The following is a 57,671-nucleotide window of genomic DNA, read 5'->3' as shown; positions in this document are numbered from 1 at the left end:
TACAAGTAAAAGATCTCCACAAAAGTTATGGAAGCAACGAGGTACTTAAAGGAATTAACCTTAATGTTAAACCAAATGAAGTTGTGTGCATGATTGGGCCATCAGGATCCGGGAAAAGTACCTTTTTACGCTGTATTAATAAACTAGAGGAACCAAATAGCGGTCACATTTATGTGGATGGTTATGATATTGCGGATCCGCAAGTAAACATTAATAAAGTGCGGGAAAATATTGGAATGGTCTTTCAGCATTTTAACTTATTTCCTAATATGAACGTGTTAGAGAATATCATTCTTGCGCCTGTTCAACTAGGTAAGATGACTAAAGATGAGGCAGAAAAGGCAGCAATGCACTATCTGGACCTCGTTGGCCTCGCTGATAAAGCCAATGCTGATCCTACTAAATTATCAGGTGGACAACAGCAACGGGTTGCTATTGCACGGGCATTAGCGATGAAACCAGATGTGATGCTATTTGATGAGCCTACGAGTGCGTTAGACCCGGAAATGGTTGGTGATGTGTTAGGGGTTATGAAACGGCTGGCACAGGAAGGGATGACCATGATTGTGGTTACGCATGAGATGGGATTCGCTAAGCAGGTTGCTGATCGAGTAGTCTTTTTCCACGATGGCGATATTCGTGAACAAGGAACGCCAGAGGAGATTTTTGATAATCCTCAGCATCCTGATACAAAGAATTTCTTGGATAAAGTACTAAATGTTTAGTTATCATTTGACCATTAGTAATTTAAATTTGACAAAGCTAATATTATCATTATAATAATGAGTAACTTTTAATAATTGGTTAACAGAGAATCCAGTATTTGCTGAAAGCTGGATCCAATTAAATGGCATGAACGTTTAAAATGGAGTGGTTTCCTTATCGACTGAGAGGTAGCTTGTTGTAACGAGCTATAAAGATGGGTGGAACCGCGTTTAAAAACGTCCCTGGTAGTTTAATTGCCAGGGGCGTTTTTATTTGTTTAAGAAAACGTTTTTGTTAATAAATAATTTTAAGGAGGCATATTATGGACGAAAAACAACAGCAGAAGTTGGAACGATCACTTAAAAGTCGTCACGTAACGATGATTGCGATTGGTGGTGCGATTGGGACCGGTCTTTTCCTTGGATCAGGAACCGCGATTCACCAAGCAGGACCGTCCATCATTCTTTCGTACCTAATCGTCGGGATCTTTTGCTTCTTTATGATGCGAGCATTAGGAGAGCTGATTTTAGCCGATACGACGAAACATTCATTTATTGACTCAGTTAAAGATTACTTGGGCGACCGAATGGAATTTGTGGCTGGTTGGATGTACTGGGCATGTTGGTTAACGTTGGCGATGGCTGATTTGACCGCTACAGGAATCTATTTAAAATACTGGTTCCCTAATTTACCACAATGGGTAGGACCATTAGTTATTGTTATCTTATTAATGCTTGTTAATATGGTTAACGTTGGACTATTTGGAGAACTGGAAAGCTGGTTCTCAATGATTAAGGTAATTGCGATCCTAGCATTAATTGCCGTAGGGGTTATTTTACTTGTAATGCACGGTCACGTTGAAGGACGTCCGGTTACCCTTTCAAACCTGGTTAATCAGGGTGGCTTTTTCCCGACAGGTCCAATGGGCTTTTTAATGTCATTTCAAATGGTTGTATTTGCCTTTGTGGGGATTGAGATGGTTGGTCTGACTGCTGGAGAAACAAAGAATCCAGAGAAGGATATTCCTAAAGCGATTAACACCTTGCCTGTACGAATCGGTTTATTTTACATTGGTTCAATGATCGCTTTGATGTCAATCTACCCATGGTTCCAAGTTAAGACGACTTCAAGTCCGTTTGTGCAAGTATTTGCAGCGATTGGTGTTCCAGGGGCAGCGGCGATTCTTAACTTTGTCGTATTGACAGCCGCAATGTCTGCAACAAACAGTGCAATTTTTAGTACTAGTCGTTCCCTTTATTCACTTTCTCGAAGCGGTAACGCGCCAAAACGCTTTGGAGAGTTAAGCGCAAAGGCAGTGCCTAATCATGCTTTAACTTTCTCTTCGCTAATCCTTTTCATTACTGTTATCTTGAATTACATTATGCCAGCAGGAATCTTTGATGTGATTGCTGGAATTTCTACAATTACTTTTATCTTTACATGGATTATTATCCTCGTTGCTCATATTAAGTATCGGCAACAGAATCCAAAGGGTGTAAAAGGATTCGGAATGCCCGGCTATCCGATTACTAGCTGGATAACAATTATTTTCTTCCTAGCAGTATTGGTAATTCTTTTGTTCATTGATTCAACTAGAATTCCGCTAATTCTTTCAATTATTATCTTTGCTTTGCTTGCATATGGCTATGGATTTTTGAAAAAGAAGAAGGAAAATTAGAATATGTAAAAAAGCTGAAATTTATTTTCGGCTTTTTTCTTTTGCATTTAATAATTATTAGTTTAAGAGATAAGCATAAAGTAATAAAAAGCTTCCTTTTGTTTAATAACTGAAGGCGGTCAAAATGCCGTCGTTACGCGGTTTGATTGCTATTTGGGACGCAAAATACTATACTGAAAGTGTGGAAAGATAGAAGGCCGAATTTAACAAACATCTTCTCATAATAAAACTACTTTGAAGTACGTTAATTAGACTTTTTGCATGAAAATTACCAACACCCCACTCCACATGAAACGCTTTAGTTTCCGTAAAAAGTATGTTAGCTAAAAGTAATTAGTGGCCATATCTACAACAAACCTATAATGATAAGCTTAAGTTCCTCGTATTAAGCAGATAGATAAGTTACCATAATAAACTAGAAAAAATAATAACCGGCCTTTCTTCCCACTTCCATATGGATGAGAAGCTCGGAATGTTATTCCGATAAACATTCCGAGCTTCCGCCAGTTTAAACGCATAATAATGATATATTCCCCGGGAAATGTCTTCTTAGTGAAAGCGGAATTTATTTCAAATTATGGCCGAACAATTGCTCAAAATTAAATAACTAAGTATAATAGAAAAACCTTGGCAGGGGCGACGGAGAGACACACGGTGACCGCGATTCACCGATAATGTTTCTCCGTTTCTTTTTGCCTACATATGATAACGCTTTCATATGTCGATGAAAAACTTTGTGAAATTTCAAAAGCGTAAAAAGGCAATCAAACTAATGAATTGTAATATTATCCTGGTAAAAAATAATGAAAATTCACAAATTGTCAATTAAACAGCGCTTTACAGGAATGGAATTTAAAGATATTCTTAAGTAGTTAACTCGCCACAAATGCAATTATTTTATCTTAGTTTGGAACGGCCGTTAACGAATATTCTATTTAAGGAGGGTACACAGCCATGTCTATGTATCTTATTATCAACATTATTGGGCTGGTTGTCTTTCTTGGTATTGGATGGCTCTTTTCCAAGGACCGTAAAGCAATCAACTGGAAGACTGTAGGAATCATGGTAGTTCTTAACTTAATTCTAGCATGGTTCTTAGTAAGTTCATCTGCTGGTCGTGCTGGGGTTAAGGCGGCTGCTGATGGATTTGCATGGATTGTCAATGTTTCTGCAAAGGGGACTGTGTTTGCATTAGGTGACTGGTACACACCAAAGAACCTAAACTTTATTTGTTCCGCATTGATGCCAATCCTTATGATTGTTCCATTGTTCGATATCTTAAACTACATTGGTGTATTACCATGGATTATTAAGTGGATCGGACGGGGACTTTCATTCATTACCGGTGAACCTAAGTTTGAATCATTCTTTGCCGTAGAAATGATGTTCTTAGGTAACACTGAAGTTTTGGCTGTTTCTGGTATGCAATTACGTGCCATGAATAAGGAACGTAATTTGACTATTGCTATGATGTCAATGTCTTGTGTTACTGCTTCAATTCTTGGTGCATATATTGAAATGATGCCAGGACAATATATTCTGACTGCTGTTCCAATTAACATTATTAACTCATTGATTGCCGTAAGTATGCTGAACCCTGTTAAGGTTCCAGCTGAAGACGATACCATCGAAAAAGTTGGTGCTGAAGTTGACTCTGATAAGCGTGAACCATTCTTCAGTTTCTTAGGGGACTCAATTTTGGGTGCTGGTAAGTTGATCCTTATCATCATCGCTAACGTTGTTGCCTTCGTTGCATTAGCTGCTTTGATCGATGCTATCTTGGCATTATTCTGGAAAGACCTTTCTCTTGAAAGTATCTTAGGTGTTATCATGTTCCCATTCTCATGGTTACTTGGTTTACCTGTTCACGAAGCATGGATGCTTTCACAAGATATGGGTATGAAGTTAATCACTAACGAATTCGTTGTTATGGGTAAAGTTACTGGTGAAATCAACAGTTACGCACCTCACTTGCGTGCCGTATTAACTGTCTTTGTAACTTCATTTGCTAACTTTGGTACTTTAGGTATGATTATTGGTGCCTTCAAGGGCTTAGTTGACAAAGAAAACAACGATTACATTGCTTCAAACATTGGTTACTTAATGCTTTCTGGTATTTTAGTTTCACTATTATCAGCCGCATTTGTTGGCCTCTTCGTTTGGTAAAATTGAAAAGCAGCTGTCGAAGCTGCTTTTTTTGACACTAATTCAGAAAACGCTTGCATAACAGTTAAGTTAAAAGGAGACGAGAACTATGACTACTAAAATTATTATGGATACTGATCCAGGAATTGATGATGCTGCTGCTTTGACGATGGCAATTAATAACCCATCGCTTGATTTAAAATTAATCACTACCGTTGCCGGTAATGTTACTGTTGATAAGACAACTGCTAATGCTTTAAAGATTGTTCATTTCTTTGGCAAGGATATTCCGGTTGCTGCTGGAGCTGAACAACCATTAATCAAGCCGTTCGAGGATGCCGCACGAATCCATGGTGAATCTGGAATGCCTGGTTATGATTTTGGTACTGATTATGGTAAGCCAATCGATAAAAGTGCTGTTGAGGCTCTCCGTGATGCAATTATGGCTGAAGATGAAGTTGTATTAGTACCAACTGGTTCTTATACCAACATCGCATTGCTCTTTAGCGAATATCCAGAAGTAAAGAGCCACATTAAGCAAATTGTTGCCATGGGTGGATCATTCTCTGGCGGTAACATGACTAGTGCAGCTGAATTTAACGTCTTCACTGATCCTGACGCTGCAAAGATCATGTACAATGCTGGCGTACCAATTGTTACTGTTGGCTTAGATGTTACCTTAAAAGCACTTCTAACTGCTGACACTATTGAAAAGCTCGGTAAGCTCAATAAGACAGGAGAAATGCTCCATGGTTTAATCACGCACTACAACGATGGAAGCGATGCAGGACGTCCAATGCATGATGTTAATACCATTTTCTACCTCCTTCATCCAGAAGCCTTTACGACTAAGGATATGTGGGTGGACGTACAAACAGATGGCCCCGCAATTGGTGCAACCGTTGGCGATGTTCGGGCAGCTTATCATGATGGTAAAACTAATGCTAAGGTTTGCCTTGATATTGACGCTGATGCCTTTAACAAGTGGTTCCTAGAAGAAGTAAGCAAAATTAAATAAACTGCAATATTAGTCTAGAATGAAAAATCATTCTGGGCTTTTATACTTTAAAGTAGTTATCTTTTTGAAAGCGTTTTAAAATATGATAGTATTAAATAAATAAGGAGGAAATACCAATGAAGAATATTATGATCGCAGGTGCTGGAGTTTTAGGTAGTCAGATTGCTTATCAAACAGCATTATCCGGATTTAATGTAAGTGTCTATAATCACCATATTGATACTGCAGAGCGTCGTATTAAGGCGTTAAAAGCTGATTATGAACGTGACCTACACTTAACGGCCGATGAATTTCAAAAGGGTCTTGATAATATCAAGATAATTACTGATGATGTTGCAACTGCTGTTAAAGATGCTGATTTAATGATTGAAGCATTGCCTGAGTCATTAGACCTAAAAGAACATTTTTATGAAGAAGTATCAAAACTTGCGCCTGAAAAAACAATCTTTGCAAGTAATTCCTCAACGTTTATCCCAAGTCAATTAGCACCATTTACAGATCGCCCAGCAAAGTTTCTCAACATGCACTTTGCAAACCAGATTTGGAAATTTAATGTCGTTGAAATTATGGGGACGGCGCAAACTGATTCCCAAGTAATTGAAGAAGCAACTGACTTTTCCCGGGAAATAAAAATGGTTCCAATTGTTCTTCATAAGGAGCAGCATGGTTATATCCTCAATTCCCTACTAATCCCACTGTTAGCATCTGGACTTAACTTATGGGCAAAGGGAATTGCAGAGCCTGAAATGATTGATAAGGACTGGATGATATCAACGGGCGCACCCATGGGTCCATTTGGGATTTTAGATATGGTAGGTCTGCGAACAGCAGCGCAGATTGAAAGAAACACATATGCGCAGACTAAAGATGAAAGTCATAAGGCAATTGCTGATAAAATGGATGAGATGATTAAGGAGGGACACGAAGGTAAGGAATCAGGTCAAGGTTTCTATACTTATCCTAATCCTGCCTTTATGGATCCGAAGTTCCTAAAATATTAAAGTGATTTAATTGAATAGTTAAGAGATAAATGACCAAAGTTGGCGAGAAAGCTGATTTTGGTCGTTTATTTTAACTTACAGCTAGTCACTGTGTCCTTGTCTTAGTATCAGCAGGAGTTAGGTTAATTTATTGTCTTAGTTTTTATTCCCATAATGGCTTAACTCAGTTGCAACAATCAGAAATTTACGGTACAGTAATAGGGAACGTGAAACAATAAATGTTTCACGAAAGGAGACTTAATGAATGAATCCTGAACAATTTCAACAGGCATTAGCTAATAAGGGAATTACGTTATCGGCAAAACAAATGCAACAGTTTGCTGATTATTATCAATTATTAGTTAAGACAAACGAACACGTAAATTTAACTCGTATTACAGATAAAAATGAAGTATATCTAAAGCATTTTTATGACTCCATTACAGGGGCATTTGCAGAACCTCGGTTAACGACAGAAGAGCTAACGTTATGTGATATTGGTGCTGGAGCAGGTTTCCCTTCCTTGCCGTTAAAGATTGCTTTTCCACAATTAAAAGTAACGATTGTTGATTCTCTTAATAAAAGAATTGCGTTTTTAGATGAGTTAGTAGCTAAGCTGGGACTCACGGACGTAACGTTGATCCATGATCGTGCCGAGACCTTTAGTGCAAAGAAGAGTTCGTCCCGTGAACAATTTGATATAGTTACCGCCCGGGCTGTGGCACGTCTGTCTGTATTAAGCGAGCTTTGCCTTCCTGCTGTTAAAGTTGGTGGTGAATTTATTGCATATAAGGCAAGTGTCGCTTCAGAAGAATTACAAAAGGGCGGAACGGCGATCAAGCAATTAGGGGGACAAGTACAAAAAATAGTACCTTTGACCTTGCCAGTGACAGATGAAGAACGTAATATAATTGTGATTGATAAGGTAAAATCAACGCCCAATAAATATCCGCGTCGTCCTGGTTTACCAAGCAAAAAACCAATTCAATAAGATAAGGAGTTAAGAGTATGGCTTTTTCATTATTTGGTATTGGAAAAAACAATTCTGACAGTACAAAAAATAAGGTTGTAGAAGTAAAACTTGATCAAATTATTCCCAACCGTTATCAGCCACGAAAAGTCTTTGACCAAGACGGTATTCGTGAATTAGCACAAACAATTGATGAACACGGTCTCTTGCAGCCAATCGTTCTTCGTGAATACGAACCAGCAAAATATGAAATCATTGCCGGTGAGCGGCGGTATCGCGCAATGAAGCTTTTGAAGTGGGAAAAAGCACCTGCAATAATTGAAAAGATGAGCGATCAAGAAACCGCATCACTAGCTTTGATTGAAAATTTGCAACGATCACAATTGAGTTCAGTTGAAGAAGCGCAGGCCTATCGTCAGCTTATGGACTTAAACCACCTTACGCAGTCACAATTGGCTAAGGGAATGGGAAAGAGTCAGTCATTCGTTGCTAACAAGTTACGGCTATTACGTCTGATTACCCCGGTACAAACTGCTATTTTAGATCACCGAATTTCTGAGCGGCATGGTCGTGCGCTGTTAGACTTAGATGAGAAGCAGCAACGAGATATGTTAATGCGGATCGTTAATGAACGGCTAACTGTTCGTCAAACAGAAGATGAGGTGGCACGCTTACTCGGTCGGCCTTTACCATCTGAAATTGCTGAATTAAAAGCAGCTGCCAAACGGAAAGAACTTGCTTCTCTTGAATCACACCCTGAAGAAGTACCAGCTGCTCCAGAAGAAACAATACCAGCAAAAAAGACAGCGCCAAAACGCAAGACGGTTAAGAAACCGAAGAATAATAAGGCAAAGCAAGTAAATGATGCGCGGCTTGCGTTAAATACAATCAAGAAGTCAATCAAGATGGCAACCACTAACGGCTTTGAAATTAGGACACAAGAAAAAGATAGTGGCGATGCTTACCAGTTAACAATTGAAATTCCGAAGAAACAGTAGGGAGGTCAAAGAATGGGTTCTGTAATTGCGCTTGCAAACCAAAAAGGCGGCGTTGGTAAAACAACCACCAGTGTTAATTTAGGAGCGTGTCTTGCTGATCTTGGACAGCGAGTCCTACTGATTGACCTTGATCCGCAGGGAAACGCAACGAGTGGGTTAGGCGTTGAAAAGCAAAATATTAAGCAAAGTGTTTACGATGTTTTAATTAATGATGTACCGCTCAAGAATGTAATTCAAAAAACCAGTCATGAGGGTGTTGATATTGCACCAACAACGATTGCTTTATCCGGGGCAGAAGTCGAATTAACTAACTTGATGGCTCGGGAGACACGGCTTAAAGATTCTTTTGGCAAGATTCGTGATGAATATGATTTCGTTTTGATTGATTGTCCGCCATCATTAGGTTTGCTTACGATCAATGCCTTTACTGCCTGCGATTCTATTCTTATCCCAGTTCAAAGTGAATATTACGCTTTGGAGGGGTTAAGCCAATTATTAAATACGATCAAACTTGTCCGCAAACACTTTAACCCCCAACTAAAAATCGAGGGCGTTCTTTTAACAATGTTTGATAAACGGACAAATTTGGGTCAGCAGGTAAATGCGGAAGTGAAGAAATTCTTTGGGGACCAAGTATATAACACGATTATCCCGCGGAACGTTCGGCTATCGGAAGCGCCAAGCCACGGATTAGCAATCATTGACTACGATAAAAATTCAACAGGCGCACATGTCTACCAACAATTAGCAAAGGAAGTGTTGGCCAACCATGGCAAAGAATAAAAAGAATGGATTAGGACGTGGAATAGAAGCTCTCTTTGCTGAAAATACGGTGACAGAACTTGCTGCTGATGAAACAGTGCAAGATGTTAAACTCTCGCTAATCCATCCTAACCCGTATCAACCACGACGAACATTTGATCAAAACGCGTTAGCTGAATTAGCATCATCGATTGAGAAGTCGGGAGTATTTCAGCCGGTTATTTTGCGGCAACCTGATCCAACAATAAATCGTTATGAATTAATTGCCGGTGAACGGCGCTTTCGGGCTTCTAAAATCGCTAAGAAGAAGACAATTCCAGCGATCGTTCGTAATATGAGCGATAATCAAATGATGGAAATTGCAGTGTTAGAAAACCTTCAACGTGAAGATCTAACACCATTAGAAGAAGCACAAGCCTACCAGATGTTAATGGATAAGCTATCTTTAACCCAGGCACAGGTTGCCGCGCGTTTGGGAAAGAGCCGGCCTTATATCGCTAACTACTTGCGGTTACTAGGATTACCAACAGTGATAAAGGAATTTTTAAATACTGGCAAGTTATCAATGGGTCAGGCACGAACAATCCTGGGATTGAAAGATAAAACTAAACTGGTACCGCTTGCCCAGCGAGCAGTAGCACAAAATCTTACTGTGCGGCAATTAGAAGAAATCGTTACTCAAATAAACGGAACCGCCCAAAAGAAGGAGCAGCGTCGTACGCAACGGAAGCCGGTTTATATCCGGGCTGCCGAATCACAGTTGCAGAGTAAGTTTGGGACAAAGGTTTCTGTCGCGCAAAGTCGAAAAAAAGGTGCGGGAAAGATTGAAATACCATATACATCTAATGACGACTTTACCCGTATCCTTGAATTGCTAAATATTACGTTAGATTGAGGAGGAATAACTCATGGCAGCTTATGATAAAGGTGATATTGTAATGATGAAAAAAGCGCACCCTTGCGGAACCAATCGCTGGTTAATTACCCGAGTAGGCGCTGATATTAAGATTGAATGTCAGGGCTGTGGTCATATTGTCATGATGACCCGCCAAAAGTTTGATAAGGGACTAAAGAAAGTTCTCGAAAAAGCTGATCAAGCTGATTAATATTTTTAGTGATTGATGATCACAAATAACAAATTGTAGATTAAAATAATAAATGATTAATTGAAAAGGAAAGTGAACAATTTATGTCATTAACAGCAGGAATCGTTGGCTTGCCAAACGTTGGTAAATCAACACTTTTTAACGCAATTACTAAGGCTGGGGCCGAAATGGCTAACTACCCATTCGCGACAATTGATCCGAATGTGGGGATGGTTGAAGTTCCAGATAGTCGTCTGGATCGGATTCAAGAATTAATTCCAGCTAAGAAGATTGTGCCAACAACCTTTGAATTTACCGATATTGCAGGAATTGTTAAGGGTGCTAGTAAAGGTGAAGGACTAGGAAACAAGTTCTTGGAAAACATTCGTCAAACTGATGCGATCGTTCACGTTGTTCGTGCATTTGATGATAACGATATTACTAGTGTTTCTGGTAAAGTTGACCCAATAGAAGATATCGATACAATTAACCTGGAATTAGTAATGGCTGACTTAGATGCTGTTAACAAACGGTTAGCTAAGGTACAGCGGGCTGCTAAGGGACGTGATAAGGACGCCTTAGCAGAATTAGAAGTCCTAAATAAGATTAAGCCTGTTCTTGAAGATGGTAAGAGTGTTCGGTCAATTGATTTCAGCGATGATGAGCAAAAAATTGTTAAGGGCCTTTTCTTGCTAACAAGCAAGCCGGTTTTGTATGTTGCTAACATTGCCGAAGAAGATATGGCAGATCCAGAGGGCAATAAGTACATGGATGCAATTAAAGAACACGTTAAAGACGATGGTGAAGTAATCGGAGTTGCTGCTGCTGCCGAAGAACAAATTGCTGAAATGGACGAAGCAGATAAGGCTGATTTCCTTGAAATGGAAGGAGTAACCGAACCAGGATTAAATCGTTTGATTCGGGCAGCTTACAAGCTTTTGGGACTAGAAACATTCTTTACGGCGGGTGGCCCTGAAACTCGTGCATGGACTTATAAGAAGGGAACAAAAGCCCCTCAAGCAGCTGGGATTATCCACTCAGACTTTGAACGTGGGTTTATTCGTGCCGAAGTAATGAGTTTTGAAGACTTAGATAATCTTGGCTCAGAATCAGCAGTAAAAGAAGCAGGTAAGCTCCGTCTTGAAGGTAAAGATTACGTAATGCAAGACGGCGATATTGTTGAATTCCGGTTCAACGTTTAAACCTCTAAAAAACGAGAGAGGAGTAGTTTTATAGTGAGTGAAGAACAACCACGCAATGCACAGGCTGGTCAGCGCCAAAAACAATTAGAAAAAGAACGCCGCCAAGCTGACTGGAATGCTTTTAGCAACTATGACCTAACACGAAAAAATGAGGACTTCATGTACCAGCTAAATAAACAGTTGGATCGGTTAGGGGTTCCTTCCGATAAGAAAGAACCAATGCTAAAGGAAACGATTGACAAACTATTGGCTGGTCAAAAAAAGGGTAAAACAGCCCGCGTATTATTCGGGACACCGACTGAGTATGCTAAAGAACTAAAGAATCCTAAGCCAACACCGGCAGAAGCAAGTAAACAGTCAATCAAGCTATTGGCAATTGATAACATGCTAATCTTTTTAAGTATTTTTACTTTTATGTTTGGATTGATGTTCTGGCTATCACCTGCTGCTATGCAAACAAAGAATGCTGGAAGCAGCGGTATTACGGCAATCCTGATTGTGGCGATTACTGGAGGATTAATTTTCGGCTATGTTGCCACACAAGTTCAGCCACAAATTGATAAGAACGGCAAACGAGTTAGCAAAAAGCCGTTATGGCAGCGAATCCTTTTAATTGTTGCCGGGCTGGCTGCTTGGCTGATTATTTACATGCTTGTAAGTATGCTGCCAAATGTAGTCAATCCGCGGCTTAATCCATGGGTTTACATCGGAATCGGGGTTATTACCTTTATTGGTGATATGTATTTCCGTTCAAAATTCCACGTTACTGGTTCGCTTTACGGCAATCGTGCACCACGGCGTTAATATAAATAGAGAAAGGCACTTGGAAATATTTTTTCTCGGTGTCTTTTTTTGTTCAATAAATTACTTATGAAAAAAATTTCTAAAATTATATGGACAAATGTTCAATAGACTGTTAAGATATAAACGTAAACTTATGAAAGCGTATTCAAATTTGAGAGGAGATCATATTATTATGAAGTTAACACAAGCACAATTAGCAAAGTACATGGACCACACAATGCTTAAGCCAGAGGCCACTCCAGAAATGATTGATAAGACGGTTGCAGAAGCACGCAAATATAATACTGCTTCTGTTTGTATCAATCCTTACTGGGTGAAGCGGGTTCATGAAGGATTAGCAGGTACTGATATCAATACTTGTACTGTAATCGGTTTTCCTCTCGGTGCTACTTCAACAGAAAGCAAGGTTTTTGAAACTAAGCAAGCTATTGAAGATGGCGCAGATGAAGTTGATATGGTTATTAACATCGGTGAATTAAAAGCCGGTAATGATGACGCTGTTGTTGCTGACATTAAGGCTGTTGCCGATGCTACTCATGAAAAGGGTAAGATCCTTAAAGTTATTATTGAAAACGCCCTTCTTACTGATGAAGAAAAGGCACGTGCAAGCAAGCTTACTGTAAAGGGTGACGCTGATTTCGTTAAGACCTCAACTGGTTTCTCAACTTCTGGAGCCAAGGTAGAAGACGTTAAGATTATGCGTGAAGCAGTTGGCCCCGACTTTAAGATTAAAGCTGCTGGTGGAATTCACAGCCTTCAAGAAGCTTACGACATGATTGAAGCAGGTGCTAACCGGCTCGGGGTTTCTGCTTCTGTTCAAATTCTTGAGGAAGCTGCTCAACAATAAAAATCTTAATTACTAATCTCAATTTACAGAAATAGGAGGAGTCAGAAAATGTCATATAAACGTGTTTTTGTTATTGTAATGGACTCAGTTGGTACGGGTGCCGCTCATGATGCCGCTAAGTTTGATGATGTTGGATCAGATACGCTTGGTCATGTTGGCGAGTATTATAAAGGCGCTTTAAAATTACCGAACCTTGGTAAATTAGGGATTAGTAATTTACGTGATACCCCAATTGAAGGTGTGCCGGTTGCTGATCCTGCTATTGGCGATTACGGTAAGATGGAAGAAATTTCAGCTGGTAAAGACAGTATGGATGGTCACTGGGAAATGATGGGCTTGCCAGTAACAAAACCATTATCAACATTCCCGAATGGTTTCCCACAAGAAATTGTTGATAAGCTTGAAAAGTTCTCTGGACGCAAGGTTATCGTTAACAAGCCATATTCTGGTACTGAGGTAATTCATGACTATGGTGAACGGCAAATGAAGACCGGTGAATTAATTCTTTATACGTCCGGTGATTCGGTAATGCAAATTGCTGCTCATGAAGACGTAATTCCGGTTGAAGAACTTTACAAGATTTGTGAATATGCACGAACACTTGTGAATGGTCCAGAATATACAGTTGGACGAATTATCGCTCGGCCATATGTAGGACCAGATAAAGACCACTTTACTCGGACTGCCAACCGTCACGACTTTAGTTTGAAGCCAATTGGTGAAACAGACATGGATCGGTTGCGTGAAGCAGGTTATGACGTTATCGGCGTTGGTAAGATTAATGATATCTTCTCCGGTCAAGGAATTGACAAGGGATACCACAATGAAAGCAACATGGATGGAATGGACCACGTTGATGAAGTGATGAAGCAAGACTTTACTGGTTTCTGCTTTACTAACTTGGTTGACTTTGACGCAATGTATGGTCACCGTCGTAATCCAAAGGGCTTTGGTCAAGCATTGATGGACTTCGATAAGCGGCTTGGAACGGTTCTTGACGAAATGAAGCCTGATGACTTACTGATGATCACTGCTGACCACGGTAATGATCCTGGTTTTAAGGGAACCGACCATACCCGTGAAAATGTACCATTGCTGGTTTACTCACCATCAATGAACAAGCCAAACCAATCGCTTGGTTTACGGAAGACATTCTCAGACCTTGGCGCTACTATTTTGGAAAACTTCAACGTCAAGTCTGTAAAGGGTACCAGTTTCTACAAAGAAATTAGTAACGATTAAGGATATTTTTTAACGAAAGGGGCGAAATGCGATGCGAATGGTTGACATCATTGACACTAAACGGAATGGCGGAACGTTAAGTGATGAACAGTTACAATTCTTCGTTGATGGTGTGGTCAAGGGGACAATCCCTGATTACCAAATTAGCGCACTCTTGATGGCAATTTACTTCCAAAAAATGACTAAAGAAGAGCAAACTAGTTTAACAATGAAGATGATGGAATCTGGCGAACGCTTAGACTTAAGCCGAATTCCCGGAATTAAAGTTGATAAACATTCTACCGGTGGTGTTGGTGATAAGGTTAGTCTGCCGCTCGCTGCAATGGTTGCTGCAACCGGCATTCCGGTCCCAATGATTTCTGGACGAGGATTAGGTCATACTGGCGGCACGCTTGATAAGCTTGAAGCAATTCCTGGTTTTCGTGTTGAGCTTTCTGAAGATGAATTTATTGATCAGGTTGCTCAAGAGAAGTTAGCGATTGTGGGTGCGACTGGTGAAGTAGCGCCAGCCGATAAAAAGATTTACGGCTTACGTGATGTTACTGATACCGTTGACTCAATTCCGCTAATTGCCAGTTCGATTATGAGTAAGAAAATTGCTTCCGGTACAGATGCCCTTGTGATTGATGTGAAAACGGGAACGGGTGCCTTTATGAAGACGCTTGATCAATCACGTTTACTGGCTAAGGCGTTGGTTGAAATTGGTAAACAAGCTGGCTTGAAGTGCATGGCTGTGATTTCGGATATGAACCAGCCTCTTGGTAATAAAATCGGTAATGCTCTTGAAATTGAAGAATCGATTGATGTACTAAAGGGGAAGGGTCCGAAAGATCTGACTGAACTAGTGCTTACGCTTGGCAGCTACATGGTAGTAATGGGTGAAAAAGCGCAAGATACTACTGAAGCACGAAAACTATTAGAACAAACGATTAGAGATGGGTCTGCACTTAAACGGTTTGCGGCAATGATAAAAGCACAGGGAGGAGATCCGGCTGTTGTCGACAATTATCAATTAATGCCTCAAGCTAAGTACAAGATTCCTTTCAATGCTGACCGTGATGGGGTGCTAACAAAACTTTCAGCTGATGAAGTGGGAACTGCTAGTATGTTATTAGGCGGCGGACGGCAAAAAGCTGACGATAAGCTTGATTATAGTGTCGGAATTGAATTGCACCATAAGCTGGGCGATCATGTTAAAGCTGGTGAACCGTTATTAACGATCTATAGCAACCGTCGAGAAATTCCAGATATCGAACAGTTATTACGAGAAAGTATTAATATTAGTGATAATGGGCAAGTGCCAACACTAATTCATGAGATTGTTGAATAAAGAGACAGGAGGAAGATTTCAATGAGTACACATATTAACGCAAAAATGGGTGACTACGCAGACACTGTATTACTTCCAGGAGATCCGCTACGTGCAAAATATATTGCAGAGAATTTCCTTGAAAATGTAAAACAAGTAAATTTCGTTCGTAATGCCTTTGGTTACACGGGTGAATACAAGGGTCACCGCATTTCAGTTCAAGGATCAGGAATGGGAATCCCTTCTATGTCGATTTATATTAATGAATTAGTTCGGGAATTTGGTGTTAAGACAATTATCCGTGTAGGTTCCTGTGGTGGAATTGCCCCTGACGTTCATGTTCGGGATGTCCTTCTTGCCCAAGGCTCATCAACTGATTCAGCGGTAACTGTCAATACATTTGGTCCAGGCTTCCACTATGCACCATTAGCTGACTTTAAACTCTTGGATACGGCTTACCATGTAGCGGGTAACCTTGGCATTGAAACCAAAGTTGGTGATATTTTCGCTGCTGACCGTTTCTACAATGATGAACTTGATATGGAAAAGCTTCGTGATTACGGTATTCTCGGAACAGAAATGGAATCTGCCGGACTTTACTTATTAGCCGCCAAGCTTCATTTCCGTGCACTTTCAGTTTTGACTGTCAGTGACCTAATCTTTGGTGATGAAAAAGCAACTGCTGAAGAACGTGAAAGAACATTTAATGACATGATTAATATTTCACTTGAAACAGCAATTGCGGGTAAGTAGAATATGTAATTAATGGCGAGAGGCTGGTGTTATGCCAACCTCTTTACTGTTTTAAATATAAAAATGCACATTAATTCGTTTTGTGAATAGGAAGGAGGAATAAAATGGACGACAAAAAGAAGGTTGAACTTGCCCTAAAAGTTGCAACGCTGTATTACCGTGATGGTTGGAATCAAAGTGATATTGCTACTGAATTAAATATTTCCCGGGCAACAGTATCACGACTATTGCAATTTGGCCGTGATCGGGGATTGGTGACAATAAAAATCCATAATCCAATTGCCCCCCTCCACCAGCTTGAAGTGGACTTGCTTGCTAAATATCCGGCGCTACGTAAAATTATTATTGTTCCTGGTACCGATGACCCGCTTGAAGAAGTTGGGGCGGCCGGGGCTAAATATATTGAACAAATCGTTAAAGATAAGGATATTATTGGCTTGGGCTGGGGAAAAACCGTTTATCAAGTCGGCTTGCATTTAAAACCTAAAGACGTTGCTGATATTACGGTCGTTCAGATGAAAGGGAGCATGGCAAATACTAATACGCGTAATTATGCTTTTGAAACTGTCAATACCTTTGCGAAAGCTTTTAATACAATTCCGCAGTATTTACCATTGCCGGTTATTTTTGACCATGCACAGACGCGTGAATTGGTAGCAAATGATACGCATATTAAGCATATTCTAAAATTAGGTGAGCAATCTAATATTGCTGTTTTTACTGTTGGAACGGTTCGTGATTCGGCATTGCTTTTTAAGTTAGGCTATTTTACCAAGCAAGAACAATTAACCCTGCAGCATGAGGCGGTTGGGGATGTATTTTCACGATTCATCGACAGTAAGGGACGGATAGTAAATGAAGACATCAATCAACGGACGATTGGCATTGAACTAACTGAATTACAAAAGAAGAAGCATAGTATTTTAGTAGCAGCAAATGTCGCAAAAGTGCCGACAGTACACGGTGTTTTAACTGCCGGATATGCGAATACATTGGTTATTGACCAGGAAAGTGCAAACAACCTTGTTAATTTTTTGAATTAATTTAATATTTTAATTGACCTTGGTTCGAAATCCTAGTAGAGTATACCTAATTAAAAATCAAAGGAGTTGCACTACAGATGTCAAATTGGGACACGAAATTTGCCAAGAAGGGTTTAACCTTCGATGATGTATTACTTATTCCAGCTGAAAGTCACGTATTACCAAATGAAGTTGATTTGAGTACCCGATTAGCTGATAACTTGAAGCTTCATATTCCATTGATCAGTGCCGGGATGGATACAGTTACTGAAGGACCGATGGCAATTGCGATGGCGTTGCAAGGTGGTTTGGGTGTTGTTCACAAAAACATGTCAATCCAATCTCAGGCAGGGGAAGTTGCAAATGTTAAGAGCGTTGTAGTTCCTGCTGGTGCCACTAAGGCAGCTGTTGACGACCAAAACCGCTTATTAGTCGCTGCTGCGGTTGGGGTTACAAGTGATACATTTGAACGCGCCGAAGCTCTCTTAAAAGCTGGTGCTGATGCAATTGTTATTGATACTGCCCATGGTCACTCAGCTGGTGTTCTTCGTAAGATTGCAGAAATCCGGGAACATTTCCCAGACGCTACACTTATCGCCGGTAATGTTGCTACTGGTGAAGCTACCCGTGCACTATTTGATGCCGGTGTTGATGTTGTTAAAGTTGGTATCGGCCCTGGTTCAATTTGTACTACCCGGGTGGTTGCCGGAGTTGGTGTTCCGCAAATTACTGCTATTTATGATGCTGCTAGTGTTGCTCGCGAATATAACAAGCCAATCATTGCTGATGGTGGTATCAAATACTCAGGTGATGTAGTAAAGGCGCTTGCTGCTGGTGGTAATGCGGTAATGCTAGGAAGTATGCTTTCAGGTACTACTGAAGCTCCTGGTCAGATCTTTGAAGATAATGGTAAGAAATACAAGGCTTACCGTGGAATGGGTTCTGTTGGTGCAATGGCTCAAGCACATGGTTCATCAGACCGTTACTTCCAAGGCGGGGTAAATGAAGCTAATAAGCTTGTTCCAGAAGGTATCGAAGCACGTGTTGAATACAAGGGCGATGTTTCTGATATTGTCTTCCAAATTGATGGCGGATTGCGTTCAGGAATGGGATATGTTGGTGCTGGTGATATTCCAACATTAATTGAAAAAGCGCAGTTTGTTCAAATTACTAATGCTGGTCTTCGTGAATCACACCCGCATGACGTTCAAATTACTCGTAGTGCACCTAACTACAAATAATAAAGGCTAGTTTAATAAGAACTGCTATGATGTATCAATGAAGATATTGTCATAGCAGTTTTTATTTCCTGGGAAATGTTGGAGAGTAAACTTTTTGTTAAGGCTAACTAAGAATTATCGCTTTTTACTGTAGTTCGTTATAATATTTAATAGGATATTATGCTGTGAAAAGGAGTGCCACTTATGAAAATTTTAGTTGTCGATGATGATAAAGAAATTGTTCAATTACTTGAAATCTATATCCGCAATGAAGGATATGAGCCAATTTCTGCTTATGATGGTAAAGAAGCATTGACAAAGTTAAATACTAATCCAGACATCGGCTTGATTATTCTTGATTTAATGATGCCTGAAATTGATGGAATGGATGTAATTAAGCGGGTACGTAAAGATTCTGATATTCCTATTTTGGTGCTTTCCGCGAAAACGGCAGACATGGACAAAATTCAGGGCTTGATTACCGGAGCAGATGATTATGTTACTAAGCCATTTAACCCATTAGAAGTAATGGCACGAGTTAAGTCGCTATTACGCCGCAGTCGAGGTGAAGTTACTAATGATGAGCCTGATATTTTAAATGTTGGCCCGCTGCTGATTAATAAGGATTCGCATGAAGTTAAAACTATTAAGGGTGACGTAATCCAATTAACTGCCCTTGAATTTGGAATTCTATACTTATTAGCTAGTCACCCTAACCGGGTATTTTCAGCTGATGATATTTTTGAACGAGTATGGCAGCAAGAAAGCGTTGTGTCTGCTAAGACGGTGATGGTTCACGTAAGTCACCTGCGAGATAAAATTGAAGAAGCTACTAATGGTGAAAAGGTGATTCAAACTGTTTGGGGCGTTGGTTATAAAGTTGAGGATCATTAATTTTCACTTTAATGATGTGGAGGAAGAATTGTGAAGTTAACGGGGCGTGAAAAAAGTTCGCTGATATTAGAAGGGGTAGTAACGGTAATCCTACTACTATTGCTGAATATGGCGATCATTGTGATTATCCAGGATATGATTCAGTCAAACCCTGGAGTGACGAACGGGATTTTTATGATTAAACAGTCGCTAAGAATCGGTCCTCTCCAAGCTCAGATTTGGAGTTATCAACGGATTTTAATCGCTCTTTTACTGGTTATTGATATCTGGGTTGTCTGGTGGCGTTTGCGGCGACGGTACCATTTGTATCAAATGAACCATATTATCGCGGAACTACATTATATTGCCCAGGGACATTTAGACCACCGGATTCCATTTCGCCTAAAAGGTAATCAGCAGCATGTGATTACTAGTGTGAATGCCCTTGTTGACAGTGCGGTTCGTTCAATGGACGATGAACGGAAGATTGAAAAATCTAAGGATGAATTAATTACGAATGTAAGTCATGATTTACGGACACCGTTAACTAGTATTATTGGTTATCTTGGCCTGATTGAAGATAAGCAGTACCGGAACGAAGAAGATATCCTTAAATACACGCATACGGCCTATGAGAAAGCCAAGCAAATGAAGACATTGGTAGATGACTTATTTGAATATACAAAGGTTCAACAACATGGTGCACCAGTAAACATCATGAAGATTGACCTTAATCAACTAATTGAACAGTTAACAGCCAGCTTTGAGCTTGAAGCCCAGCATCGGGGAATCGAGATTACTTCATCGGTTATTCCTAATCCACTGATGATTGAGGCTGATCCTGAAAAGCTGGGACGGGTGTTTAATAACCTTGTTTCCAATGCGTTCAAATATGGAAATGGGGCCAGCTATATCCGAATAGACGCGCGTCAAGAAAAGGATATGGTAGTTGTTAAAGTTGCAAATGATGGAACGCCAATTCCTGAAAAGTCACTTGACCACTTATTTGAGCGTTTTTACCGTGCTGAAGCTTCCCGTTCACGAGCCACAGGTGGTACCGGCCTGGGATTAGCAATTGTTAAGAGTATTGTTGACCTTCATCATGGGAGCGTTCGTGTGACATCAAATGCTGAAGAAACAGCATTTATTGTTACCTTGCCACTAAAACAAGAAGTAACAGAAAATAACCAAAAATGATAAAAAAGTCCAAAATCATTTGATTTTGGACTTTTTTCTTTCTCCCTTATATTCAACCTATTTTTTATGTGGTAGACTAAAAGAGCATTGTGTCACTTGATATTATGATAAAGATACAAATTATTGGAGGAAATTCTGTGGCTAAAGCACAAATAAATCCAGAAAAGGCACGCTGGCTTGAGGTGCTTGGTGTTTCAATGCCATTGTGTCTTAGTTACATTCCGATTGGATTGGCCTGTGGTATTTTACTACATGCAGCAGGTTTTAACTTTATAATGATTTTACTGGTGTCAGTATTGGTTTTCTCTGGAGGAGCCCAATTTATTTTGGCATCATTATTGACTGTTAACTCCCCATTGAGTACGATTTTCCTATCGCTCTTCTTTCTGGAATTACGTTATGCCCTGTTAGGCTCGAGTCTATCAAAGTATATTAAGCAAGAGTCAGCCCGCTTTATTTTGGTGTTTTCTGCATCAATGAATGATGAAAATTATGCCATTAATTATATGAAATTTGCAACTGACAAGAAATGGACACCTGATGATGCGCTATTAGTTGAGCGCTATTCACTCGCTGCGTGGTCAATTTCTAACATGGTTGGCGGATTAATTGGCGGAGCAATCTCGATTGACCTTGAAGTTGTTGACTTTGCTTTAACAGCCTTATTCTTGTACATGATTGTTATGCAGGTTCAAAACCACTTAAGTTTTGTTATTTGCATTTTAGCATCTATTCTAGGCGTATATTTCCTTGTTCTGACTAAGAATACCTTGGGCTTGATCATTGCGACCCTTCTTGCTTCATTTGTTGGTTTCGCGGTTGAAAATACGGTTCGTCACCATAGTAAGGATCCAAGTAATAATTGGTTCTTGACTAAAATGTTCAGACCGCAGATTACGAAAACAACGCTTGAGGATAAGCAAGCGCAAGAAAAGAAAGAAATCAAGGAAGCTGAAAAACTCGAAAACAAGATTGAGAATGTTGTTGAACGTCATGATGAACCGAAAGATGACACTCAACATCATGATGAGGGTTAGACATGGAACAACTATTAAGTAACAAAATCTTTTACCACATTATAGTGATTATATTAGCAGCAATTGCGGCTTTTATCCCTCGTTATTTACCGGTACTATTCTTCTCAACACGGAAAATTCCCGAATGGTTTAATGAATGGATGAAGTATGTTCCGGTAAGTCTTTTTGCGACATTAGTTGTAAAGGGGATATTTGTTGATAGTTCGTACAACTTTATTGCGTTCGGCCACGTCGAGCAGATTATTGCGGCATTGATTGTTATCGTGATCGCATACTTTACACGGTCAATGTCGATTTCAGTTATTGCTGGTTTAGTTGCAGTTTGGCTACTGAGTTTAGCGTTATAAGGACGGTTTTGTTATAATTAAATTAAGCTTTTAAACAATGGATTGGTTTCTAACTTGCGAAGAAGCCAGTCCCTTTATTTTAGGAAGTGAGTACGTTGGATTTTAAGCAAATAAATGCATTTGTCAACCTTGGTAATACTTTAAATTATCAGCTTACAGCAAAAAAATTAGGTTTAACGGTTGATGAGGTAAAAGCAGAGATTGAAAGCCTTGAAAAAGAATTGGCTGTTAAACTTATTCAATCTCAAAATGATAAGTTTGAGCTAACTGAGCTTGGGACTTCAATCTTGCCAGTAGCAAGTAAAGTGACTGAGAATCAAGCTAAATTAGCAACCCTTATCGCAGATTATAAAGAGAAAGAAAAGCAGCAAGCAATAAAGCTAGCGGTAGTACCAGCATTTGACAATTACGAGGCAGCATCAGCAATTCAGGGACTAGCTGAGCACTACAAGCTGACGATTACTGAAGACGATGACTCGGTTACACAGTTAGAGAAAGGTCAAAGCGACATTGCATTTATAAGTTATGCGGATGAGCTTCCTGATGATTTTGAACTGATTTCAGTTGGGGAAGACCGGCTTGTTGCATATGTTCCAGCTCGTAACCCGCTTTCTACAAAAACAACATTAGCCCTTACGGATTTAAAGGCAGAAAAATTTTTAACACTTAACCATCAAAAGCCATTTGCGGCATTTGTTCAGCAGGTTTGTTCTGATGCAGGTCTTTACCTATACTCTGTCTTTGAGGGAGAACGAGGAAAGACATTGGTAAATATGGTTGCCCTTGGAATGGGAGTGACTTTGCTAATGGAACAATCAATAAGCCGAAACTTGGATAGTAAGGTCGTTAAAATCCCTATTGTTCCTGAGATTACCCGGCACCTTGCCTTCGCCCGTCGCAGAAATATTGAACATACGCCAATTCAAGAAAAGTTATGGCATGATTTAAAGGAATTATTTGAAAAGTAAAAAAAGATTTGACAATTTAGAAAACAACGCTTATTATCATAGATAACAAAAATACCTTTAACTTAGTCCTGTGAGGCTAGGAAGGATTTAATTGAGCGTTTAAGTATTGCCTTCTTAGCTACTGCTGAGGAGGCTTTTCTTTTAAGCAGTAGCATTAGGATACGCCATTAAAATCAATAGGTATTTTGAAACGACTGACCATTTAAATGTTCCAGAGAGGACATAACGGTGTGTTGTTTTTAGCCTTTAAATATCCTAGAAACAAAACAGCGGTGACTCTCAGTAGGTAGATGGGAAGTCATCGCTGTTTTGTTGTAATAAGACTGAAAAGGAGCGCTATTGATGATTAGTACAGAAAGAATTCAACCAAATTTAGTAACTGTTGCCGATATGGATGCAGAGGATGCAATTGATTTGATCCACGAAGCACAGGCATATAAGGCTGGAAAACAAGCAGTTCTTACTGCACCAGCATATGCGGTTAATCTCTTCTTTGAAAATTCAACGCGAACGAAGACAAGTTTTCAAATGGCGCAGATGAAACTGGGAATGCATGTTCTTGAGTTTGAAGCGGGCACAAGTTCAGTAAAAAAGGGCGAAAGTCTCTATGATACTGTTAAAACAATGGAATCAATCGGCGTAAATATTGCGGTAATTCGCCATCCGGAAAATGAATATTATCGACAATTAATTCGTCATAAGGACCTTAAAATCGGGATCGTGAATGGCGGCGACGGTAGCGGTCAGCATCCATCCCAATGCTTGCTTGATATGATGACGATTGATGAAGAATTTGGCGGATTCAAAGGATTGAAAGTATTAATCATCGGTGATCTTAGCCATTCTCGGGTTGCGCATTCCAATGCAATGATGCTTAATCGGTTAGGGGCAGAAGTTTACTTTGCTGGTCCAGAAAAATGGTATGATCCTGCGCTTGAACAATATGGAACTTTTGGCGACTTTGATGAGTTACTCCCACAAATGGATGTAGTTAATTTACTGCGGGTACAAAACGAACGCTTAACAACCGCAGATGGGCAGGCGTTTAATGCAAACCAATACCACCAAGCATACGGTTTAACATTAGAACGGGCTGCAAAGATGAAGCAGGGCGCAATCATTATGCACCCAGCCCCAGTGAACCGCGGAGTTGAGATTGACAGCTCGCTTGTAGAAGCTCCTAATTCACGAATCTTCCAACAAATGACAAACGGGGTATACACTCGAATGGCGATTCTTAGTCGGGTGCTTCGTTACCAGGGATTGATGTAAAGAGGTGATCGTGGTGAGCAGGGCAACATTATTGATTAACGGTCGCCGAGTTTATAACGATAGATTGGTTAAGAGTGAAGTGCTGATTGTAAACGGCAAAATTATAGAGATTGGCGAACATGTTCATGAACCTGGGGATGCGGAAAAAATAGATTTAAACAATAACCTGATTACACCAGGATTGATTGACGTTCATGTCCACCTCCGTGAGCCGGGTTATACAAATAAAGAAACAATTGCAACGGGAAGTAAGGCTGCCGCACACGGCGGGTTTACGACAATTGCCGCCATGGCTAACCTTAATCCTACATGTGACACACCAGAAAAATTTAAGGAACAGGTTAACCGCAACGAGAAAGCCGGATTGGTAAAGATCCTCCAATATTCACCAGTCACGGTTAATCGTGCAGGAAAGCAACCCGTTAATGTTGCTGACCAGTATCAAGCTGGTGCCCGTCTCTTTAGCGATGATGGCGCTGGTATTCAAGATGCCGGAGTCGTGTATCAAGCAATGCAACAATTAGCGAAAGTTAATGCGCCGCTATGTGACCATGCACAAGATAACCAGCTTGCACAGAATGGGGTGATTAATGATGGAGCAGCTATTGCCAAAAAATTATCACTACCAGGGATGCCAGCGATTAGCGAAACCGCACAAATTGCCCGTAACCTTGTAATTGCGCAGGCGACCGGTGCCCATTATCATGTTTGCCATGTTTCGACAAAAGAAAGTATTGACCTTATTCGTTATGCAAAACAACAAGGAATTAATGTTACCTGTGAAGTTACGCCCCATCACCTCCTTCTCGCAGATGCGGATATTAAAGAGGATGACGCTGAATTCAAAATGAATCCTCCTCTGCGCCGGCGGATTGACCAGCAAGCCTGCTTAGTTGGTCTGCTAGATGGCACGATTGATTGTATTGCTACTGATCATGCGCCCCATACCGATGCAGAAAAGCAGCAGGGGTTCTTAAATTCACCAAATGGAATTGTCGGGTCTGAAACAGCCTTTGCGTTACTTTATACCCATTTTGTTAAAACTGGTATTTATACCCTTACGCAATTGATCGATTGGCTGACTGCTAAGCCACAGACAGTTTTTAACCTTGAGAATGCGGGGTTGCTAAAAGTAGGCGATCCAGCAGACATTGCCGTATTTGATATTGATCACCAAGACATAATTCGTCCAGAACAATTTTTCTCGAAAGGGCATAATACTCCTTTTGTGGGTGACCAGATATATGGAATGACGAAGAAAACTTTTGTCGACGGTAAACTCGTATATACGGAGGATTAAAAATGGAAGCAACACAGCGTTTGGCAGTTGAACTACCGGGCCTTTCACTAAAGAATCCAATTATTACGGCAAGCGGGACTTGTGGCTATGGTCAGGAGACTGCTAAAAAATATGATCTCAATCGTTTAGGCGCAATTGTGTTAAAGTCAACAACCGCTCATCCTCGGCAAGGTAACCCGCGGCCACGAGTTTGTGAAACCAGTGCTGGTTGGCTTAACGCAAATGGTCTTCAGAATGTGGGCATTACCGCAGCAACAAGCGAAAAAATTCCGTGGTTACGAAAACACTTTCCACAATTACCAATTATTGCCAGTGCTGCTGGTTTTTCTGAAGACGAGTACGTTCGCGTTGTCAATGGATTTGCTAATACGGCGGGTGTTAAAGCGATTGAATTAAACGTATCGTGCCCCAATGTAAAACATGGCGGGATGGCGATGGGAACCGATCCAGAAGTACTTCAGCGATTAGTGAAACAGGTAGTTAAAGCGGCATTAGGAATACCAGTCTATGTAAAGCTGACCCCGAATGTAACTAATATTGTTCCGCTTGCCCAAGCTGCCGAGCAAGGAGGAGCAAATGGCCTTACGATGATTAATACATTAACTGGTCTGAGTATTGACCTCAAAACACGGCGGCCAGTACTCGCTAACGTAACCGGCGGATTATCGGGACCCGCAATTAAACCCTTGGCATTGCGGATGATTCATCAAGTGCGGCAGGTATCTTCCTTACCAATTATCGGTGTTGGCGGAATTGAATCTGCTGAAGATGTCCTTGAGTTTATGATGGCCGGTGCAAATGCAGTTCAAATCGGTGCAGCTAGTTTTCATGATCCTTTAGCCTGTCCCAAAATTGCGGCCGATTTACCAATTGTAATGGATCATTACGGGATAAAAAAACTTACAGATTTATGGGAGGTTAGATTTTGAAACGATTTGTACCAATGGTAGCTATTGACGTAGCAACTAAGCAGGAAGCAATCGACTTATTTGATAAATTAATGGTTGACCCCCAACCAATCGTAAAAATTGGAATGGAACTGTACTACGGTCTTGGTCAGGTAATTGTTCGTGAGGCAAAGAAGCGAGGATTTAAAGTATTCCTTGATTTGAAATTATATGATATTCCCAATACGGTTCACCGCGCAATGGCAGCGATTGGCAGATTGGGGATTGATTTTACAACGATTCACGCGGCTGGCGGCAGTGAGATGATGATTGCTGGTTTAGCAGGGTTAGAAGAAGGAGCAAGAGAAGCAGGAGTAGCACCAGCTAAGCTTTTGGCGATTACCCAGCTAACATCAATTGATGAGCAAATTCTTCATGAGCAGCAGCATGTTGACTTGTCGTTGATTGAATCGGTCCAAAATTATGCTCAGTTAGCAGAAAGAGTTGGCCTTGCCGGAGTTGTTTGTTCGGCACACGAAATTAAGGCCATCCGCAAAGTAACCAGCGATGATTTTCTTTGTGTAACTCCGGGAATCCGACCAGCACATGCAATTAAAGATGATCAAAAACGGGTAGTTACACCAGCACAAGCGAGAATAGCTGGCAGTAATGCAATTGTTGTTGGCCGGCCAATCACTCAGAGTTTTGATCCAGTGGCTGCTTATCAGGAAGTCCAAAGAGCATTCTTAAACGAGGAGGAAGAAAAATGACATACTCACAACGCGTTGCCAAAGCATTACTAGATATTCATGCTGTTACCCTAAATCCGGAACATCCTTTTACCTGGGCAAGCGGTCTTAAATCGCCTATATATACTGACAATCGGTTGACGATTTCTTACCCGGAAGTGCGCCAAGCAATCTTTAATGGAATGGTTGAACAAATTAAACTTCATTTTCCTGATACTGACGTAATAGCAGGAACCGCAACTGCGGGGATTCCCCATGCAGCCTGGGTGGCCCAAAATATGGAATTACCAATGATTTACGTTCGGACTAAACCGAAAGATCATGGTCAAGGAAAGCAGATCGAAGGGGTCCTTAAAGAAGGACAAAAAGTCGTAGTGATTGACGACCTCATTTCAACTGGTGGTAGTGTATTAAACGCTGTTCGGGCGGTTAATAATGCTGGCGGTAAAGTGGTTGGCGTTGTTTCTGTCTTTACATATAACCTGCCAGCAGCAGAACAGAATTTTATGGCAAACGGTCTTAAATACTATTCAGTGACTGACTATATGACTTTAATTAAAGTCGCTAAGGAAAATAATCAAATCAGTGCCGACCATTTAAAGTCGCTTCAACAGTGGCGCAAAGATCCGCTTAGCTGGAGTAAAGAACAAGAATCATAACAATTAAAAGAATATAATTAAAAATCCGAACTATAATTTCTGAAAGGACGTTTTAGCCTATCATGTCAAAAATTATGGCTCGGATCTTTATATTTAGAATAAAATTTAATAGGTGGTTAATGCTTATCTTCCCATATCTTCTGTAACATTGGATAACGGAGATCGCCAACTTGAACTACCTGATAGTCTGCACTGGCTAATTGGGTTGCGTCGCCAATACCGATTGCGATCGCGTTTGTTTCATGAATATTTGCAATCTCATTGGCTGTTGTGCCAATTCCAATACAAGCGGGTCCATTAAGATTTAGCTGGTTAATGGCTGCCGAATACGGGTTTTCATCGTCATGATAGCTAATGATACCATCGACATAGTTATCAAGACCGACTTGTTTGAGAATATTTTGAACATTTCCGTTGGTATCCAGGACGGCAATTTTAACATAGTGGTCATATAGATTTAGTAATAGCCTTTTAATTCCTGGAAATTGATCATTCTCGCTTAAGTTATCAGTTTCTTCACTAAGCATCTTTTGCCATTCGGTAATCATTGCTGCTTTTTCACTTGCGTCCGGATTGGCATTGAAGTGTTTTAATACCAGGGTCAGACCTTGTTCAGGAGTTAGGTTAGCAAACTGCGGAGCTAGCTTTCCTGGTAATCCCATTCCAAACTCATACATTGCAAAACGCTGCCATGCAGTGAAAGACAACTTATCCGTATCAACAAAGATATTATTAAATGAAAAAATAGCACCGTCCATATTAAACATCCCTTCATCGGTGATCATGTCTATATTTTAACCTAATCAAAAATGAAAGGGAATACAATGTTTAAGCATGAGCTTTAGCAAGGTCAGCAGCATAGTTAATTTCTTTAGCATCTAGGTATTCAATAATTTGATTAATCGTGATGAACGGAACATGGGCACGGTCAGCAAGTGCTGCTAGGCTATCTCGACGCGCCATTGTCCCATCGTTATTTAATACTTCAATAATTACTGCAACTGGTGCTTTGCCAGCTAAGTAAGCAAGGTCAACTGCCGCTTCAGTATGGCCGATCCGGTCTCGGAGCCCGTGTGGCTGAGCATAAAGCGGTTGGATATGGCCTGGATGATTGAAATCGGTAGCCTGAGCATCGGGATTAGCAATTTGCCGAATAGTTGCAGCACGGTCAAAGGCAGAGACACCGGTTGTAACTCCTGTTGCTTCAAAGGTCCCATCGGCAGTAACCATAAAAGGAGTTTGGTTTGGATCGGTACTATGTTCTACCATTGGTTTAAAAGCAAGTTTTGCAGCAATCTTTTCACTTACTGGTACGCACATTAAACCATTAGCTTCCTTTAACATTTCGTAAACAGTATTAGCTGTGATTTCATCACCGAGGGCAACAAGGTCTCCTTCATTTTCGCGGTCTTCATTATCGGCTAAGATGATGTAGCCGCCATTTACTAATTGCGTTAAGGCTTCTTCGACAGTTGAAAATTTACTTTGCATGGGTGAATTACTCCTTTGAAATTCTAAAAGCAATAGGGCAACAACATTCGAATGTGTCATTATAATAACGAACAATTTTATTTAAATCAACCCTTTATTTAAATAAAACACGAACTAAAAAAACGATATAAAGCCATAAAGTTAATAAAAAGACTAAGAGAAATAAAGATTCTCCTAGCCCATATGCTATTAATTCAATTATTTGGTCATGTAATCCCGTGTCATTGGTAAGTTCTTACCAGATGGCCCCTTGGTAATTAAGTATTGGATAACATCGATGTTTCCAGACTCAAATGACGCTGCACATGCTTGGAGGTACAAATCCCACATTCGCGTGAAGCGTTCACCCATCATATCAAGGATTTGTGCCCGGTGTTCATTGAAATTCATATCCCAAATCTCAAGTGTTCGTTGATAATGACGCCGAAGCATTTCAATATCAGCAATTTGCATATGATTTTCTTCAATATGCCCGATCATTTCTTCAAGACCTGGAACATAACCACCAGGGAAAATATATTTGTTAATCCACCCATTGTATGCACCACCTTGTTGACGGGTAATTCCGTGGATTAAAGCAACACCGTCATTGGCAAGGTAACCCTGAATGTCCTTAAAGTAAAGGCCAAGGTTTTCTTTTCCAACGTGTTCAAACATTCCAACAGAAGTGATATAATCCCAAGTTTGGTTACCGAGTTCACGATAGTCAATTAGCTTAACTTCGGCAACGTCTTGTAAGCCTTCTTTTTCAATCCGTTCCTTGACAAAACGATATTGTTCTTCACTTAAAGTAACCCCGGTAACTTTTAGGCCATATTCTTTAGCAGCAGTTAGCATTAATGTTCCCCAGCCACAGCCAATGTCAAGTAAAGTCTTACCTGGCTTTGGATCTAACTTCTTTAGAATATGATGAACCTTGTCGACTTGTGCCTTAGTAAGGTCATCGTGGTTGCCATCAGTAAAGTAAGCACATGAGTAAGTTAAAGTATCATCAAGCCATAACTTGTAGAAGTCATTTCCAACATCATAGTGGCTTTGAACATCATTTTCACTTTCTTTTTCTGAGTGTCCTTGCTTCGGGAGGAACTTGCGGAATTTAGAACTACGCATGAAACTATCAGCACTTTCATAAGCTGATTCGATTAATTCCTGAATGCTGCCCTGGATTTCAATCTTTTTATCCATGTAAGCTTCCCCTAAAGCAATTGAGGCGTTCTTAGTAATATCACGAATCGGAATCTTCTCCTTAAATGTGATAGTTACCTCAGGAGTTCCGTCACCATAAATAACACTTGACCCATCCCAAAATACAATCTTTACAGGCATATTGAACGAGTGCTTTAAAAGTGACTTGTAGAACGTCTTTTCTAGCATGAAACGCATCCTTCTTTCTACAGTAATAATGTTTATTATAACACCCTTAAAATAAATGTGTTTCAAGACAATTTGTAAAAAATATTTCATAAGAAAGCGGTAAACTAATTGCCGAAAAAATGAAAGCTTGCTACCATGCTAATTAGTATTGAAAATATGGAGATGATTGAATGACGGATGCTTGGAAGCATTTCATCGAAAACGTGAAGCTACGACGTTTTACTGTCTTGTTATTGATCATAATTGTGCTATGGCTAATAAGATCAATGATGAACTTAATTTTATTTACTTTTATTCTTACTTACCTGGTTGTTGGCTGGGTGCGGTTTGTCCAACGGTGGTTACCGCGAGTATCGACAACGCTCACAGTAATCGTTACATATGTCTTGTTGATTGTCCTGCTATACTTGGGCGTAACCCGTTATTTACCGGTTTTATCTCGTCAGGTAATTAAGATGGTTAATTCGGTAGTGCACTTTTACAGTACTCATCAAGCAACGATGATTTACCGCTACATTAACCACTATGTTAGTACCGCAACAATTATGAGTCAGGTCCGTCATGGAATAACGATTGCGGTTAGTACCCTAACAAGCATTGGCGCGATCACGGTTTCATTTGTAATGTCACTGATTTTGAGCTTTTTCTATACACTTGAGTTAAAGCAGATGAATGAATTTTCGCATAGCTTTTTAGACAGTGATTTTGGCTGGTTCTTCCAGGATATTGACTATTTTGGCAAAAAATTTGTTAATACTTTTGGGGTAGTATTGGAGGCCCAGTTCTTCATTGCAATTTGCAATACCGTTATCACAACAATCGGATTGCTGTTTATGCATATGCCGCAAATCTTTGCGCTGTCCCTAATTGTCTTCATTTTTAGTTTGGTTCCGGTTGCCGGTGTAATTATCTCAACGATTCCATTAGCGATGGTTGGCTACTCGGTTGGCGGCGTCCGTGATGTTGTTTATATTATCATTATGATTATTATTATTCACACGATTGAAGCATACGTTTTAAACCCTAAATTCATGTCAAGCCGAACTGATTTGCCAATATTCTATACCTTTATTGTGTTGCTGATTGGCGAACATCTTTTTGGAACATGGGGCTTAATTGTAGGAGTACCGATTTTTACATTCCTTCTTGATGTTTTAGGTGTAAAACCAATCCGTGGTGCTACACGAATAAAAAAGCGCGCGTGAAGAAAAAACTTCAAAGATCAATCCGTTAACTGATCTTTGAAGTTTTTTTATAGTTTCTGAAAATTATTTTAAATTATCCGAACAATATTGACGTTTTAATTGGTTAAAGTTAGATATTATAGAACTTATTTTGCCAGATGGCTGAAAAAGTCTTGAGTTAGTGTATAATAAAATTGAGATAGGTCTAAAGAAGGGAAGTTGATATTCATGACAGATATTGAAATTGCAGATCAAGCGACACTGGAACCAATTACTAAAATTGCTGGAAAACTCGGCCTTTCAGAGGACGATATTGAACAATACGGTAAGTATAAAGCTAAAATTGATTTAAATGTAAAGCCGTTGCCAGACAAAAAGCATAAATTGATTTTAGTTACATCAATTAATCCGACCCCTGCTGGTGAAGGAAAATCAACTGTTTTAATTGGTCTGGGCGATGCAATGAATCAGTTGAATTATCAAACAACAATTGCAATGCGCGAACCATCAATGGGTCCTGTATTTGGGATCAAAGGTGGTGCAACTGGTGGCGGATATAGTCAGGTTGTACCGATGGAAGATATCAATCTGAACTTTACTGGTGACTTACATGCTCTTACAAGTGCCAATAATACTCTTGCTGCTTTGATCGATAACTATATTATGCGTGACAATGCGATGAATCTTGATCCGCGGCGTATTATTTGGAAACGGGTAGAAGATGTTAATGATCGGGCTTTGCGGAATGTTGTCACTGGTCTGGGTGGTCCGATGGCGGGCGTTCCACGTGAAACAGGCTTTGACATTACGGCTGCTTCTGAATTGATGGCGATCTTATGTCTTGCCACTAGCCTTCATGATTTAAAAGAACGGATTAGTCGGATTGTGGTTGGTTATACGTACGATAAAGAACCAGTAACGGTTGGTCAGCTCAACTTCCAAGATGCGATTACGATTATTCTGAAAGATGCATTAAAACCTAACCTTGTTCAAACCCTCGATCATACGCCAACGATTGTTCATGGTGGACCATTTGCAAATATTGCTCACGGTTGTAATAGCGTCTTAGCCACACAGACGGCGCTTAACCTTTCTGACTATACAGTGACCGAAGCCGGCTTTGGTGCTGACCTCGGTGGGGAGAAGTTCCTTGATATTAAACAGCGTGTCCTTGGCAAACATCCTGATGCAATTGTAATTGTAGCAACCGTCCGTGCGCTCGAATATAATGGCGGTGCTAAGCTTGCAGACTTAAATGATGAGAACCTCGATGCCTTAAAGAAGGGGATGGCAAACCTTAACCGTCATATTAAGAACATGCAATTATACGGACTGCCAATTGTGGTGGCAATTAATCATTTTATTTCGGATACAGATAAAGAAATCCAAATGATTAAAGATGACTGTGCAAAGCAAAATGTTGAAGCCGTCTTAACTGATGCTTGGGCTAAGGGTGGAAAAGGAACGCATGATTTGGCGAATAAAGTAGTTGAACTCGCCGATAAGCCAAGCGAATTCACTCATATTTACAATGTTCAAGTTGATGACTTGCAAACTAAATTAGAAAAGATTGCCAAGCAAATCTATGGCGCCAAAGAAGTATCTTTTAGCCGAAAAGCGCAGAATCAATTGAAACGGTTCGCAAAATATGGTTGGAATGATTTGCCGGTATGTATTGCTAAAACACAATACTCATTTACGGATGATCAAAAGCAACTGGGAGCACCAGCGGACTTTATTTTCCACATCCGCGAACTAGTTCCAAAAATTGGTGCAGGTTTTGTCGTTGCCTTAGCTGGTAATATGATGACGATGCCTGGATTACCTAAAGAACCCGCAGCGGTAAACATGACAATTGATGATAACGGCAAGATTACCGGATTATTTTAAATAATTATTAAAAAGTACCGATTGTGTAATTTGTTACATCGGTGCTTTTTTCACAAACTTTTTTAGGGAAGCAGGTTGACAACACGGCAATAAAGGCATGTGAACATAATGACTTTCTTGTGAAAAACCGAAAATAGGCTTACAGTAAGAATATATTATTTTTAACTTTTTAAAAGTAGAGGTGGATGGCTATGGAAAAGAAGCTTCATGGTGCAGATGTCGTTATTGATAGTTTGCGAAAACACGGTATTGATTTGGTTTTTGGAATTCCTGGCGCTAAAATTGATCGATTATTTGAGGCCCTCGATGGAAAAGATAGTGAAGATGCCCCTAAATTAATTGTTACTCGTCATGAACAGAATGCTGCTTTTATGGCGCAAGCATACGGGAGATTAACTGGTAAGACCGGGGTCGCAATCACAACTTCTGGTCCGGGTGTCGGTAATTTAGCAACTGGGATTATGACTGCAAATGCAGAAGGTGATCCGCTATTAGCAATTGGTGGGCAAGTACAACGAAAAGACCTTCACCGGGCAACCCACCAAAGTACCCCTTCAACAGAAATAATGGCACCTATCACCCAATACAGTGCTGAAATTCAAGATCCTAACAATATTTCTGAAATTATGGCAAATGCATTTGAAGCGAGTCAAGATGCACGGAAGGGAGCAGCGTTTGTTAGTCTTCCTCAAGATGTTGACGACGCCGAAGTGACTGAAAAGCCATTGCCAATTTATGAAACACCCAAAATGGGTCCAGCAGATCCAAATGACTTACAAAAATTAGTGGAATTAATTAAAAATAGTAAAATGCCAGTGATCCTAGTTGGTCAGCGGGGAGCAGATGAAGAGATTACAATTGCTTTACGTCAACTGCTAAGTGATTATTCTTTGCCAGTGGTTGAAACTTATCAAGCGGCCGGAGTTGTATCACGGGACTTGGAAAAACAGTCATATTTCGGGCGAATTGGTTTATTCCGTAACCAAGTTGGCGATCAATTACTCCAACAAAGTGATTTAGTAATTACTGTTGGATATGACCCAATCGAATATGAACCGCGGAATTGGAATAAAGAAGGTAATCTGCGGATTGTTAACCTTGATACATTACCAGCGCAAATAGATAACCACTTTACGCCGATTATGCAATTAGTTGGTAATATCGCCACTAGTCTAACGGAACTTGATAAGCTATTGAAGGGCTACCAGTATCCTAAGGCTGCTACTGATCAATTGACTAAGTACAAAAAAGAACTTGATCAAGATAAGAAACTTCAGGCACCAACAAGTAATGGCGCAAGTCACCCATTGGCGGTTGTCCAGGCAATTCAAGAAAACGTGACTGATGATATGCATGTTGCTTTAGACGTAGGTTCGCATTATATTTGGATGGCTCGGCACTTCCGTTGTTACCAGCCGCGTCACCTATTGATTAGCAACGGAATGCAGACGCTAGGTGTTGGCTTACCATGGGCGATGGTTGCGGCAATGCTTTATCCGGAACATAAGGCGGTTGCTGTTTGCGGTGATGGCGGATTCCTTTTCTCCGGCGCTGAATTAGCAACGGCAGTTCAACACCACCTAAATGTTGTTACGATTGTCTGGAATGATGGCGGTCATTATGACATGGTTAAATTTCAAGAGGAAATGAAGTATCCAGAAGCAGCAGGTGTTAAATTCGGCGATGTTGATATCGTTAAATATGCGGAAAGTTTTGGTGCAACCGGATTACGGGTTAATAAGCCTGCTGACCTTACCAAGGTATTGAACCAAGCATTTGATACTGATGGTCCGGTTGTAGTGGATGTTCCGGTTGACTACACTAACAATAAAGAATTAGCTGCTAACTTAATTGATTCACAACTTGGCTAATATAGAAAGGACTGATATTATCACAACTTTATATGAACACGGAACGTTGGCTGCCTTAATGGCTGGCAATTTTGACGGAACAATTACTGTTCGTGATTTATTAAAACACGGGTCAATGGGAATTGGTACATTTACAGGGCTAGATGGTGAAGTTCTTATTTTAGACAATGAGGTTTACCAAGCTGTCGCAAGTGGAAAAGTAAATCATATTACTGATATGAATGCAACAATGCCATTTGCGTCAGTCCATTTTCCAGCTGAACAAAAAGGAATCACGTTAACAGATGTAAATTTTGCAAAACTTAATAATGATTTTGTAAAAGCCCACAAACTTAATAACGTTTTTGCCTTTCTAAAGTTAAATGGAAATTTTGAACATGTTAAAATTCGGATTGCTCCTAAACAGGAAAAGCCATATCCCACGTTGCTTGATGTGGCTCAACACCAGCCTGAATTTACGGCCGATAATATCGCAGGGACAATCATCGGCTACTATGCGCCAGAAATCTTTGGAACGATAACGGCAGCGGGATGGCACCTTCACTTTATCAGTGATGATCGTCAATTTGCTGGTCACCTTCTGGCATTTGATGCTTCCGAATTGACAGGGAGTTTTGAAGTCTTTGATAATTTGGAACAGCATTTGCCGGTTGATAATAAGGAATTTCGTGAAAGTACTGTTGATATGAGTACTTTACGAGATGGAATTGCTAAATCAGAAGGAAATGCTGATTAACATGACGGCGTATAAATAGTACAGTAGAGAACTCATAAATTGGACTACTAGAATTTTCCTTGTTTTAGTAGTCTATTTTTTATAAATATAAAAGACAGGTGTCATAATTCAAATTTACTGAATCGTGACACCTGTTTTTCGTTAACGTCAAGAGTAGCTTATTTTAAGTTTAAAATTTTACTTATCAAGGTTTCCATATCTGCTGGGTTAATAACTTTTTCTTGGCGTGGCGTTTGATCTACTAATGCTTGGACACCAGCGCTAAGTTGATCGCCCAGAAGGCCATGTAACTGTTGAAGCGCAGGGAGGCCGCTTTGACTAACTTTTTGAGTGGTTAGTGCATGGTAGACGGTTTCAGGGAATTTATACGGACTGGCAGTTGACACGATAACCGTGGGAGTTGTGTCATGGCTTTGTTGCTGATATTGATGTGTTACATGTGATGCCACTGCGGTATGCGGGTCAATAACATATCCATCATTTAAATATACTCGTTTAATTTCGGCTTCAACTTCATCGGGGGTTGCAAAACCAGCCACAAATTGCTCCTGAAGCTTATTTAATACGGTGGAATCTACTTGATAGTGACCGTCAGTAGCTAATTGCTTCATTAATTCAGCAACTGTTACGCAGTTTTCATCATAAAGATCAAAGAGGAGCCGCTCAAGATTACTTGATACTAAAATATCCATTGCTGGTGAGTTAGTTAGGTAAAAGTTGCGGCGCCGATCATATTTTCCGCTCTTGAAAAAGTCGGTCAATACATTGTTTTCATTAGAAGCACACAGGAGCTTGTTAATTGGTAAGCCTAATTTTTTAGCGTAGTAACCAGCGAGAATATCGCCAAAATTACCAGTCGGCACGGTGAAATTAACTTTCTCCCCTAGTTGGATCCCGCCTGCATAAACAAGCTGTCCGTATGCAGCAAAATAGTACACAATTTGGGGGACAAGCCGCCCGATATTCATTGAATTAGCTGAGGAAAAGCAGTTATTATTTTGTGCAAGACGGTCATTAAATGCTTGATCGTTGAAAATATGTTTAACACTTGTCTGGGCATCATCAAAATTACCCTTAATTGCGATTGCGTGGAGGTTTGCTCCAGGCTGTCCCAGCATTTGGCGTAATTGAACCGGACTAACCCCGCCAGCAGGGTAGAAGACGATTACCTGGGTGTCTTTTTGATTGCTAAAGCCCCGCATTGAGGCCGTTCCAGTATCACCAGAAGTTGCGGTAAGGATAACGATTTGCTTTTCTAATTGGGTGTTTTGTGCAGCACGTGTCATTAATTGGGGTAACATTTGTAAGGCGATATCCTTAAATGCCAGTGTTGGCCCGTGAAAAAGCTCAAGGTAATAATTGCCGGCATGTTTGGGTGTTAATGGGGCGATTAAGCGGCTATCCCACTGACTACCATAAGCGGTATTTGCACTTTTTAGTAGTTGGTCACCCGTAAATTCATCAAAAAACCAGTTAAGAATAGTTGCAGCAAGTTGTTGGTACGGCAACGAAATTAAGGTTGCAAGGTTATAAGTTGGTTGAGGAAAATGAAGCGGTACATAAAGACCGCCGTCTGGAGCAAGTCCTTGTAAGATAGCAGTTGGTGATTTTAAAATCGTTGATAAGTCTCCCTGAGTGCTACGGTAGTCCATGATAGTTCCTCCAATTTCAAAGGTGATTTTATTTTAATTGTATGTTTCTTATATGCTATGGTACAATGCTGGAAATGAAAAAACAATGAGAAACTGAGGCGGGAAAATGAAAAACATTAAACTGGGACTGCTCGGTCTGGGTACGGTCGGGTCAGGAGTCTTACAGATGGTTCAACAAAATGCGGATAAAATTCTCGATGTTACTGGGTGCAAGTTAACAGTTAAAACAGCTTTAGTTCGAAACCTTGATAACTATACTAAGTATGCTGATGAAACTTCTTTAACAACTGATTTTGATGAAATCTTGAATGATGATGAAATAAAAATTGTAGTTGAACTTATGGGGGGTATTCATCCGGCTAAAGAATATATTACAACCTTATTAAAAAATCATAAGAACGTGGTTACGGCGAACAAGGATTTGATTGCGTCTTATGGCCCAGAATTGATGGCTGTCGCGCATGAAAACCACTGTGATTTAATGTTTGAAGCGAGTGTGGCTGGTGGGATTCCTATTTTGCGAACGATTGCTAATAGCTTTACAGCAGATAAGGTTACTGAAGTAAAAGGGATTGTAAACGGAACAACGAATTACATCTTAACGCAAATGAGCCAGCGGGGATGGTCATACCACCAAGCACTTACCCAAGCACAACAGCTGGGATTTGCGGAAAGCGATCCAACCAATGACGTAACGGGTAAGGATGCAGCTTACAAGATGATTATATTAAGCCAATTTGCATTTGGAACCCAACTAGATATTAAGGATATTGCGGTGGAAGGAATTGACCGGTTAAATGACGCTGATGTTCAACAAGCAGCGGCATTTGGATACGTAATTAAATTACTAGGAATTGCCAAGCTGGTTAATAATGGAGTGTTTGTCGAAGTTGGTCCAGTATTAATCCCTCGCGATCATCCTTTAGCAACAATCAATAATGAATTTAATGCAGTAATGGTTACAGCCCAAGCGGTCGGTGATACGCTCTTTTATGGCCGCGGTGCAGGGGGCTTGCCAACTGCCAACAGTGTGTTAAGCGATATAACGACGGTAACGAAAAACATTATCCTGGTAACTAATGGGAATCTCTTTAATAATTACCAACAACCTTATATTCCGGCAAAACTTGCTGATATAAAATACCCATACTATTTATCGTTAACCTTACCGGACGTTCCCGGGCAAATGTTGAAGCTAACACAGATGATGACGGATGTTAATGCTAGTTTTCGGGAAATAACCCAAACAAAAGATGGCAAAATTGCGCACATTGCAATCATTACTCACCGGATGAGCAAAGAACAATTACAGACATTGCTAACTAAAGTGGATAATGATCAGTCAATTAACTTGTCGGCGGCTTATAAAGTGATGGGATAGGAGGAAGTATAATGATTATTCAAGCACCTGCTTCCAGTGCTAATCTTGGTCCGGGATTTGACTCGATTGGGATTGCAGTTTCTTTGTATTTAAAATTAGAAGTCCTTGGCCCAAGCGATAACTGGCAGGTTGATCACCAACTTGGTAAGCTTCCTCATGATGAGACAAATATGATTGTAACAACGGCATTAAGTGTCGCACCGGATTTACCGCCACAGCACCTGCGGGTAGTGAGTGAAATTCCGGTAGCACATGGATTAGGAAGCAGTTCAAGTGCAATTGTCGCCGGAATCGAATTAGCAAATCAGCTTAAGGACCTGAACCTTAGTAAGGAAGAAAAAGTTGAGATTGCCAGTCAGATTGAAGGTCATCCTGATAATGTCGCACCGGCTATTCTAGGGGGATTAGTAGTAGGGACGCATATTAAGGGGCATTTTTCTGCGATTGAAGCGCCCTTATTCCCCTATGCTTTTGCTGCATATATCCCGCCTTATAATCTAAAAACAGCTGATGCGCGAGCTGCCTTGCCATATCAACTAGAATATTCCCAAGCTGTTCATGCGAGCGCGGTTGCTAATACCTTTGTTGCTAGTTTGTTTGCTAAAAACTATGATGTAGCGTTTAAATTAATGGAGGCAGATCGCTTTCATGAACCATATCGCAAAGAGCTGGTTCCAGAATTAGATCAAATTCGTGAATTAGGGAAAAAACACGGAGCACTAGCAACGTATTTAAGCGGCGCTGGACCAACAGTAATGACAGTTATCGATAATGACGATTACGGATTATTTGAACAGGCAGTACATGCTGCGGGGCTAAAGGGAAAAGTAGTCCGCTTACACCCAGATGTTGAAGGAGTTAAACTAATATAATTTAGGAAAGAGGCTGGAAATGGATTCGGCCTTTTTTTCTTTTTGTGAATTTTAACGAACTATTTTAATTTAAATATTAATTAAGTTCGACTTTTGTATTGAATTATAAAAAAGTCTTTGCTATCCTTAAAGCAGATTTGAGGAGGCAGAGATATGAGTGATATTAGTGTAGTAATGGGCAGTAAATCAGACTGGCCAACAGTTAAAGAGACATGCGCAATCTTGGATCAATTTGGCGTAACCTACGAAAAAAAGGTGATTTCAGCACACCGAATGCCAAACGAAATGTTCGCTTTTGCGCAGAATGCTGTTGATAATGGGATTAAAGTGATTATTGCCTGTGCGGGAGGAGCAGCTCATTTGCCAGGGATGGTTGCCGCAAATACTCCCTTGCCGGTAATCGGGATTCCAGGGCAGACGAAGGCTCTTGGCGGAATGGATTCACTCTTATCAATTGTCCAAATGCCAGCCGGAATTCCAGTGGCAACTACTGCTATTGGTAAAGCCGGAGCAAAAAACGCAGCGTTATTAGCACTTCAAATATTAGGAATTACAGATAAAAGAATCCAGCAAAAAATCATTGAGTATCGACAAGTTATGCATGACCAAGCAAAAGAAAGTGGGAAAGATCTTGAATAAGTTTATTCCGCAAGGCGCGACTATTGGTATTATCGGTGGCGGTCAATTAGGACAAATGATGGCATTGGATGCCAAGCAAACCGGAATGAAGGTTGTTATCCTTGACCCGACTCCGCAATGTCCTGCTGCACAGGTGGCTGATGAGCAAATTATCGCCCCGTATTCTGACGTTAAGGCAATTGAAGAATTAGCTAATAAGGCGGATGTCCTAACATATGAATTTGAAAATGTTGATTTAAAAGCGATTGAAGATGTTGCCAATCGGGTTTATGTTCCGCAAGGCACGCATTTACTTTATATCACTAAAAATCGTTTACGCGAGAAAAACTTCTTACGCAAAGCAAAATTAAAAACAGCCCCCTTTTTACCTGTTCACGATACTGATGGATTGCAGACGGCGATTAAAAAGATAGGTTATCCGGCGGTCTTAAAGACTAGTGAGGGCGGTTATGATGGACATGGGCAAGAGGTTCTTTATCATGATACGGATTTAATGAAGTGTGCTGATATTCTTGCTAGTGGTGATTGCATATTAGAAGGGTGGGTTCCCTTTGAATTAGAATGTTCTGTAATGGTAGGGCGAAATGAAAATGGGGAGATTACTGTTTTTCCTGTTTCAGAAAATATTCATCATAATGAAATCCTTCATTTGAGTATTGTCCCTGCTAGAATTCCGCCGCGTCTCCAAGAAGAAGCACAACAAATGGCGGTTAAGATTGCCGAAGCGATAGATCTTCGTGGGATTTTAGGCGTTGAAATGTTCGTAACTGCTAATGGGGAAATTTATATTAATGAATTAGCACCACGACCGCATAATTCAGGGCATTATTCGATTGAAGCCTGCAACTTTTCCCAGTTTGCAATTCACAATCGTGCCGTTTGTAACTGGCCGCTGCCAAAGATTGAACTATTAGAACCAGTAATAATGGTTAATGTCTTAGGCCAGCATGTGCAGAAAGTGCGTGCTGAAATTAGGAACAAGCCAAACTGGCATTTCCATGATTATGGTAAGGCAGAAGTACGGCACAATCGTAAAATGGGGCATGTTACGGTCTTAACTAAAAACATTGCAGCAACCTTAGAAGAAATTGATAATACCGGAATATGGAATGACTAAAGTTCGGCTTTACGTACCTATATTTCCTATGCGATAATACGTTTAGAAAAAGATAGAGAGGATTTTTAACAGATGATTGATCGTTATACTAGTCCAGAGATGAAGAAGATTTGGAGTTTAGAGACGCAATACCAGTGCTGGCTTGATGTGGAAATTGCCGCTGATGAAGCATGGAGCAAGTTGGGGCACATTCCAGCAGAGGACGTTGAGAAAATTAAGAAAAATGCTAAGTTCTCTGTTGAAGGAATTGCTGAGATTGAGGCTGTGACGCATCATGATGTGATTGCTTTTACCCGTGATGTTTCAAAATCATTGGGACCTGAACGCAAGTGGGTTCATTATGGAATGACTAGTACAGACGTTGTTGATACCGCGCAAGGATTGCGTTTAAAAAAGGCGAACGATATCTTACGTCAAGATATTGATAACTTTATGGATGTATTAAAGGAATTAGCCGAAAAATATAAGTATACCGTTTGCATGGGACGGACGCATGGTGTTCATGCTGAACCAACAACATTTGGTTTGAAGGCTGCTCGCTGGTATTCAGAAATGAAACGTAATAAAGAACGGTTTGAACACGCTGCTAAAGGTGTTGAGGCTGGTAAGATTTCTGGTGCTGTTGGGACTTTTGCGGAAATCGATCCGTTTGTTGAAGAATATGTTTGCAAGAAACTTGGCTTACGGCCACAGGAAATCTCAACACAGGTTCTTCCTCGCGATCTCCATGCGGAATACATTGCAACGATTGCTCTTATTGGAACCAGCATGGAAGAAATGGCAACAGAAATTCGATCGCTTCAACGGACCGAGATTCATGAGGTAGAAGAACACTTTGCTAAAGGGCAGAAGGGGTCATCAGCAATGCCCCACAAGCGTAACCCAATTGGCTCGGAAAACATTACCGGTTGTGCGCGGATGCTCCGTGGATTTATGGTTCCGGCTTACGAAGATGTTTCTTTATGGCATGAACGTGATATTTCACATTCAAGTGCTGAACGAATGATCTTACCTGATGCTACTTCATTGCTTGACTACATGTTGCGGCGGTTTGGCCGAATCTTAAAGAACTTAGATGTTTTCCCTGAAACGATGAAGAAAAATATGGACAAGACGCTTGGCTTGATTTACAGTGGCCGGGTTTTACTAAAGCTGGTTAATAGCGGAATGACCCGTGAAGCTGCTTATGACCTGATTCAGCCATATACGGCTAAGTGCTGGGCAGAGCAAATTCCGTTCCGTCCGTTATTAGAAGATGATCCAACGGTTCAAAAGCAGCTAACTAAAGAAGACCTTGATGACGCATTTGATTATCACTGGCATCTTCGCCATGTTGATGATATTTATAAGCGGTTGGGATTAAACTAAAAATAACGAGTAAAAGGCGATGACGAACTTCAATGGTTGTCACCGTCTTTTTATTATCTAATTTTTGATAAAACACGAACTTTAAATTTAAAATAATGAATAATTATCGTATTTTATATTGACAGAGGTGAGAGGGTGATAGTATATTATGTTCATGGAAACCGAAGTTAGAACTAAAAATATTAATTATAGTTCGTGTTTTTGAAAGGGAGTTCCTTGAGATGGATAAATTATTGTATACCGGTAAAGCAAAAGAAATGTGGCAAACCGATGATCCAGATGTTTTAAGAGTTGTTTACTTGGATCAAGCGACTGCACTAAACGGTAAACGAAAAGAGCACTTTGCGGGAAAGGGAAAGGCAGCTAACGCAATTTCATCTCTTATTTTTCGTTACCTAATGGATCATGGGGTCGCTACTCATTTTATAAAGAAATTATCTGCTGACGAGGATCTAGTAAAGAAGTGTCAGATGTTTCCGCTTGAGTTTGTTACGCGGAATGTGATTGCTGGACATTTTGCTACACGGTATGGACTTAAAGAGGGGGCTGTTCTTGCCAATCCGGTTGAAGAAACTTTCTTTAAAAGCGATGACCTTGATGATCCGTTTATTAACGAATCGGCGACGGTTGCCCTAAAGATTGCTAGTCATCAAGACCTTGCGCAAATGTGGAATGTTTGCCGAAAAGTAAATGAGCTGCTCCGTCCTTTGTTTGCCAAGGCGGGGATGCAATTAGTTGATTTTAAGCTTGAATTTGGCCGCCTTAGTAATGGTGAAATTATTTTGGCTGATGAATTTTCACCGGACAATTGCCGCTTATGGGATACGGCTACCAATCACCACCTGGATAAGGATGTATACAGGCGTAAACTTGCTGATTTAACACAGACCTATGATGAAGTTCTGGCACGCTTACAGGCGGTTATCAAGGAGGAAAATTAAATGACAAATGTTCGGATTTTCGTGACATATAAGCCATCGGTATTTGATCCCCAAGGTGAAACAATTAAAGAAGCAATTCAATCGTTGGGTCATGATGAAGTGACTGCCGTAAAAGCAGGAAAGTTTTTCGATGTAACTTTAACGGCAACTGGTGAAGATGTTGCAAGGGCGGTAAAAGAAATCGCGGATCAACTACTCGTTAATTTCAACATGGAAACGTACACTTACCAAGTAATGGAGGAAGCCTAAATGAGAATTGCGGTAGTTGTTTTCCCTGGCTCAAATTGTGATGTCGATCTTTATGAAGCACTTCACTCTGTTTGCCATGCTGATGTTGAGTATGTATCTCATTATCAAAAGAGTCTTAATGGTTTTGATGCGGTAATGTTACCAGGCGGTTTTTCATATGGGGATTATTTACGAGCAGGTGCAATTGCCCGTTTTACTAATATTATGCCAGCGATAATTGCGATGGCAGATGCTGGGAAACCAGTTTTTGGAACATGCAATGGCTTTCAGATTTTAACGGAAGCCGGATTGCTGCCGGGAGCGTTAAAACCTAATGACAGTCAGCAGTTTATCTGCAAAAATGTTCCCCTAGAAGTTGTTAATTCACAAACAGTATTTACCAACCAATATCAAAAACACGAACGAATATCATTGCCAATTGCTCATGCTGATGGTAGCTACTATGCTGATGAGCAAACATTGGATCGGCTAGAAAGAAATAATCAAATCGTCTTTCGTTATGCAGAAGGAAACCCGAATGGTAGTTTACATAATATTGCCGGAATTACTAATGAGCGTGGAAATGTCCTAGGGATGATGCCTCACCCAGAACGGGCAGTTGAATCGCTGCTTGGTAATACTGATGGGTTGCGGTTATTTGAATCCTTGCTAGAAAATGGCAGAGTAAAAGCGGAGGCATGATTGATGAGACAAGCAATGACCCCAGAAGAAATTAAAGAGAAAAAACCTTACTTAGATTGGAGTCTAACGGAGGCCGAATATGATTACATTCGAACACACCTCCTCGGAAGATTACCAAATTACACGGAAACCGGCTTATTCTCAGCAATGTGGAGTGAGCACTGTTCGTACAAAAAATCGAAACCTGTTCTACGCCTTTTTCCCAACAAAAATGAACGGGTACTTCAAGGACCGGGAGAAGGTGCTGGTGTTGTTGATATTGGCGATGGTCAAGCAGTGGTATTTAAAGCGGAGAGTCATAATCATCCCACGACCGTCGAACCGTATCAAGGTGCTGCAACGGGGGTCGGGGGGATTCTCCGGGACATCTTCAGTATGGGTGCACGACCAATTGCGTCATTAGATTCGCTGCATTTTGGCGAGTTAACAGATCAAACGATGCGGATGAAGGTAGCGAATACTGTCCGAGGAATTGGCGACTATGGAAATTGTATGGGAATTCCTACAGTTGCTGGCGAAACAACTTTTGATCCGTGCTATCAAGGTAATGTTTTATGCAATGCAATGAGCGTTGGGCTAATGGATCAAAAAGACATTCAACAAGGACGGGCTGCTGGAATAGGCAATGCGGTAATGTATGTGGGTGCTAAGACAGGTCGTGACGGCATTCACGGTGCGACGTTTGCTTCCGCTGATTTCAATGATGAAAATAATACACAACGGTCAGCTGTCCAAGTTGGTGATCCCTTTATGGAAAAACTGTTGCTAGAGGCATGTTTAGATCTAATTAAGAATCATCCGGAATGGCTCGTCGGGATTCAAGATATGGGTGCTGCGGGAATTGTTTCTTCAAGTGCAGAGATGGCATCTGAAGGAGCAAGCGGAATGGAACTAAACCTTGATCTTGTACCACAACGAGAACCGCACATGTCGGCTTATGAAATTATGTTAAGCGAATCGCAAGAACGGATGCTATTGTGCGTGAAAAAGGGACATGAAGAGGATGTAAAAGAAATTTTTGATTTTTATGGTCTTGAAGCGGTAACGATTGGCCGAATTACACCAGGACATGACTATGTGTTATTTCATGATGGTGAAGAAGTTTGTCATATTCCGGTTTCGAGTTTGACTGATGATGTATTAGAGGAAGAAAGCTTGGAGAAAAAACCAGACCGAATTATCCAAGCAGAGCAACAAACGCCATGGTATCCGCAGATCGTTAATCCGACCCGAACCTTGTTAGATTTGCTTCAGCAGCCAACGATTGCTGATAAAAGCAGCTTATATCAGCAGTATGATTCACAAGTACGGACGAATACAGTTGTCGGTCCCGGAAGTGATGCGGGAGTTTTGCGGATTCGGGGAACTCAAAAGGGATTAGCGATGACAACGGATGGAAATGGTCGTTTTGTTTACCTAAATCCAGAGGTTGGCGGACAAATCGCCCTGGTAGAAGCGGCCGCAAATGTGATTGCCAGCGGGGCGGAACCGTTAGCTATTACTGACTGTTTAAATTACGGCGACCCAACTGATCCTGAAATTTTCTGGGAGCTCCATCAATCGGTTCAAGGAATGGCGGATGCTTGTCGGGAGTTCAATACACCGGTTATTTCAGGCAATGTTTCCTTATATAACGAGAATAATGGCCGTGCAATTCATCCTACTCCCATGGTTGGAATGGTTGGCCTAATCAAAAATGTTGCGCATGTAATCCCATCATTCGTGCAACACCCTGGCGATAAAGTTTATTTGGTTGGTAACACCCGCGATGATTATGCCGGTTCGGAGTTGCAAAAAATGTTAACAGGGGACATTAGCGGTCTTGTACAACCATTTGACCTTCACCACGTTCATGAATACATGAAGAAATTACTTTTGTTAATGGAAAAAGGATTGATTACAAGCGCCCATGACCTTAGCGAGGGTGGCTTAGGCGTAGCTTTAGCTGAAATGTTGTTTAAGACAAAACGAGGGTTTAAGTTAAATCTTTCTGATTACACAGCTGCGCAACTATTTAGTGAAACTCCAGGCAGGTTTGTAGTAACAGTCGCTCCAGAAAAGGCAATTGAATTTGAAAAGCAATTAGCCGGGGATGCGACGATGATCGGCGAAGTTACGAATAGTCATTGGCTGATGGCAAAACTAGCAGATAGTGAACTTAATGCTCGTGTTGATAAGCTGCAAAAAGTATGGGAGGAGGCGATTCCGTGTCAGCTGAAATCAAGGGACTAAATGAAGAGTGCGGGGTATTTGGTGTTTTTGGTGCCACAGATGCTAGTCAATTAACTTACTACGGCCTGCATACCCTTCAACATCGTGGGCAAGAAGGAGCAGGAATTATCTCAACAGATGGCGAAAACCTTTATCAACACCGTGACCGGGGATTATTGTCGAAAGTTTTTGCTGATCCGGCAGAACTCAAACGCTTATTGGGTAAAGCGGCAATCGGTCATGTTCGTTATGGTACAAGCGGGCATAATTCGATTGCTAACGTTCAGCCTTTTCTCTTTCGCTTTCATGATGGCGGTATTGCACTAGCACATAACGGAAATTTAACTAATGCAATTACTCTTCGACGTGAATTAGAAAATGAAGGGGCAGTTTTTCAGTCCGATTCTGATACGGAAATCTTAATCCACCTAATTCGTAAATATATCAATAAAGGTTTTATTCCGGCTTTGAAAAAGAGTTTGAATATTGTCCATGGCGGGTTTGCCTACTTGCTTTTACAAAAAGACCGATTAATTGCCGCACTTGATCCGAATGGAATTCGTCCGTTATGTATTGGACGGTTGACTAATGGCGCTTACGTGGTTGCTAGTGAAACTTGTGCGCTAGATATCGTCAACGCTAAATTCGTTCGCGATGTCTTACCAGGCGAATTGATTATTATTGATCGCGATGGCCTGCATATTGACCACTACACCACGCAAACGCAGCTAGCAATCTGCTCGATGGAATACATTTATTTTGCGCGTCCGGATTCAATTATTCATGGGGTAACCGTCCATAATGCGCGTAAAAGAATGGGAAAATTACTAGCACAGGAACATCCGGTTGATGCAGATATGGTTATTGGCGTCCCTAACTCATCCCTGTCGGCAGCGAGCGGTTACGCTGAGGAAAGCGGCTTACCGTATGAGATGGGATTAATAAAAAGCCAATATGTTGCGCGAACATTTATTCAGCCTACCCAAGAATTACGGGAACTTGGGGTTCATATGAAACTTTCGGCGGTACGAGGAGTAGTGAAAGGAAAACGGGTTGCGGTAGTCGATGATTCAATTGTCCGTGGAACTACTTCTAAGCAGATTGTTCAGATGCTTAAGAAAGCGGGCGCCAAAGAAGTACATATGTTGATTTCATCTCCGCCATTTAAATTTCCGTGCTTTTATGGAATCGATGTTTCAACGCGCTCAGAACTCATGGCTGCTCATCATTCGGTTGAAGAGATGAGAAAACTGATCGGTGCGGATTCACTTAATTTTTTGAGCAAGGATAGGCTGATCAGGGCGATTGACGTGCCTGATGCAGGAGATGCCCCTAATGGCGGACTTACGGTTGCTTATTTTGATGGAAAGTATCCAACCCCTCTTTATGATTATGAAGAAGGATATTTAAAGTCATTAAATGAACAGGAACGAATGGTGAGAAAGGAGCAGGTTAAATGAGCCGCTATCAAGACGCAGGTGTTGATGTCAACGCTGGGTATGAGCTTGTTCACCGGATAAAAGCAGCGGTTAACTCTACTGCTCGCCCTGGAGTACTAGGCGGAATTGGCAGTTTTGGCGGAATGTTTGATTTGAGCAAATTAAAAGTAGCACAGCCTATCCTTGTTTCAGGAACGGATGGAGTTGGAACTAAGCTATTAATTGCTCAACAAATGGACAAACATGACACAATCGGAATCGACGTGGTAGCAATGTGTGCTAATGATGTCCTAGCACAGGGAGCCGCGCCGATAACTTTCCTTGATTACATTGCAACTGGTCACAATAATCCTGCGAAAATGGCAGAAATTGTTCAAGGAGTAGCGACTGGCTGTCGGCAAGCGGAGGCAGCATTAATTGGCGGTGAAACGGCAGAAATGCCAGATATGTATGATAAGGACGAATATGACTTAGCAGGAACGATTGTGGGGGTAGCGGAAAAAGAAGAGCTGTTAACGACAAATGGACCACAAAAAGGAGATATCCTTATCGGTTTACCGTCTAGCGGTTTGCATTCCAATGGCTTTTCCTTAGTTCGGCAAATCTTATTTAAGGATCACCATGTTGAGTTAGGCGACTGTCCGGCTGAGCTAGGCGGCCAGAGTGTTGGCGCAACGATATTAACACCAACCAGAATCTATGTTCGAGCAGTCTTGCCATTAATTCATCAGAAATTGATTCATGGCATTAGTCATATCACAGGCGGGGGATTAATTGAGAATGTTCCCCGAATGCTTGGCAATAATTTACAAGCAGTTGTTGATTCATCCCGGTGGCCTAAATTACCGATTTTTGATTATTTGCGTATTTTAGGGGACCTAACAAGGGATGATTGTTTTCAAACTTTTAACATGGGACTAGGGATGGTATTAGCGGTAGCACCAGAAAAGGCGCCCCAGGTTCAACGTTTGCTTTCAGAGCAGCAAATGCCTAGTTACCAGATCGGCTACCTTCGTCATTGTTTGCCCAATACGGAGAAGATTGTTATTAAGTGAGGTTTCTAAATGAAAGTTGCAATTTTAGCATCAGGAAATGGTACTAACTTTGAAGTTTTAGCCCGCCATTTTAAAGATGGTGACTTACCGGGTGAATTAGTATTGCTATTTTGCAATCACCCCAATGCGCCAGTGATGGAACGGGCAAAACGATTACGGATTCCAGCTGTAAGCTTTACTGTTAAATCCTGCGGCGGAAAAGAAGAATATGAGCAAAGATTATTAGCAGTATTACAGGAATATCAGGTTGATTTTATTGCTTTAGCCGGATATTTACGGGTGATTGGTCCTACAATTTTAGATCATTATGCCCATCGGATTATTAATCTTCACCCAGCGTGGTTACCAGAATATCCTGGGCTACATTCTATTGAGCGGGCTTTTAATGATCAGCGGGCACAAACAGGAGTAACGGTTCACTATATTGATTCGGGATTAGATTCAGGACCTATTATTGCGCAGGAACATGTGCCGATTTTACCAACGGATACTATTGAGACATTGGCAGCACGAGTCCATGAAACTGAACATCATTTATATCCGCAGGCACTTAAACAGGCATTAAAAAAGGAGCAAAATTAAGTTATGAAAAGAGCATTAGTAAGTGTTTCCGATAAGCAGAACTTGGTCCCATTTGTTAAGGGGTTGGTTGAAAACGGATTTGAGATTGTTTCGACTGGCGGAACAAAGCGGGTATTAGATGAAGCAGGAATTACAACCATTGGAATAGAAGAAGTTACTCATTTTCCAGAAATCCTTGATGGACGGGTAAAAACACTAAATCCGTATGTTCATGGGGGATTATTAGCGCGTCGTGACCTTCCTGAACATATGGCGACTTTAAAAGAGTTGAAGATTACGCCAATCGATTTAGTGTGCGTCAATCTCTATCCGTTTAAAGAAACAATTGAAAAGCCGGGAGTTAAACCGAATGATGCAATTGAAAACATTGATATTGGTGGCCCGAGCATGGTTCGCTCTGCAGCAAAAAATTACCATGATGTGACAATTGTTGTGGATCAAGCTGATTATGATGAAGTTTTAAATCAAATTAAAAATGAAGGGAACACTACGCTTGCCACGCGCGCAAAACTCGCTGCAAAAGCATTTCGCCATACTGCCGCTTATGATGCCCTTATTTCGCAATACTTTACAAAGCAGATCGGCATTAACGACCCAGAAAAATTAACTTTAACCTGGGACCTGAAAGAAACGATGCGCTATGGTGAAAATAGTCATCAGCAAGCATGGTTATATGAAGACGCCCTTCCTAAGAGTTTTTCGATTTTGCAAGCTCAGCAGTTACACGGTAAAAAGCTTTCTTACAATAATATTAAGGATGCGGATGAAGCATTACGGTGTATTCGTGAATTCGATGAGCCGACAGTAGTAGCGATGAAGCACATGAACCCATGCGGAATTGGCCGTGGTGATTCCTTAGTTAAGGCTTGGGACCGCGCTTATGAAGCAGATCCGGTTTCTATTTTTGGCGGGGTAATTGCACTTAATCGGCAGGTCGACTTAGCAACTGCAGAAAAAATGCATAAGATCTTTTTAGAAATTGTTATAGCACCCGGCTTTGATGACGATGCTTATGAGTTGTTAGCAAAGAAGAAAAATATTCGCTTGCTAAGTCTTGATTTTAGTAGGAAGGACGAACCGACGAAGCATGAGGTAGTATCCGTGATGGGTGGAATGCTACTCCAGGAACAAGATACATTAAAAGAAGATTATCATGACTGGCAATGTGTTACTGAGACGCAGCCAACGGAGGAACAGCTTAAAACCTTGATGTTTGCCTGGAAAGCGGTCAAACATGCTAAATCAAACGCAATTGTATTAGCAAATAATGAGCGAACGTTGGGCGTAGGAGAAGGACAACCTAATAGAATTGATTCATTAAAAATTGCGGTCAAACATGCTGGCAATAATATCGATGAACAAACAGTAATGGCATCAGATGCCTTTTTCCCGTTTGGTGATTGTGTTGAATATGCAGGTAAACGTGGGATTAAGGCGGTTGTTCAACCTGGTGGCTCAATTCGCGATCAAGAATCAATTGATATGGCTAATAAGTATGGAATTGCAATGGTAACAACGGGGATTCGGCATTTCCGCCACTAAGTTTTAGGAGGACCTTATGAAAAAGCAAAATGTGTTAGTTGTGGGTGAAGGCGGTCGTGAATTTGCGATTGCAAAAAAATTACAAAAAAGTCCCCGTGTTAAGCAGGTATATTGCGCGCCGGGAAATGTTGGGATGGCTGCAATCGGTGTGGTTCCGGTGGCAATTGCAGAGACTGATTTTGCTAAGCTGATTCAGTTTGCTAAAGATCATGAGGTTGCATGGACGTTTGTTGGTCCTGAAGATTGTTTAGTTGATGGAATTGTTGATGAATTTGAAGCAGCCGGACTTAAGGCTTTTGGTCCCGACGCTCGGGCAGCTCAACTAGAGGGTTCAAAAGACTATGCCCTTAATTTTATGAAGAATTACCATGTTCCAACCGCTCGCCACGCAACCTATCGTGACCAGACGGCGGCAATTAATGGTGTTGACCAGTTTGGCTTTCCCGTAGTAATTAAGGAAAACGGCTTGGCGGGAGGAAAAGGAGTTGTTATTGCTAAAACCCGGGATGAAGCGGTTAGAACGATTAAAGAGATGTTTGCTAATGGGCAGGCACGGTTGGTTATTGAAGAGTGCCTAACTGGTTCAGAATATTCAATGTTTGTGTTGGTTAGTAATGGGCACTATCGGATTCTGCCAATGGCTCAAGATTATAAACGGGCATTTGATGGGGATGAAGGTCCTAATACCGGGGGGATGGGCGCCTATAGCCCGCTGCCCCAACTTTCTTCGGCTGTTTTTCAACGGATGGTCGATGAGGTAGTTAAGCCGACAGTTGATGGTTTAGTTGCTGGTGGCTACCACTATCATGGGATTTTGTATATTGGTCTTATTTTGACTGATGAAGGGCCTAAAGTAATTGAATATAATGTTCGCCTTGGTGATCCGGAAACACAGGTGATTTTGCCACGGCTGAAAACAGACTTATTTGAACTTGTGGATGCCGCTATTAATGACCGGCCTTTACCGGAAGTTATCGAAGGCGCAGATGCTTGTTTTGGTGTTGTCCTAGCATCAAAAGGATATCCAACTAAGCCAGTCCACGGGCAGAAATTGGGCGTATTTCCGGTGGCTGATAATATTACTATTGACTATGCAAACGTTACCGGAACAGCTAATGAATTGGTTGGTGCTGGCGGGCGGTTGCTAATGGTTATAGGAGAAGACTTATCCCTTCAAAAGGCGCATGACCAGGTTTATGATTATTTAGCCTGTCTTGATGAACCAGAATGCTTCTACCGTCATGACATTGGAGCCAAAGCAGGCTTATAGGAATTTAGGGCTCGCTATTGGAATTTGACGGCGAATGGATTAAAATAATGAAGTAATGCTATTTAAAGCGAGATTTAAGAAGAAAGAGGTCAATTGAACATGGCTAAATTAGTATTAATTCGTCACGGTCAAAGTGAATGGAACTTATCTAACCAATTTACTGGTTGGGTTGATGTTGATTTAAGTGAAAAGGGTGTTGAACAAGCAAAGAATGCCGGTAAGGCCCTTAAAGAACACGGCATTGAGTTCGATTACGCATATACTTCTGTTTTGAAGCGTGCTATCAAGACTTTACATTACGCTCTTGAAGAATGCGATCAATTATGGATTCCTGAATACAAGACTTGGCGTCTAAATGAACGTCACTATGGTGCACTTCAAGGTCACAACAAAAAGAAGGCTGCTGAAAAGTACGGTGACGAACAAGTTCATATTTGGCGTCGTTCATACGATGTGTTACCTCCATTGCTAAGTGCTGACGATGAAGGTTCTGCTGCTCAAGACCGTCGTTACGCTAACTTAGACCCACGTGCCATTCCTGGTGGTGAAAACTTAAAGGTTACTTTGGAACGGGTTATTCCTTTATGGCAAGACGAAATTGCACCAAAGCTTTTGGATAACAAGAACGTTATTATCGCTGCCCACGGTAACTCTCTTCGTGCATTGAGCAAGTACATTGAAGACATTTCTGACGAAGATATCATGAACCTTGAAATGGCTACTGGTCAACCAGTTGTTTACGACTTCGATGACAAGCTTAATGTATTAAGCAAGGAAAAGTACTAAAATAAAAACAATTTATTAAAATGGAGAGGTAGGAAAAGTAATATTTTCTGTAGCCTCTCCATTTTTAATCTAACTGTGAAGAAATAATGAATAATTTAGCGAATAAATTGAGCTTATAATGAGTTGTGGTATGATTAACATCAGAATCTAATAAGATGGAGAGAATTTAAATGAAAATGGAAAAACAACGAACACTTCCAATGGAGGAATTCGTAACTTCATTGAAGAAACTGGTAAAGCCTAACTATTTAAAGGCGATGTGGCCAGTTGCTGGAGTTTCAATTATTTTTATTGCTTTAGTTTCAATTTTGACGTTGCTTAATTCTAATATTGCAGCATCAATGAGTATGACGATGATGATGGTAATGTACGGGATGGCTTCCCCGGTTGCAATCCTGTTCTCATTGTTAGAAGTTCTGGGGATTTTCGCAATCATTGCGGTATTAGCATTCTTTTATTCATTTTTTGCAGTAGCAACACAGTATACTTACCAGGATAAATTAGCTTATCCAGAACAACCGGTTAGTGCTGGGTCAATTTGGATGCATTACAAGCACTTGCGGAAAAATCAACTTTGGCGGATCATGCTTTACGTTACATTGTTTACGTTCTTGTGGAGCTTGCCGCTTAGTATTGTTAGTGCCTTACTACTGCCTCATTTGTCAGGGATGGCGGCTGTTTATACCGGTTGGACAATTCGTATTCTTAACGATATTGTTGTTTTATGGAAGAGTATTGAATATTCGCAATCGTACTTCCTATATCGTGAAAAGCAGCCACAATTTCTTGGTCAATCAATGCGGTATGCTTTAACCGCAAGTCGCCGCTTTATGACCGGACGGAAGTGGAACTACTTTGCAATCGTGTTTGTATTAGAATTGCTTCCAATCTTAGTATGGAGCTTGATCTTTGGCGGTCTTGCCTTTTACGGCATTTATACAGCTACATATGTCCTTACATATGTGGGAATTGTTGTTGTAATTGTGGGAATTGCTTGTTATCTCCCAGTTGTCTATGCAATTCTTGCTTTGTACTATAATAAGGCACGGGCAGGGATGGAAATGGATGTTCTCTTTACAGATACATTTAAGCCGGTTGCCGATTTAACAGGTGAAGCTTATGTCCATGAAGTATACGTAGAAAAGCAGACTAAGAAGCAACCATCATCAGCTGCTAAGCACGAACCTAAAAAAGATAAATAATTAACAATGAGCTGGAGAGTGAGAATGTCTTCAGCTTTTTATTTTTTGGATAGTAATCTCATGTTAAATAGTGCTTGACAGTAGTCGCTGATTCCATGTACAATGACGGCAATAATTAAAGACGAAGAAGTAATTTTAGTAGCGAGCGGTTGGACATTTAGGAAGCAAGTGGTTACTGTAAACTTGGCCAATACCGTTGTGCGAATTACACTTACGGAGTCTTTCAGCATTTGAACGGATCGTCTCGTTATCGACTAGAGTGGTAGCTATTTAGCTGCAAATCAAGGTGGTAACGCGGTAAATCGTCCCTGACTTCATTTATTGAGGCCAGGGATTTTTTGTATCCGAGAATTTTGGAGGTAAAGCATGGATATTCTTAATGAGCTAGAATGGCGTGGCGCTATTAATCAAGTTACAGACGAAGAAGGTTTGCGTAAATTAACATCAGAAAATAAGATTGCCCTTTATTGCGGAACCGACCCGACAGGAGATAGTCTTCATATTGGACACCTAATTCCATTTATGATTTTGAAAAGGTTCCAATTAGCTGGACATCATCCGGTTATTATTATCGGTGGGGGAACCGGCGCAATCGGTGATCCATCAGGGCGAAAATCAGAACGGCAGCTTCAAACAATGGATCAGGTTCACCATAACGAAGAAGCTTTGACTGCTCAGATGAAGAAGTTGTTTGGTACAGAGAATTTTACGATTGTTAACAATTATGAATGGCTTTCCAAGATTAGCTTATTAGACTTCCTTCGTGACTACGGTAAATTATTTAATATTAATACAATGTTAAATAAAGAAGTCGTAGCTAGCCGATTGGATGCCGGAATCTCGTATACTGAATTCACTTACCAGATTCTTCAATCAGTCGATTTCCTTCATCTTTACCGTCATAATGACGTTCAACTACAAATTGGTGGTTCTGATCAGTGGGGCAACATTACTGCCGGAATAGATTTAATCCACAAGATAGAAGGACCAGCCACAAAAGTATATGGACTTACAATTCCATTAATGTTGAAGGCAGATGGAACTAAGTTTGGTAAAACCGCTGGTGGTGCAGTTTGGCTTGATCCGGAAAAGACTTCACCATATGAGTTCTACCAATTCTGGATTAACCAAGATGACCGTGATGTTGTAAAGTATTTGAAGTACTTTACATTCTTGTCCAAAGAAGAAATCGATGACTTGGCGGAAAAGGTTAAAAACGAACCATGGAAACGGGAAGCCCAACGCCGCTTAGCCCAAGAAGTAACAAAGTTTGTTCATGGACAAGAAGCGGTTGAGGAAGCGGAACGAATTAGTAAAGCACTGTTTTCTGGGGATGTGGCAGACCTTTCTGTTGCGGAAATTGAACAAGGGTTTAAGAATATGCCTTCAGTTGATGTAGAAAACAAGAAAGAAAATATTGTTGTTTGGTTAACCGATAATGGCATTGAACCTTCACGTCGCCAAGCACGGCAAGATGTATCAAGCGGCGCAATTAGAATTAATGGTGAAAAAGTCGATGATGTTGATGCAGAAATCGATCCGCAGGCACACTTTGATGGTAAATTTGTAATTGTACGAAAAGGTAAGAAACATTATTACTTAGCCCGTGTAAAATAAGAATAAAATGATTGTTAGTAAATACGCTTTTAAGGATATGCTTTAGGGGCGTATTTATTTGTTTTTAAACTTTAAAAACAAATAAATTTTATAAAAGAAAGTGAAATGTTTGTATTTAAAAAATAAATTTAGAAAGTTTAGAAAAAGTGTTGACGAGGGAGTGAAATCCATGTATAGTAATTATCGTTGTCAAAACAGTGATGTGCTGTTGAGATGCTTCAAATTAAAAGTTATAAATAATTGTTGACATCTGATTGACAACATGATATATTAATAAAGTTGCTGATTGAGTTATTAATTTAGAAGGAATTCAAAATTAATTAAAATTTCTTCTTGACAAGTTAAGTTGATGCATGATATAATAAATATGTTGATTGACTGCTTAGTTAGTTAACTGGTAGACCTTTGAAAACTGAACAAAGTTTCGACGAATCAAATGTGTAGGGTCTTCAATCACGATGTGATTTGAAGCAAAACATTTGCGAAGTCAAT

53 protein-coding genes (1 of these 53 running past the window's edge) are annotated in these 57,671 nt (G+C 40.6%); 49 read left to right on the top strand and 4 right to left on the bottom strand.

Translation table 11 applies throughout. From position 1 onward, the window contains the following. The 28 genes from H5S41_RS04360 to pyrE form a co-directional block, all read left to right on the top strand. A protein-coding gene (locus H5S41_RS04360; protein WP_182598599.1) for an amino acid ABC transporter ATP-binding protein crosses the window boundary here: on the top strand, nucleotides 1-725 show its 3' portion. 19 nt of this gene lie to the left of the window's left edge; 725 of the gene's 744 nt are visible here — the last part of the coding sequence; its start codon lies beyond the left edge, outside the window; the stop codon is at nucleotides 723-725. A gap of 302 nt (nucleotides 726-1,027) precedes the next feature. Continuing rightward, nucleotides 1,028-2,383, top strand: a complete 1,356-nt coding sequence (locus H5S41_RS04355; protein WP_153710826.1) for an amino acid permease — start codon at nucleotides 1,028-1,030, stop codon at nucleotides 2,381-2,383. A gap of 960 nt (nucleotides 2,384-3,343) precedes the next feature. Further along, a complete protein-coding gene (locus H5S41_RS04350) occupies nucleotides 3,344-4,549 on the top strand; it encodes a NupC/NupG family nucleoside CNT transporter (protein WP_182598638.1) in 1,206 nt (401 codons plus the stop codon). Between the two features lie 88 nt (nucleotides 4,550-4,637). Further along, on the top strand, nucleotides 4,638-5,546 hold the full coding sequence (rihC, locus tag H5S41_RS04345; protein ID WP_163705631.1) for a ribonucleoside hydrolase RihC: 909 nt from the start codon (nucleotides 4,638-4,640) through the stop codon (nucleotides 5,544-5,546). Nucleotides 5,547-5,662: 116 nt separating this feature from the next. Beyond that, nucleotides 5,663-6,547, top strand: a complete 885-nt coding sequence (locus tag H5S41_RS04340) for a 3-hydroxyacyl-CoA dehydrogenase (protein ID WP_182602464.1) — start codon at nucleotides 5,663-5,665, stop codon at nucleotides 6,545-6,547. A gap of 244 nt (nucleotides 6,548-6,791) precedes the next feature. Next, nucleotides 6,792-7,517 carry a 16S rRNA (guanine(527)-N(7))-methyltransferase RsmG gene (gene rsmG / locus H5S41_RS04335; RefSeq protein ID WP_182602463.1) on the top strand — a complete coding sequence of 242 codons (726 nt, stop codon included), beginning with the start codon at nucleotides 6,792-6,794 and terminating at the stop codon, nucleotides 7,515-7,517. A gap of 17 nt (nucleotides 7,518-7,534) precedes the next feature. Further along, nucleotides 7,535-8,494, top strand: coding sequence for a nucleoid occlusion protein (locus H5S41_RS04330; RefSeq protein WP_182602462.1), 960 nt, complete (start codon nucleotides 7,535-7,537; stop codon nucleotides 8,492-8,494). Nucleotides 8,495-8,506: 12 nt separating this feature from the next. Then, nucleotides 8,507-9,277: a ParA family protein gene (locus H5S41_RS04325; RefSeq protein WP_182598604.1), complete on the top strand. Its 771-nt coding sequence runs from the start codon at nucleotides 8,507-8,509 to the stop codon at nucleotides 9,275-9,277. After that, entirely contained in the window at nucleotides 9,264-10,151 is an 888-nt protein-coding gene (locus H5S41_RS04320; protein WP_182598605.1) for a ParB/RepB/Spo0J family partition protein, read from the top strand. The genes H5S41_RS04325 and H5S41_RS04320 overlap by 14 nt, the downstream gene beginning before the upstream one ends. Nucleotides 10,152-10,164: 13 nt before the next feature. Continuing rightward, nucleotides 10,165-10,362, top strand: a complete 198-nt coding sequence (locus tag H5S41_RS04315; protein ID WP_153710819.1) for a DUF951 domain-containing protein — start codon at nucleotides 10,165-10,167, stop codon at nucleotides 10,360-10,362. Nucleotides 10,363-10,445: 83 nt separating this feature from the next. Continuing rightward, a complete protein-coding gene (gene ychF / locus H5S41_RS04310; RefSeq protein ID WP_182598606.1) occupies nucleotides 10,446-11,543 on the top strand; it encodes a redox-regulated ATPase YchF in 1,098 nt (365 codons plus the stop codon). Between the two features lie 33 nt (nucleotides 11,544-11,576). Continuing rightward, nucleotides 11,577-12,347 (top strand): DUF1129 domain-containing protein, encoded by a 771-nt coding sequence (locus H5S41_RS04305; protein ID WP_182598607.1) that lies wholly within the window; start codon nucleotides 11,577-11,579, stop codon nucleotides 12,345-12,347. Between the two features lie 172 nt (nucleotides 12,348-12,519). Next, nucleotides 12,520-13,194 (top strand): deoxyribose-phosphate aldolase, encoded by a 675-nt coding sequence (gene deoC / locus H5S41_RS04300; RefSeq protein ID WP_153710817.1) that lies wholly within the window; start codon nucleotides 12,520-12,522, stop codon nucleotides 13,192-13,194. Between the two features lie 48 nt (nucleotides 13,195-13,242). Further along, nucleotides 13,243-14,436 (top strand): phosphopentomutase, encoded by a 1,194-nt coding sequence (locus tag H5S41_RS04295; protein WP_153710816.1) that lies wholly within the window; start codon nucleotides 13,243-13,245, stop codon nucleotides 14,434-14,436. Between the two features lie 31 nt (nucleotides 14,437-14,467). Then, the gene (locus H5S41_RS04290) at nucleotides 14,468-15,766 is read left to right on the top strand and encodes a pyrimidine-nucleoside phosphorylase (RefSeq protein ID WP_182602461.1); all 1,299 of its coding nucleotides are present in this window, start codon (nucleotides 14,468-14,470) and stop codon (nucleotides 15,764-15,766) included. Nucleotides 15,767-15,787: 21 nt separating this feature from the next. Further along, nucleotides 15,788-16,498, top strand: a complete 711-nt coding sequence (deoD, locus tag H5S41_RS04285) for a purine-nucleoside phosphorylase (RefSeq protein WP_182602460.1) — start codon at nucleotides 15,788-15,790, stop codon at nucleotides 16,496-16,498. A 104-nt stretch (nucleotides 16,499-16,602) separates the two neighbouring features. Then, nucleotides 16,603-17,541 (top strand): DNA-binding transcriptional repressor DeoR, encoded by a 939-nt coding sequence (gene deoR / locus H5S41_RS04280; RefSeq protein WP_182602459.1) that lies wholly within the window; start codon nucleotides 16,603-16,605, stop codon nucleotides 17,539-17,541. Nucleotides 17,542-17,618: 77 nt separating this feature from the next. After that, nucleotides 17,619-18,761, top strand: a complete 1,143-nt coding sequence (guaB, locus tag H5S41_RS04275; protein ID WP_182602458.1) for an IMP dehydrogenase — start codon at nucleotides 17,619-17,621, stop codon at nucleotides 18,759-18,761. Between the two features lie 183 nt (nucleotides 18,762-18,944). Beyond that, complete coding sequence (croR, locus tag H5S41_RS04270; protein WP_153710811.1) at nucleotides 18,945-19,634, top strand: response regulator transcription factor CroR; 690 nt, start codon at nucleotides 18,945-18,947, stop codon at nucleotides 19,632-19,634. A gap of 30 nt (nucleotides 19,635-19,664) precedes the next feature. Next, a complete protein-coding gene (locus tag H5S41_RS04265; protein ID WP_182598611.1) occupies nucleotides 19,665-20,810 on the top strand; it encodes a sensor histidine kinase in 1,146 nt (381 codons plus the stop codon). A 137-nt stretch (nucleotides 20,811-20,947) separates the two neighbouring features. Further along, entirely contained in the window at nucleotides 20,948-21,847 is a 900-nt protein-coding gene (locus tag H5S41_RS04260) for an AzlC family ABC transporter permease (RefSeq protein WP_182598612.1), read from the top strand. A gap of 2 nt (nucleotides 21,848-21,849) precedes the next feature. Continuing rightward, nucleotides 21,850-22,194 carry a branched-chain amino acid transport AzlD family protein gene (locus H5S41_RS04255; RefSeq protein ID WP_153710809.1) on the top strand — a complete coding sequence of 115 codons (345 nt, stop codon included), beginning with the start codon at nucleotides 21,850-21,852 and terminating at the stop codon, nucleotides 22,192-22,194. Between the two features lie 86 nt (nucleotides 22,195-22,280). Then, nucleotides 22,281-23,162, top strand: a complete 882-nt coding sequence (locus H5S41_RS04250; protein ID WP_182602457.1) for a LysR family transcriptional regulator — start codon at nucleotides 22,281-22,283, stop codon at nucleotides 23,160-23,162. Nucleotides 23,163-23,504: 342 nt separating this feature from the next. Beyond that, entirely contained in the window at nucleotides 23,505-24,434 is a 930-nt protein-coding gene (locus tag H5S41_RS04245; protein WP_182602456.1) for an aspartate carbamoyltransferase catalytic subunit, read from the top strand. A 13-nt stretch (nucleotides 24,435-24,447) separates the two neighbouring features. Continuing rightward, the gene (gene pyrC, locus H5S41_RS04240; protein ID WP_182602455.1) at nucleotides 24,448-25,734 is read left to right on the top strand and encodes a dihydroorotase; all 1,287 of its coding nucleotides are present in this window, start codon (nucleotides 24,448-24,450) and stop codon (nucleotides 25,732-25,734) included. Between the two features lie 2 nt (nucleotides 25,735-25,736). Further along, complete coding sequence (locus H5S41_RS04235) at nucleotides 25,737-26,663, top strand: dihydroorotate dehydrogenase (protein ID WP_182602454.1); 927 nt, start codon at nucleotides 25,737-25,739, stop codon at nucleotides 26,661-26,663. Further along, the gene (gene pyrF, locus H5S41_RS04230; protein ID WP_182602453.1) at nucleotides 26,660-27,391 is read left to right on the top strand and encodes an orotidine-5'-phosphate decarboxylase; all 732 of its coding nucleotides are present in this window, start codon (nucleotides 26,660-26,662) and stop codon (nucleotides 27,389-27,391) included. Before H5S41_RS04235 ends, pyrF begins: the two co-directional genes overlap by 4 nt. Further along, nucleotides 27,388-28,029 carry an orotate phosphoribosyltransferase gene (pyrE, locus tag H5S41_RS04225; RefSeq protein WP_182602452.1) on the top strand — a complete coding sequence of 214 codons (642 nt, stop codon included), beginning with the start codon at nucleotides 27,388-27,390 and terminating at the stop codon, nucleotides 28,027-28,029. The genes pyrF and pyrE overlap by 4 nt, the downstream gene beginning before the upstream one ends. A 116-nt stretch (nucleotides 28,030-28,145) precedes the next feature. Here the strand turns inward: pyrE and H5S41_RS04220 are convergent, their stop codons facing one another. From H5S41_RS04220 to H5S41_RS04210, 3 genes are all read right to left on the bottom strand, one after another. Next, nucleotides 28,146-28,814 carry an HAD hydrolase-like protein gene (locus H5S41_RS04220; protein WP_231833075.1) on the bottom strand — a complete coding sequence of 223 codons (669 nt, stop codon included), beginning with the start codon at nucleotides 28,812-28,814 and terminating at the stop codon, nucleotides 28,146-28,148. A gap of 43 nt (nucleotides 28,815-28,857) precedes the next feature. After that, complete coding sequence (ribB, locus tag H5S41_RS04215) at nucleotides 28,858-29,520, bottom strand: 3,4-dihydroxy-2-butanone-4-phosphate synthase (RefSeq protein ID WP_182602451.1); 663 nt, start codon at nucleotides 29,518-29,520, stop codon at nucleotides 28,858-28,860. 198 nt (nucleotides 29,521-29,718) lie between these two features. Beyond that, nucleotides 29,719-30,894, bottom strand: coding sequence for an SAM-dependent methyltransferase (locus H5S41_RS04210; RefSeq protein WP_182602450.1), 1,176 nt, complete (start codon nucleotides 30,892-30,894; stop codon nucleotides 29,719-29,721). Between the two features lie 170 nt (nucleotides 30,895-31,064). On the opposite strand from H5S41_RS04210, the gene H5S41_RS04205 reads away from it, so the two are divergent. The 4 genes from H5S41_RS04205 (at nucleotide 31,065) to budA (ending at nucleotide 36,575) form a co-directional block, all read left to right on the top strand. Beyond that, nucleotides 31,065-32,099, top strand: a complete 1,035-nt coding sequence (locus H5S41_RS04205) for an AI-2E family transporter (RefSeq protein ID WP_182602449.1) — start codon at nucleotides 31,065-31,067, stop codon at nucleotides 32,097-32,099. 207 nt (nucleotides 32,100-32,306) lie between these two features. Further along, nucleotides 32,307-33,968: a formate--tetrahydrofolate ligase gene (locus H5S41_RS04200; protein WP_182602448.1), complete on the top strand. Its 1,662-nt coding sequence runs from the start codon at nucleotides 32,307-32,309 to the stop codon at nucleotides 33,966-33,968. 191 nt (nucleotides 33,969-34,159) lie between these two features. After that, nucleotides 34,160-35,839: an acetolactate synthase AlsS gene (gene alsS, locus H5S41_RS04195; RefSeq protein WP_182602447.1), complete on the top strand. Its 1,680-nt coding sequence runs from the start codon at nucleotides 34,160-34,162 to the stop codon at nucleotides 35,837-35,839. 19 nt (nucleotides 35,840-35,858) lie between these two features. Beyond that, entirely contained in the window at nucleotides 35,859-36,575 is a 717-nt protein-coding gene (gene budA / locus H5S41_RS04190) for an acetolactate decarboxylase (RefSeq protein ID WP_182602468.1), read from the top strand. A 158-nt stretch (nucleotides 36,576-36,733) separates the two neighbouring features. On the opposite strand, the gene thrC is transcribed toward budA, so the two are convergent. Further along, nucleotides 36,734-38,227: a threonine synthase gene (thrC, locus tag H5S41_RS04185; protein ID WP_182602446.1), complete on the bottom strand. Its 1,494-nt coding sequence runs from the start codon at nucleotides 38,225-38,227 to the stop codon at nucleotides 36,734-36,736. A gap of 106 nt (nucleotides 38,228-38,333) precedes the next feature. On the opposite strand from thrC, the gene H5S41_RS04180 reads away from it, so the two are divergent. The 17 genes from H5S41_RS04180 to tyrS all read left to right on the top strand — a co-directional run bounded on the left by H5S41_RS04180 (nucleotide 38,334) and on the right by tyrS (nucleotide 57,179). Further along, the gene (locus H5S41_RS04180) at nucleotides 38,334-39,608 is read left to right on the top strand and encodes a homoserine dehydrogenase (RefSeq protein ID WP_182602445.1); all 1,275 of its coding nucleotides are present in this window, start codon (nucleotides 38,334-38,336) and stop codon (nucleotides 39,606-39,608) included. An 11-nt stretch (nucleotides 39,609-39,619) separates the two neighbouring features. Beyond that, nucleotides 39,620-40,480 (top strand): homoserine kinase, encoded by an 861-nt coding sequence (thrB, locus tag H5S41_RS04175; RefSeq protein WP_182602444.1) that lies wholly within the window; start codon nucleotides 39,620-39,622, stop codon nucleotides 40,478-40,480. Nucleotides 40,481-40,633: 153 nt separating this feature from the next. Beyond that, nucleotides 40,634-41,119, top strand: a complete 486-nt coding sequence (gene purE / locus H5S41_RS04170) for a 5-(carboxyamino)imidazole ribonucleotide mutase (protein WP_182602443.1) — start codon at nucleotides 40,634-40,636, stop codon at nucleotides 41,117-41,119. Then, nucleotides 41,082-42,236, top strand: coding sequence for a 5-(carboxyamino)imidazole ribonucleotide synthase (gene purK / locus H5S41_RS04165; RefSeq protein WP_182602442.1), 1,155 nt, complete (start codon nucleotides 41,082-41,084; stop codon nucleotides 42,234-42,236). The genes purE and purK overlap by 38 nt, the downstream gene beginning before the upstream one ends. 72 nt (nucleotides 42,237-42,308) lie before the next feature. Continuing rightward, nucleotides 42,309-43,604: an adenylosuccinate lyase gene (gene purB, locus H5S41_RS04160; protein WP_182598627.1), complete on the top strand. Its 1,296-nt coding sequence runs from the start codon at nucleotides 42,309-42,311 to the stop codon at nucleotides 43,602-43,604. 221 nt (nucleotides 43,605-43,825) lie between these two features. After that, entirely contained in the window at nucleotides 43,826-44,545 is a 720-nt protein-coding gene (gene purC / locus H5S41_RS04155) for a phosphoribosylaminoimidazolesuccinocarboxamide synthase (protein ID WP_182602441.1), read from the top strand. Continuing rightward, nucleotides 44,546-44,794: a phosphoribosylformylglycinamidine synthase subunit PurS gene (purS, locus tag H5S41_RS04150; RefSeq protein ID WP_163705670.1), complete on the top strand. Its 249-nt coding sequence runs from the start codon at nucleotides 44,546-44,548 to the stop codon at nucleotides 44,792-44,794. Then, a complete protein-coding gene (purQ, locus tag H5S41_RS04145) occupies nucleotides 44,795-45,475 on the top strand; it encodes a phosphoribosylformylglycinamidine synthase subunit PurQ (protein WP_182602440.1) in 681 nt (226 codons plus the stop codon). It begins immediately after the preceding gene. A 3-nt stretch (nucleotides 45,476-45,478) separates the two neighbouring features. Further along, on the top strand, nucleotides 45,479-47,707 hold the full coding sequence (gene purL, locus H5S41_RS04140) for a phosphoribosylformylglycinamidine synthase subunit PurL (protein WP_182602439.1): 2,229 nt from the start codon (nucleotides 45,479-45,481) through the stop codon (nucleotides 47,705-47,707). After that, nucleotides 47,683-49,146, top strand: a complete 1,464-nt coding sequence (purF, locus tag H5S41_RS04135) for an amidophosphoribosyltransferase (protein ID WP_182602438.1) — start codon at nucleotides 47,683-47,685, stop codon at nucleotides 49,144-49,146. Before purL ends, purF begins: the two co-directional genes overlap by 25 nt. After that, on the top strand, nucleotides 49,143-50,180 hold the full coding sequence (gene purM, locus H5S41_RS04130; protein WP_182602437.1) for a phosphoribosylformylglycinamidine cyclo-ligase: 1,038 nt from the start codon (nucleotides 49,143-49,145) through the stop codon (nucleotides 50,178-50,180). The genes purF and purM overlap by 4 nt, the downstream gene beginning before the upstream one ends. A 9-nt stretch (nucleotides 50,181-50,189) precedes the next feature. Then, nucleotides 50,190-50,762, top strand: a complete 573-nt coding sequence (gene purN, locus H5S41_RS11930; RefSeq protein WP_231833074.1) for a phosphoribosylglycinamide formyltransferase — start codon at nucleotides 50,190-50,192, stop codon at nucleotides 50,760-50,762. Nucleotides 50,763-50,765: 3 nt separating this feature from the next. Next, nucleotides 50,766-52,304, top strand: a complete 1,539-nt coding sequence (purH, locus tag H5S41_RS04125; protein WP_231833073.1) for a bifunctional phosphoribosylaminoimidazolecarboxamide formyltransferase/IMP cyclohydrolase — start codon at nucleotides 50,766-50,768, stop codon at nucleotides 52,302-52,304. 16 nt (nucleotides 52,305-52,320) lie between these two features. Next, nucleotides 52,321-53,574, top strand: coding sequence for a phosphoribosylamine--glycine ligase (purD, locus tag H5S41_RS04120; protein WP_182602436.1), 1,254 nt, complete (start codon nucleotides 52,321-52,323; stop codon nucleotides 53,572-53,574). A gap of 99 nt (nucleotides 53,575-53,673) precedes the next feature. Continuing rightward, nucleotides 53,674-54,360, top strand: a complete 687-nt coding sequence (locus H5S41_RS04115; RefSeq protein WP_153710783.1) for a 2,3-diphosphoglycerate-dependent phosphoglycerate mutase — start codon at nucleotides 53,674-53,676, stop codon at nucleotides 54,358-54,360. Between the two features lie 170 nt (nucleotides 54,361-54,530). Then, the gene (locus H5S41_RS04110) at nucleotides 54,531-55,562 is read left to right on the top strand and encodes a hypothetical protein (RefSeq protein WP_182602435.1); all 1,032 of its coding nucleotides are present in this window, start codon (nucleotides 54,531-54,533) and stop codon (nucleotides 55,560-55,562) included. Nucleotides 55,563-55,928: 366 nt separating this feature from the next. Continuing rightward, nucleotides 55,929-57,179: a tyrosine--tRNA ligase gene (gene tyrS, locus H5S41_RS04105; RefSeq protein ID WP_182598637.1), complete on the top strand. Its 1,251-nt coding sequence runs from the start codon at nucleotides 55,929-55,931 to the stop codon at nucleotides 57,177-57,179. Nucleotides 57,180-57,671 lie beyond the last annotated feature (492 nt).

This window comes from Limosilactobacillus albertensis, assembly GCF_014145555.1.
Taxonomy (GTDB): Bacteria; Bacillota; Bacilli; order Lactobacillales; family Lactobacillaceae; genus Limosilactobacillus; species Limosilactobacillus albertensis.
This window is presented reverse-complemented; position numbering and strand designations above follow the sequence as displayed.

Coding starts and splice junctions, on each gene's coding strand:
- H5S41_RS04255 (WP_153710809.1), top strand. CDS start 21,850: ATGGAACAACTATTAAGTAACAAAATCTTTTACCACATTATAGTGATT.
- H5S41_RS04350 (WP_182598638.1), top strand. CDS start 3,344: ATGTATCTTATTATCAACATTATTGGGCTGGTTGTCTTTCTTGGTATT.
- rsmG (WP_182602463.1), top strand. CDS start 6,792: ATGAATCCTGAACAATTTCAACAGGCATTAGCTAATAAGGGAATTACG.
- purQ (WP_182602440.1), top strand. CDS start 44,795: ATGAGAATTGCGGTAGTTGTTTTCCCTGGCTCAAATTGTGATGTCGAT.
- pyrE (WP_182602452.1), top strand. CDS start 27,388: ATGACATACTCACAACGCGTTGCCAAAGCATTACTAGATATTCATGCT.
- H5S41_RS04290 (WP_182602461.1), top strand. CDS start 14,468: ATGCGAATGGTTGACATCATTGACACTAAACGGAATGGCGGAACGTTA.
- H5S41_RS04115 (WP_153710783.1), top strand. CDS start 53,674: ATGGCTAAATTAGTATTAATTCGTCACGGTCAAAGTGAATGGAACTTA.
- purC (WP_182602441.1), top strand. CDS start 43,826: ATGGATAAATTATTGTATACCGGTAAAGCAAAAGAAATGTGGCAAACC.
- H5S41_RS04355 (WP_153710826.1), top strand. CDS start 1,028: ATGGACGAAAAACAACAGCAGAAGTTGGAACGATCACTTAAAAGTCGT.
- H5S41_RS04320 (WP_182598605.1), top strand. CDS start 9,264: ATGGCAAAGAATAAAAAGAATGGATTAGGACGTGGAATAGAAGCTCTC.
- purB (WP_182598627.1), top strand. CDS start 42,309: ATGATTGATCGTTATACTAGTCCAGAGATGAAGAAGATTTGGAGTTTA.
- H5S41_RS04180 (WP_182602445.1), top strand. CDS start 38,334: ATGAAAAACATTAAACTGGGACTGCTCGGTCTGGGTACGGTCGGGTCA.
- ribB (WP_182602451.1), bottom strand. CDS start 29,520: ATGCAAAGTAAATTTTCAACTGTCGAAGAAGCCTTAACGCAATTAGTA.
- deoC (WP_153710817.1), top strand. CDS start 12,520: ATGAAGTTAACACAAGCACAATTAGCAAAGTACATGGACCACACAATG.
- deoR (WP_182602459.1), top strand. CDS start 16,603: ATGGACGACAAAAAGAAGGTTGAACTTGCCCTAAAAGTTGCAACGCTG.
- purK (WP_182602442.1), top strand. CDS start 41,082: ATGACCAAGCAAAAGAAAGTGGGAAAGATCTTGAATAAGTTTATTCCG.
- purH (WP_231833073.1), top strand. CDS start 50,766: ATGAAAAGAGCATTAGTAAGTGTTTCCGATAAGCAGAACTTGGTCCCA.
- H5S41_RS04235 (WP_182602454.1), top strand. CDS start 25,737: ATGGAAGCAACACAGCGTTTGGCAGTTGAACTACCGGGCCTTTCACTA.
- rihC (WP_163705631.1), top strand. CDS start 4,638: ATGACTACTAAAATTATTATGGATACTGATCCAGGAATTGATGATGCT.
- H5S41_RS04110 (WP_182602435.1), top strand. CDS start 54,531: ATGAAAATGGAAAAACAACGAACACTTCCAATGGAGGAATTCGTAACT.
- purD (WP_182602436.1), top strand. CDS start 52,321: ATGAAAAAGCAAAATGTGTTAGTTGTGGGTGAAGGCGGTCGTGAATTT.
- tyrS (WP_182598637.1), top strand. CDS start 55,929: ATGGATATTCTTAATGAGCTAGAATGGCGTGGCGCTATTAATCAAGTT.
- H5S41_RS04330 (WP_182602462.1), top strand. CDS start 7,535: ATGGCTTTTTCATTATTTGGTATTGGAAAAAACAATTCTGACAGTACA.
- thrC (WP_182602446.1), bottom strand. CDS start 38,227: ATGGACTACCGTAGCACTCAGGGAGACTTATCAACGATTTTAAAATCA.
- H5S41_RS04245 (WP_182602456.1), top strand. CDS start 23,505: ATGATTAGTACAGAAAGAATTCAACCAAATTTAGTAACTGTTGCCGAT.
- alsS (WP_182602447.1), top strand. CDS start 34,160: ATGGAAAAGAAGCTTCATGGTGCAGATGTCGTTATTGATAGTTTGCGA.
- H5S41_RS04340 (WP_182602464.1), top strand. CDS start 5,663: ATGAAGAATATTATGATCGCAGGTGCTGGAGTTTTAGGTAGTCAGATT.
- ychF (WP_182598606.1), top strand. CDS start 10,446: ATGTCATTAACAGCAGGAATCGTTGGCTTGCCAAACGTTGGTAAATCA.
- H5S41_RS04315 (WP_153710819.1), top strand. CDS start 10,165: ATGGCAGCTTATGATAAAGGTGATATTGTAATGATGAAAAAAGCGCAC.
- H5S41_RS04295 (WP_153710816.1), top strand. CDS start 13,243: ATGTCATATAAACGTGTTTTTGTTATTGTAATGGACTCAGTTGGTACG.
- deoD (WP_182602460.1), top strand. CDS start 15,788: ATGAGTACACATATTAACGCAAAAATGGGTGACTACGCAGACACTGTA.
- H5S41_RS04200 (WP_182602448.1), top strand. CDS start 32,307: ATGACAGATATTGAAATTGCAGATCAAGCGACACTGGAACCAATTACT.
- H5S41_RS04210 (WP_182602450.1), bottom strand. CDS start 30,894: ATGCTAGAAAAGACGTTCTACAAGTCACTTTTAAAGCACTCGTTCAAT.
- purL (WP_182602439.1), top strand. CDS start 45,479: ATGAGACAAGCAATGACCCCAGAAGAAATTAAAGAGAAAAAACCTTAC.
- purS (WP_163705670.1), top strand. CDS start 44,546: ATGACAAATGTTCGGATTTTCGTGACATATAAGCCATCGGTATTTGAT.
- H5S41_RS04325 (WP_182598604.1), top strand. CDS start 8,507: ATGGGTTCTGTAATTGCGCTTGCAAACCAAAAAGGCGGCGTTGGTAAA.
- H5S41_RS04205 (WP_182602449.1), top strand. CDS start 31,065: ATGACGGATGCTTGGAAGCATTTCATCGAAAACGTGAAGCTACGACGT.
- guaB (WP_182602458.1), top strand. CDS start 17,619: ATGTCAAATTGGGACACGAAATTTGCCAAGAAGGGTTTAACCTTCGAT.
- purE (WP_182602443.1), top strand. CDS start 40,634: ATGAGTGATATTAGTGTAGTAATGGGCAGTAAATCAGACTGGCCAACA.
- purM (WP_182602437.1), top strand. CDS start 49,143: ATGAGCCGCTATCAAGACGCAGGTGTTGATGTCAACGCTGGGTATGAG.
- purN (WP_231833074.1), top strand. CDS start 50,190: ATGAAAGTTGCAATTTTAGCATCAGGAAATGGTACTAACTTTGAAGTT.
- thrB (WP_182602444.1), top strand. CDS start 39,620: ATGATTATTCAAGCACCTGCTTCCAGTGCTAATCTTGGTCCGGGATTT.
- croR (WP_153710811.1), top strand. CDS start 18,945: ATGAAAATTTTAGTTGTCGATGATGATAAAGAAATTGTTCAATTACTT.
- H5S41_RS04220 (WP_231833075.1), bottom strand. CDS start 28,814: ATGATCACCGATGAAGGGATGTTTAATATGGACGGTGCTATTTTTTCA.